Raw genomic sequence first — 55,430 nt, forward strand, 5'->3', positions numbered from 1 at the left:
AAGCAACGCCCTATATCGCGACGGCGTCCAGCGCTTGGACGGTAAAAGGCGATTGAAGAGGCCAGCCATGCGGCCCTTTTAAGTCCCGCACCCGATTAGGCTACCCTCGGCACCGAGCGCAGCTGGGGTTCAGAACCGCAATTGGACGCTCACGCCCCTTCTCTCGCTTCCTCACTCCGGACCTGTCCGCAGAAACCGCGGCTACACTGCCCCGCTTACCAGCTGCTGCATCTGAATTGACGAAGTCAGCTGTAGCGCTGAATCTCGGCGCCGATGGAATGGCAGGCAGTAGCCTAAGTTTTCTTCGAGAGCCGGTGCTGGCACCTAGCGGGACGATCGGTAAATCAATGAAAAGCGGCATCGATGTTTACACGGAACGACGGTGTAAGGGGCGCCATAGACCTTTGTTACCGGGAGGGCTTCATGATCCGCCGTCACCTTGCCGTACTACTAGCCGGTGAATTCCTGCTCGCACCCGTTGCCCCTGTCACCGCCCAGAACACGGTTCGCTTGATTTCAGCGCCCGACAAAGCGCAGGGCAATCAGGTTCATCCGCAACTGCTCGTGGAGTTCGGCGGCGCGTATAAGGGGTTGCAGGCGACATTTGTTGAACGCGGCGGCAAGCGTGTCGCAGTCCAGTCTGGCCTCTCGAATGCGGGCAGCGACTTTACCGTTACTCTGCTAGACTCCCAGGTCGAGAACGCCTTGGCCACCGAACGCGGGTACATCTACGTCACCCGTCAGCAGCTCGCACTAATGACCTCGGAGGTAGAACTCGCCTCCGTGATGGGTCATCAGGTAGACCATGTGGCCGCTCGCCACGCCGCCTCGCGCAACACGCGTGCGACGATCGGTGGCCTGCTTGCTCGCGGCGTCAGCCTTGCTGCGAAAAGCCATCTCTCGACCCGGATCGCCGGCCCTGGTGCGCAGCTATACACCGTGAAATACGGACGCCATCAGGAATATCAGGCCGCGGCGCTTGGCGTCCGCTCAATTCTCGCTGTGAGCTACTCGCCCCATGCCTCGGCCGACATCCTAGCGGCGCTCGATGGATCGACTGGGCTGATGGCGCAGGCCAGCGGCTCCGCATGGTCTGCGCCGATATGGGCATCAACGCATCCAAATGGAGCCGATCGTTTACAACGCGCAGCGGCACTCGCGACGGCCACCGGCGGGCCTGAGCTGGCAATCGCCCAGAATACGGCGTTCCTCCGTATGCTCGATGGCCTGCCTTATGCTGACGGCAAAGAGGGTCGCAAGGTCCTTCGGATCGTCACTGCTGGCGCAAAGGACGCGATCGGTACGTTGAGCCAGCGCATGGCAGTAGCCGCCAGCAACCGCCAACGCTTTGTTATCGTCAATGGCCTCCCGGCTGACGAACCGGTGAAGCCCGGGACGCTCGTAAAGCTGTTGGTCGCCACACAACCGCGAATACGACAGTCGGCGAAACTGCGACCGTGGATGACGTGCAACACTTGGGCATGTCAGGGACGCTGCCCGCGGATGTGAACGCGACGTACGCCAGTGCGTTACTATGCCTAGAGAAGGGGCGCCTCCCCTTGGAACGCTAGGACACAAGATGGCAGACCCCTTTACGATTGCAGTACCCGACGAGAGGCTCGCCCTCATCAATGCCAAAGTCGCATCATTCGATTGGGGCGAACTGCCGGACGCCGGAGGCTGGGAATCAGGTGTCGGCGTTGCAGACCTCAAGCGTCTCGTGGACTATTGGCGCACGCGGTTTGACTGGCGCGCACAGGAACGTCGCCTGAATGCTCTACCCCACTTCACGACCGAGGTGCTGGGCCAAAAGCTCCATTTCATTCATGCACGGGGTGATGGTTCGCGCGCCCCGTTGCTTCTGCTGCACGGCTGGCCGGGCTCGTTCATCGAATTCGAAGCGCTAATCGCACCGTTAGTCGCCGACGGCTATGACGTCGTGTTGCCCTCGCTTCCGGGTTACGCCTTCTCCGGGCGCCCCGCCGCACCGATTGGACCGCGCCAAACTGGCAAGATTATGCATGGCCTGATGACGGAACTGTTCGGTGATGCTGGCTATCTGGTGCAAGGTGGCGACTGGGGAGCCGCAATCGGAGGCTGGATGGCGTATGATCACCCTGAAGCCATCGACGCCCTGCACCTCAACATGGTTCTCCTCCAAGCTGCAGACGTATCGCCAAAGACGCCCGACGAACTTGCCTGGGCAGCACGACGCGCGACACTGGCCAAGGAGGAAACCGGGTACTCGCAAGAGCAGGGCACACGTCCGCAGACGCTGGGTATCGCCATGGCGGACAGCCCCGTCGGCGTTGCCGCCTGGATCCTGGAGAAGTTCGGTGCATGGGCAGACGTGCCGCGCGACAAACAGGGCCGCCCCGATCTTTGGCAGGCTTTCAACGAGGATACGCTCCTCACCAACATCATGCTCTACCTCGTCGAGGGGTCATTCATCACATCGACCTGGATGTACCGCGGCCGCGTGTTGGAGGGGTCGGGTCAATTTCCGCCCGGCAGTCGCATCAAGGTGCCGACCGGCGTTGCGGCCTTTCCCGATCCGGTCTTTCCGCCCCCCCCGCGTTCGCATGCTCGCAAGACCTACAACATCGTCCACTGGAACGAGATGGAGGCAGGCGGCCATTTTGCGGCGCTAGAACAACCAGAACTCCTGCTCGCCGATATGCGACGCTTCTTTGCAACTCAGGCTTCTTCGAAAGTCCGCCGACGACGTCGGTTGATCGGTGTGGCTGGTTTCGTCAGTGTCGCTGCCATAGGCCTCTGGACGCTGATAGACGGTAATCGACGTCCAGAGCATACAGGAACCCGAGACCGGGCCACCTACCCGCCACTGGATGTCCCAAAACCTATCGCCGACGGTGTTTGGATCGTCGATAGCGGACCGATAAACGCGATGGGCCTTGCATTACCTGTGCGCATGACGATCGTTCGGCTTAATAGCGGGGATCTGTTGCTTCACTCGCCAACGCCCTTTTCAGCCGAGGTGGCCAAGGCCGTCGAGGCACTTGGACGAGTGCGGCATCTGGTCGCACCCAACATCGCGCACTGGACGTTCCTTGCCGACTGGCAACGGGCCTACCCTGAGGCAACCACATGGGCAGCGCCCGGGCTACAAGATCGGGCACAGGTTCGCGCATCGACGGTGCGGTTCGATGCAGAACTGGGTGAGACTGCTCCAGCCGAATGGGCAGACACACTTGATCAGGGCATCGTGCCAGGAGGTGCTGGCTTTAACGAGGTCTGGTTCTTCCACCGGCAGAGCAAAACGCTCTTGCTCGTCGACCTGATCGAGAACCTCGATCCTGGCAAGCTGCCGCCTATCGCGCGACTATTGATGCAGGCATCCGCTGCCACCGACGGCACGACCGCACGTTATCTGCGGCTACCAGTACGACTAGGCGGCGCGGATGCTAAAAGGGCTGTGCAAACAATCGTGGCGCTCGAGCCTGACCGGGTGATCTTCGCTCACGGTCGACCGTTCGAAAGCAATGGTGCGGCGCAATTGAAGCGTGCTTTCGACTGGCTGAGTTAGGCACCTTTTCGCAGCCTCTTTGCCGAACTCCATTGGGGCAGTTCGGCAAGGGGGCGGCACCGTGCATTGGAAGGGTTTGCGCGTTGCGCGTTGAAGACGTTAACAAGGAAGCTCCAATGTGGTTTTCCCGTCCCTACGTCGCTTCCCCGCAGCGGTATGAAAGCGGAATGCCTATCGACGGACAGGCCGTAGCGGACTGAGGCTGCCGGCAATCAGCCTGGGGCTATGGCAGAATTTCGGCGGACACGACGTGTTCGAAACGGGGCGAGCTATCCTGCGTCAAGCCTTCAATCGTGGCGTGACTCACTTCGATCTCGCTATCAACTACGGGCCGCCATATGGGTCGGCGGGAGAGAATTTCGGGCGCGTCCTCAACTCTGATTTCGCTGCCGACCGCGACGAACTCATTATCTCTACCAAGGAGGGCTGGGACATGTGGCCCGGGCCGTACGGTGATGTCGGCTCATTCAAAAAGTACTTGATTGCGAGCTGCGATCAGAGCCTCAAGCGGATGAACCGCGACTATGTCGACATCTTCTATTCGCACCGGGTGGATGCCGCGACCCCGCTCGAGGAAACGATGGGCGCGCTGGTGCAACTCCATCGACAGGGCAAAGCATACTATGTGGGCATCTCCTCCTACGAGCCGGGGCTTACTCGTCGAGCGGCTGAGATCCTGGCCGAGGAAAAGGTGCCGCTGTTCATCCACCAGCCCAGCTATTCGATCCTAAACCGGTGGATCGAGCAGGGCCTGCTAGTGACGCTGGCGGATCTGGGGATCGGCTGCATTGCCTTCTCACCGTTGGCGCAGGGCATGCTGACGAACAAATACCTCAAGGGCGTCCCGCAGGATGCGCGAGCCACCCGTGACGGGTCGCTCTCGCAGGCCTTGCTCACGGATCAGAACCTCGGCGCCATTCGCACCTTGAACGATATCGCAGGTGAGCGCGGACAGACGCTCGCTCAAATGGCGATCGCGTGGGTTTTGCGTGACTCGCGGGTCACGTCGGCGCTGATCGGCGCACGCACCGTAGGACAGCTCTACGACTCCCTGGACGCGATCAAAATGCTCGGTTTCTCCGCCGAGGAACTCGCTGCCATCGATAAGGCCGCCGACGACGGTGGCGTCAATCTCTGGTCGGGATCGTCTGACATTACTGCTCTTCCAGCACCGCAAGGGGTACCGGACTGAACGGTAGCGCTCACTACCCGATTGTAGTCATCCACCACCCGATTCCGCATCCCGTATCGTCCATTCCTTGATCGGCTAAACAGCAGCTCTCGGCGGGACGAGGCGAACCGAACCGGTATCTTGGATCAAGGCTCGGTTGCGAACAAAGTAGCGTCACAGGACGAAGCGCGGGAAGCCAGCGGACAAACCGCCAAAAGCTACCGGCGGATGGCCATACCCGGTCCGCCGGCCGATGTATGGAGGCTGGAGGAGCACGCGTGTCCGCCGCATGCCCCCCTACCTAATCATTCTTCGGTGCCGCTCCGGGACGTATCGAGGTCAATGTCCTCGCCCGCATTGCCACCGCCAGCCCCCGATCCGCTTCCGTGGACCTCGCCGGTTTTATTATCGATGTAGGCGCGCTTGCCGGCTTCCGGCGGGATGTCGCGACCGTCGGCAGCTTCGTCGGTGCCAGCGTCGTGGGCACCGTCACGGTTCTGCAAATGGCGCTCCGCTGCATGGTCAGCGCTGTCGTACTCATCGCCGGAGTAGCCCTTGCCCTTGCCAAAACCGTCAGCGGTTCGATCAGCGTCGCCCGATTTGAGGCTGACGTTGTCGACAGGCTCGGGCGTGTTCTTGTCGGTCATGATTATCTCCGTGGTTGCACGGTCGTCAACGCACGACTGGGCAAAAACCTCCCAACTTCCGCCGGTCATTCGCGGATTCCGCGGCAGCGCTGGTCTTGGGTTTAAGCGGTCGGTCGAAGTGGTTGTCCAGCCGGCGCGGCGCAGGAGGCCTGGCTGTTCAAGGGGCTCGATCGGTCGAAGGCGCGCTGGAACCTGATCGCGCAGCAGGTCTGCCTGATGAACCTCGGCTATCACGAGGCAGGACAGCCCGAGCAACTGGGGTCGATGGATCCATGGTCGGGCTATATGAACAGCCGTCGCCGCCTGCTCGCGCATATCGACACGCAATGCCAAGGCAACGTCATGACCGTCAGCGGCGACGCGCATCGTCATTATGGCGGCGGCGACCTGATCCAGGATCACGGCAACGGGAAGATCATCAGCAGCGAATATCTCGCAACCTCGATCAGTTCAGGCGCGGACGGCGTCGGCGAGGACGACGACTACACACGCTCGTTGCGCGCCGAGAACCCGAATCTCAAGGCCCTGACGGACCGCCGTGGCTATGTTCTGTGCGACGTCGGGCGCTACCTGTGGCGCGGCGACCTGAAGGTGCTGGACACGATCGCAACGCGGAACGGAACGCTGTCGACCCACGCCAGCTTCGTCGCCTAGCGCGGCAAGCCGGGCTTGCAGCGAGCGTGATGACGTCACGGCGAACCCGGACGTTTATCGTCGCGCTACGACGATCTTCGGGAGTGACGTGATCGGTTCGACCGTGATTGCCCGGAACCACGTCTCCGCGCCTTCGGATTGCAGCTGAATCTGGCCATGCGTCAGCGGCCGCCGGGTGCCGTCGGGCGCGATCGTCGCCAGGTCGTGCACTTCGGCGACCGGTACGCCGTTGACGACATGCACCGCGCGGTCGCCGACGACATACAGGTCGAGCGTGTTCCACGCCCCGATCGGACGCTCGGCATCGGTCGCCGCCTCGACGTTCCAGGTCGGGGTACCGTTGACGATGTCGATTTCGCGGCCGCCGGCGCGGAAGCGAAGATGCGGTTCGGCCAACGAAGGATCGAACGTCACGCCGGTGCGCCCGCGCACCTTGCCGCCCACCGCGACGATCATGCCGGTCGATCCGGTCATGATCTCGAACTCGACCGATGGACGCCAGGTCCCGAAGACTTCGCCGGCGGTGCCGTGGGTGTGATAGAGCAGCCCGTTGTTGCGCGGCAGCGTCGCGCGCGGCGCCCAAGTCTTCGCCCCCCATTTGAACTGCAGCCGCAGGTGATAGTCGCCAAGGTCGGCAGTGTTGACGAGGCTGCCCCAGGTCTCGCCCTTCACCCAGATCGCGGGGGCACCGTCCACGGCGCGCACGGCGAAGTCGCCGCTGGTGTCTCGGCTGGTACCGACTGGCGGCGTGCCCGGCTTCGATTGGTACGTGGTCGAGGGGTCGGCATAACCGAGCCAAGGCGCCCAACCCTCCAGGGTACGCCCGTCGAACAAGGCGGTCGGCTTGCTGGTCGGCACGGGTATGTCCGTCAGCGTCAGCCGCTGCGCTGCCTTTGCCGGTTCGCCCGTAATGGCGCGTGCCCTGTCCTTGGACGTTTGCGCGGTCGCGGGGGCGGACAGCACCAGAAGTGCCACCAATGCTCGATCAACCCACATAAACATTCCCCCTCAACCTTCGTCCGACCAGCGATTACTCTATTCGTGTAGCGCTGTATCGATACGAGTTGAACGTCGGCCCTTCACCGAAAGTCGGGCCAGTCTGACGTAGCTCGAAAATTTCTACGCTGGCGCGCCTAGCGATCAATCGGCGAGGCGCTCGGACAGGAAATCGACGAACACGCGAACGCGCGCGGGGGTTTGGCTGCCACCGACGAAGACCGCGTGAATGAGTTCGACGTCACCGGGGTTAAAGTCTTCGAGGATGGGTATCAATCGGCCGGCCGCGATGTCGTCGACGACACTGAATGCGCCGACACGCGCCACGCCCACGCCGGCAGCCGCGAGTTGGCCGAGCGTCTCGCCATTATTGGCCTCGATATTTCCTTTCACCGACAGCACGATGTCCTCGCCATCCCGGCGGAACGGCCAAATCGGCTCGGCCCGGCGGAAGTTGAAGTTGAGGCAGTTGTGCGCGAAAAGGTCTTCAGGCACGACCGGTGTCCCGTACCGTGCCAGATAGTCCGGTGCCGCAACGATCACCCGGCCGCTTTCACCGAGTTTGCGCGCGGTCAGCAGGCTGTCGGCAAGCGCGCCAAACCGGACCGCGACGTCCCCCTGTCCGGCGGCGATATCGACGATGCCATCACTCAGCGCGAAATCGACCAGAATGTGGGGGTATAGCGCGGCGAATTCACCGAGCAGCGGCACGATACAGAGCCTCCCATGCGATAGCGCGGTGCTGATCCGCAACCGGCCGCGGGGGGCCCCCTGGTCGGCGAGCTGCTGTTCGGCATCGTCGAGGTCTGCGAGGATGCGCCGCGCGGTCTGGAGATAGGCTTGTCCCTCCGCCGTCGGCGTCAGCGCCCTGGTCGATCGCAACAGGAGGCGCACGCCAAGCCGCGCCTCGATCCGATCGATCGACCGCGCGACAGCGGACGGTGTCAGGCCAAGCGTCCGCCCGGCCGCGGAAAAACTGCCCTCACGCATCACCGCCGCGAAAACCTCCAGCGCTCGCGCACGATCGGCGCCCATGCCCGCCTTTGCGTCCATATCAAAAGTCCTTCGCGGTGCCGTCACCTTATCCGGCGCGGCAATATCGGCCATCTATGCGCCAACGCCGCAGTTAGGGAAATGCGCATGGACTATCGACAATTGGGATCATCGGGCCTGCGCGTACCGGCGTTGAGCTTCGGCACCGGAACCTTCGGCGGCACGGGGCCGCTGTTCGGCGCCTGGGGCCAGAGCGACGAGGCCGAAGCGCGACGGCTGGTCGATATCTGCCTCGAGGCCGGTGTGACGATGTTCGACACGGCCGACGTCTATTCCAACGGCGCATCCGAGACAGTGTTGGGCGCCGCGATAAAGGGACGGCGCGATGCGGTGCTGATCTCGACCAAGACGGGCTTGCCGATGGGCGACGGGCCGCAGGACTGGGGCGCGTCGCGCGGGCGGCTCATCCGCGCCGTCGAGGAATCGCTCCGCCGGCTCGGGACCGATCATATCGATCTGCTGCAGCTCCACGCGTTCGATGCCTTTACACCGGCCGAGGAGGTGATGGGCACGCTCGACAGCCTGATCGCCGCGGGCAAGGTGCGCTACGCAGGAGTGTCCAACTATCCGGGCTGGCAGTTGATGAAGGCGCAAGGCATGGCCGAGCGCAACGGCTGGCCGCGTCTCGTCGCGCATCAGGTCTACTATTCGCTGATCGGCCGCGCTTACGAGGCCGACCTGATGCCGCTCGGGGCGGACCAGGGTGTCGGCGCGCTGGTATGGAGCCCGCTCGGCTGGGGCAGGCTGACCGGCAGGATCGGACGCGACCGGCCGATCCCGGAAGGCAGTCGGCTGCACGATACCGAGCAGTTCGCGCCACCGGTCGAGTCCGAGCATCTCTACCGCGTGATCGACGCGCTGGAAGCCGTCGCCGCCGAGACGGACAAGAGCGTGCCGCAGGTCGCGATTAACTGGCTGCTCCGCCGCCCGACCGTCGCGTCCGTCATCATCGGCGCGCGTAACGAAGCGCAGTTGCGCGACAATCTGGGTGCGGTCGGATGGGCATTGTCGCCCGATCAGGTCGCGGTGCTCGATGCGGCCAGCGCCGTACTGCCGCCCTACCCCCATACCCCGTATCACCAGCAGGAGGGCTTTGCCCGCCTGAACCCGCCACTGGTCTGAGGAGGCGAACGATGAAGCTCAATCCAGGCTTGCTGGCGCTTGCGGTCGGTGCGTTCGGCATCGGGGTAACCGAGTTCGCGCCGATGGGGCTGCTGCCCGTCATTGCCGGCGACCTCGGCGTATCGATCCCGAGCGCCGGACTGCTCATCAGCGCCTACGCGCTCGGCGTCGTGATCGGCGCCCCGTTGATGACACTGACGACGGGGCGCGTCCCGCGGCGGACGCTGCTGATCGCGCTGACTGGTATATTCACGGCGGGTAATGTCTTGGCAGCGCTTTCGGGCAGCTACGGCATGCTCCTGGCGGCCCGACTCCTAACCTCGTTCAACCATGGCGCCTTTTTCGGGGTCGGCTCGGTCGTCGCAGCCAGCCTTGTGCCGGCCGAGCGGCGCGCAGGCGCAGTGGCGGCGATGTTCATGGGCCTGACGATCGCAAATGTCGTCGGGGTGCCGCTTGCGACATGGGCGGGCGAACATCTCGGCTGGCGCTCGTCCTTCTGGGGCGTCTCCGCGCTGGGCGTCGTCACGATGGCAGCGCTCAGGCTGACGCTTCCCGCACTGCCGGCACCGTCCGATAGCAACGCGATGGCCGAACTCCGCGTCCTCACGCGTGGCCCGGTGCTCGGCGCGCTCGGCCTGACCGCCGTTGGGGCGAGTGCGATGTTCACCGTGTTCACGTACATTACACCGATCCTGCGCGACGTGACGCATGCCTCGCTTGGCTTCGTCACCGCGATGCTGGTCACCTATGGTGTCGGGCTGACGGTCGGCAATTGGCTCGGCGGGCGCTTCGCCGATCGTTCGGTCGACCGCACGCTGATCGTCACGCTGGGCTCGCTCGCGCTGATCCTGATAGCCTTCGCGATGCTGATGCCCTTCAAGGGGCCGACCGCCATACTGATCTTCCTGTGGGGCGTTGCCAGCTTCGCCTTGGTCCCGCCGCTTCAGGTTCGTGTCATGCACGCGGCCGCCGATGCGCCCAATCTTGCTTCGGCAATGAATATCGGCGCGTTCAATCTCGGCAATGCGATCGGCGCAGCGGTGGGCGGCGGCGTCATTGCCGCCGGTCTTGGCTACCCCGCAGTGGCGTTAGCTGGTGCCGGCGCCTCGGTGCTCGGCTTGGTTGTGGTAATCGGGAGTGTGCGCGCAGGAAGGGCATCCCCCGCCGCCCATGATCGAAATAGCGGCGACCAAAAAAGTTTACCCGCAGCCCAAGCCGCTCGCCTCCGTCCATAGTTCAAATGACCCACAAGCGGACACTGACGGCCTCTTCCCAGTGCACTGAAACCGGTCGTTCGTTCACGTAAAAGCGGGGGGCAAGAGGACTAGAAGCGCCACTTAAGGGTTACCACCGCAGCGGGTGTTACAACTGCAGGGTTTTGGCTTTGAATGACATGGAGCTTCGTTTCTGCGTTAAGCGGCCCGGTGAACTCACCGCGTAGCGGCTTCGGTGTAAATTTTGCCTTATCCGCGTCAGAAATCCAGATGTTCATGTTCTTGGGAGCGCAAACGATGATTTCATCGGCCGGGCTGCGGTCTGCGCATGTCGCTTCTTTATGATGGACCTTCTCAAGATCAAATTCGGCCATCCGCGGCGTGATGGTAGTCTGAGCACCAGACGCCGCAAAAAAGGCAGCCAAAGCTGCGGCCATTATCATGAAGCATTCCGTACGAGCACAGCCTCATCTCCTGCCACGGCAATACTTATCGGCTGTTCCGATGGCGACCGTGCCGGTTCAATTTTCACATTATTTGGACAACAACATGGCTGGCGGGGGAAAAGCAGTGATCTATGGCGGTCGCAATCCACCCCTCCATCCCAATCATCGCTTCCCTTTTGAGAAAAGGCCCAGCGCGAAACTTACATGCTGGGATCAGGACCGATGAGGTCAATAAACTTGCCGTCTGAGTCGAGCATGATCCCCACGAGAAGGGTGCGATCGGGGTAGACGAGCGTAAACTCGTCAAACCCGAACCCATTAGGCCGTCGAAAGCGGATGGCCTGCGGAACCCCGAGCGGTTGCAGGCGCCGGTGCGTGGCCGCCAGCGCCGCGCGGCCTGCCTCTGAGGCGTCCGTTTTCATCAACGTGTAATCAGCCTCAGGCGCGGTACGGCCGGCAAAGAGGCGGCGCAGCATCGCCTCTCCGCCCTTGAGCGGAACGGTCCTCTGCGCGAAGACTGAGACGGGGGACGCCGCTTCGATCGTAGCGGCAGCGGGCACTTGGCCGAGGCGGCGTAGCGTCGTGGCGAGCGCATTCGCGGCGGGGACTTTGAGATCGGGCTGCACACCACGTCCTTCCCAGTTCGATCCGGTAACGGGGCTCTCCGCGCGACCGGTCGGGATAAACGCCATGACACCGTGTCCAATGGAAATACGCTCCCCGGGGTTCGCTCCGCCACCGGTCACCTCGCCGACAACGGTGCCGAGCTTCAGCGTCTGCATGTCGTAGGCGAGCTCCTCGCCGCCCGAAAAGGTATTGCCGCTCGTAAGGACATAGGCAGGCACACTGGGGAAGCTGACCGGGGTCGGCTCGCTGAAGAAGGAATCGCGCCTGAACTCAGTGGTCCCTGCCTTACGCTCAACGATGCTGTTGATCTTGGTCCGCTGGCCCGCAGCAAGAAGATAGCTGACCAGGTAGCTTACCGATGCCGGATCTCCACCACCGTTGCCGCGCATGTCGAGGATCAAGGCGCGACTGCCCTTCAACCCCGTCATCGCGCGGTCGAGCGCTGGTTTGAACGCCCAGGGGTTGGCGAACCCGTCGATTTGGAGATAGCCGATCCCGCCGGGCAGCCGATCAGCGCGGACGATCCCGGCCTCGCCGGCTGGCATCGACGCAACGCTCGACGCTGGCCGGTTCGTTGTGTCGAACACCATCAGATGTTTGTCGGTCATGACGCCGCGGAGGTCCTCGGTCAGTCGCGTGGCGAACGCGGACCGATCCACAATCCGATCGTAGGCGCCCGAGGCTGCGGCGGCGGTGATCGCGGCGGCCCCCTTCTCGCCGACAACCGGATATATGTATTTGCTGCTCAACTCGGTCGACAAGCGCGCCACGATCGCTGTGCGAGAGGCCGCGTCGAGATTCGAAGTCCGTGCAGGCGTGGCCGAAGGCGTGGAGGTTTGAGCGTCGGCAGACGGTGGCATGGATAAAGTTAAAAAAGGGAGGAGCATCATGAGCGCATGGCGACGGCGGGACATCGATTACTCCTTGGTCGATTTGAGAGCGGCGAGACGCGTTGTGATCGATGACGCATCAAGCTGGGCGTCAAAGCGATCAAGGACTGAGATCAGAGAAGCGTCGATGTCCGCAAACAGGCCATCAAACAGGGCGTTGAGGTCCGCGTTGAAAGCCCTTAGGGCGGCGGCCTCGTGACGCGCCTTCTCCGTCGGACTTAAGACCCGTCGCCGGCCATCGGACGGATCAGCGTTGACCTCGACCAAGCCTCGCTCTTGGAATTCCCGTGCCATGCGAACGATAAGCGGGTGAGACAATCGCAGGCATCGCGAGATTTCTACTACCCCGATCTGTTGGTGCTCAACGATCAGCAACAACATCGAAGCGCCACGCGGTGGAACGTCGAGGCCTAGCTGGAGAAGGACTCCGCTTATCTGATCGACGATACGGTCCGACGAACGGCGCAGTCGATGCGCTAGGAATGCGCTTCCGTAGGACTCGATGTAGTCGGCCATCTTCGAAGGATGTTCGGTAACAGGTTACGTGTCAAGTTACGTACCTTAGGCTCCGTTTATCAACAAGGAGAACTACGACTGCCCAGGTTTATCGGAACGGTTGGTTTGCAGCGCGACACCGACCCATTATCGGCCCCCGAATGCCGATCGGCTACCCGATATTGCCAAAATGCGAGCTCGGAACGCCGCCGGAACGGGTTGGTACCCAATCAGAGTACTAGAGCGGTACCAGACGCCATAGTTGGTACTTTCTCCTTAAGCGCTACCATGGCTCGCATGAAGACAGACGAGATAGAAGACAGCATGCAGGCCGCGATCCTGCGCCTTACGATAGGTGAGCGGGAGTGCTTGAAGCGTTGTCTGGGTCATCAGACGGCCAAGGAGATGGCGCTGGATCTTGGCGTCTCTCCTCACGCTGTCGAAAAGCGTCTTAAGATGGCGCGTGCCAAGCTGGGCGTGACGTCCTCGCTTGAGGCGGCAAAGCTGGTGGAAGCAGCCGGAGAGGCCAACCGACTAGTACCCCAAACGTCCGGACTTTCGGGAACCAACGCGATCGTTGAGGATGTCGCTGCCGCCATTCCGCACCTGTTGACCACGCGAGGTGAGCGGCGATCCTCCATCTACGTGATTTCAGGAGCGTTCCTTATGATTTTAGTCGCGGCAGCCGCCCTTATCCTCTGGCTCCAGGCCCCTGGCACTGGCGGCCAACATGCAATTCCACCCGCCGTTGCCGATGCGGCGCTAGCAACATCAGCGAACGCAGCACCAAGCCCAGGCACCGAAGCTATGCTGCGGCAGCTTGTCGCCGGCCTCGCGAGCGGCTCACCCGATTACGGAAAACTTTCGCCTGGGTTCGCTAAGGTCGTTCAACGCGATCTCCCCATGACACACCCCATGTTCAAGGCCCTCGGCGAGCTGAAATCTGTGACGTTTCGCTCACGCGGCATGAAGAATGATGACATCTACAACCTCGTCTTCACCAACGGTCAGGTGCTGATGTCGGCCGCGCTTGATCCCGAGGGCAGAATGGCGGGCGGCATAATGCAACCAGGCAACCGCATCCCTTCTGCAGAGATGCCATCACCTGGCACTGAGGCTGCAGTGAGGCACCTTGTTGCTGGCCTGGCAAGTGGCTCGCCAGATTACGACAAACTTGCCCCGAAATTCGGTGAATTGGTGCGGAGCGATATGCCGATGTCACAACCTATGTTCAAATCCATGGGCGAGTTGAGGTCAGTCACTTACAAAGGGAAGGGTAGAATGGGAGACGACGTCTACAATCTGGTCTTCGCCAACGGTGGAGTATTGATGTCTGCTTTCCTAGACGCGAATGGAAAAATGGCCGGAGGGTTCATCGCACCGCCGGGCACACCTCTCCCCTGATCCTGCAAGTGGCAGACCGACAAGCTTACCTAATAAGACGCAACCGCTCACGCGCCGGGAGCGGTTGCGTCTTTCCACTGCCCCGGAACTTGGCTCAATCACCTAAAACAGGGAACTGCTACATGCGCACGGCCATGGCTTGGAGTGCAAGACCCAGTTGCGGACGTTCAACGCTCCCTGTTCGCTTCCCAACTTCGGACGCTGGTTCATCTTTGCGGATGACAGATTTTGCAGCCCGGCTATCCGCTCCCGAATGCCGTAATGGGAGAGGTAGGCGGACGTTCTGCTTTCGAGCAGGGTAGCTGACGACACGGACATTGCTTGATGCAACCGTCGTTCCTGAATCAAGGCGGTGCCTTAACCCGGCTGAAACTGCGGCGCGCCGATAACGAGTCATGTTCAAGATCGTCGCCTTCAGCACCGTCGTCATAGGGGGCGCTTACTTCGCTGGGGTGTTCGACCATCGCTACGTCCGCGTTGTCGACCGTCCGCCCAGTGCCGTCGCCGCGGCGTTGCTCGACGTGGACATTCGACGTGCGCCGGGAGCGCCTACGACCGATCCGTCGCGGTCCGGCGGCGTTAATCCGACTTTCAGTCACGATAAAACGGACACCGGGATCGTCTACACCGTCCACAGCGGGGCTCAGACCGCCATTCGGATGTTCGCAGACATCGAACCGATTGACGGTGGCAAGCGATCAAGGGTGACGACCCACGTCCAACGTGGCGACGCACCGGACGACTTCGTCGCTCCGGCCTTTCGGTCCACCAGCCTAGCGAACGGACTTTTCGATATGGTCGTCGAGGCGGAACTCGACGAACTGACGCGCATCGTGGGCAATCCGGAAAAATGTCGCGAGATGATTGAGCAGTTCCAGATGTCGGGGCCGAGCGACGCTAAGCGTCCGGACAACCTGGGTGCCGCCATGGGTGACACCGCTCGCGCGGTGATGCAGCTCAGCGCCATGCAGCAAGAGATGCGCCGGGCTGGTTGCGACACCGGCGGGGCAGATGGCTTCACTCCGGCGCGTCATACGTCGCAGCAGTAGGATCTAGCTATATGAAGAGCGCCCTCGTTATCGCCGGTCTCGTGCTCGGCGTCACCTACATGATGATGCGGCCGTCCGATGAGCCGCCTACTGACGAAACGATGGTGGCACTGCCTCGGGCGCAGCTCTGGGCGGAACTTGCCAAACCATTTGCCTCAATGCAGCAGAAGGCAGAGCACATCACGACAGTTGCGGGCAAACCTCCAGTCCGGGTCAAGTTCACGTTCGATCGGAAAGAGGGCGAAATGCTCGACGTACAGGGGGTGGCTGCCTTTCGCACGGTTGAGGTCAAGGCTTGGCTTGAGGACGGCGCGCGGCCCGGTGAGACGCGGCTGAAGGTCCTGTTCAAGCCGGCGAGCCTAGGCAGGAAGACCGGCAGCACGGACCTACGCTACCAGCTACGCAATCTGCTGGAGCAGGGGGACGCCCAGTTCATCGAAGGCGAACGCGTCACCGCGATGTTTGGAAATTAACCGAAGCCATCTTCCCTGAACCTCTTATCGATAGCTTGTTCCCGAAATTGCCACGCGGTGAATGGCGAAGCGGCAAGATCGTGCTGAACGAAGGGCTGCTTTCGTATGATCGGATTAAGCACTTGAATGTCGATGTTCGGGCGTTTTGAGACGAGGTATCATCGGGGTACAGCAAGGCACGAAAGGCTGTAACTGGGTGAAGTTTGGGTGGACGCGGCGGAGGGGTTCTCCGCCGCTTAGATGCCGGATGGCCATGCTGACATCGACAATTCAAAGCCGGCATGGCCATTTAGCAGCAACAAATAATTCAGCCTTTCGGCGACCTGAGAGTGCCAAACCACTACAGTTCGCTCGAACGCCCTATGCCTGCCGCGAGGCAACAATCTTGCTACGGGGATTCGGACCGGCCAAAATTGAAACCAGGCGAAAAATTACGGTACCGCCTTCTGGAACGGTGGCAGCTGGATCGTCTAGATACTTTACGCCGCGGATGATCGGGGTGTTACTGGCATCGTAAACATAGTACTGCCATACAGAGTAGGCTGGCCGATCACTAAGGTCTTCGGTCAGGCTGTATTCACCGGGGGGATAGGCACCCTCCACTCCTCGGCCATGAACTTCAGCGGTGTACGTCGCCGAAACTGAAATCAGCGAGCGGTTAGGTGGATTTGATGTTTCATAGTTGAATGATGAAACGTCAGTTATTTTGCCCGAGTTGGCGTCCGCACTGGCGGTGGCTAGCACGTCAGCTATGGTTTGCTCAGTCAGGCCGTTTGTAAAATCAACCGTGCATCCAAAGAAAATGCCGACAATTTTCAGACTAATAGCCATCGATCCCCCCTAACGGCCGAGCAAAGCGCTTGGCATAAAAATTCTAGAGAGTCTTTTATGGCCTTCAAGTTGTACAGCGACGAATTTGGATGTATTTAGTACACTTAACATTTTCGTAAGTAAAACCGTTAGAATCTAATGTGATGCTGCGTGGTCGCGATCACGGCTTCCAATTCCGATCGAGCGCAGAGCGATCGTTTCAAGTCGAAATAAAAGCCCTTAAGTATCTGTTGACGGCGGGTTTGGCACACATGCTATTATGCAATTACCGCGAAGAACTAATAGATCCTCTTGGGGTACGGGTGGATTTTCCAACCCTCACTTCCGCGTTTGCTCGCTTCGAGGTAGGGTATAGCGGGGGTACATGACGCCATCGCGCGCCATTTGATAGAGCGCGTCGGCCGGATCCGAGAGGGTGCGGCGGAGGGTGTCTCCGCCGCGGCAATGTCTGGTTTGGGAAGGAAAGCGGACTGTCCGCTTTGGAGGCAACGCCCCGGGAAACCTGCCATTGAACGGGTATTCCAAATGCATCAGCATTTTGCATCGCCCGAGCCGTTGGCTTCTCTCAGTTTTTGGGCTGATGCGAAATCCGTGAGTTTCGCATCACGCTTGCGGAGAGCGGGTGGTTAGCTGCCGTTCCGCGAAGCGCGTTTAGACAGGAATCTGATCGTGAGGTGACTGGCAAGAAGCGCGATAGGCGTGAATACCACAAGCGCGACCAAGCTTCCGATTATGACATTGCCGGGCGCGGTGTCGTCCGCTTCCATCGTCATTATCCAATCGACAAGTGAAGCGCCGATTAGAACTGGCATACTGAGAGTCCCTAATGTCAGGGACACCGCATTGCTCTTGGTAAGCAGACGGCAAACAGCGGCTACTGCGCCCGCAATCAGGGCAACACCCGAAATGATGCCAACGATGAAAAGCGGTAAAATCAGCATTTGATCGTCATGCAAGGGCTATTGAATGCCTGCAAGTGGGATCAGCCCACCGGCGGTTTTGCCCTGTTGATTTGATGCAAAACTTTTGAATTCTGCATCAGCGATAGTGGCGATGAACGGATGTCCGCTTTCGAGTCTGGGAGCTGCCGATCGGAACGTCCGGGTGTGGGCGGAAGCGGAATGTCCGCTTTCGGGCGGCGATCGCGAAGAGCGGACGCTTGTTCAGGTGGTGGGCAGGGGAGCGCGAATGTCGGCGCCTGATGGGAAGCGGACCGTCCGCTATCTGGCGATGCTGGCAGGTAGCGAACGTTTGTTCCGAGCCCCTTACGAGGCAACTGGCTCATTCGAAACAGTTCTTTAATCATTCAAAGGTGATGACGATCGTCACCGCGCGCGATGACGAGAGAAGAATGCTGAAGACCTTGTTCAAAGAGCGAAAACGCTCTTATGCCGTTCGTGGCTTGAGCATTCTAGGATCTGCTCCCGAACCCATATTTAATCGTTTTGTCGCCGCGGCGGCCAACGCATTCGACGCGCCGATCGCGCTCATGTCACTGATCCATGATGATCAACAGTGGTTCAAGGCGGGGCACGGCCTCGTCATTGATTGCATTCCGCGCGACAGCGGGTTTTGCAGCTTTACGCTTGATCGGCCCGAAATACTGGAGACCATCGACCCTCAAGCCGACCCGCGGTTCGCCAACCTGCCTGTTGTCGCGGGCGAACCTCACATCCGCTACTATATCGGGGCGCCGCTTCGACGACTAAGCGGTATCGATGTGGGGGCGTTATGCATTCTCGACACGAAGCGTCGTTCGCCCGCATCGGCAGACCAGAAGGCCTATCTGATCGGGCTGGCCCGGCAGGCGTCGACGGCGCTTGAAGCGCGATTGGACCTGCTCAAGCGAGGTGCTGCAGCATGATGCGGGTAGCGCTCTGCATAGCGCAGGAGCATGATCTGCGCCTGGTCGGACTAGCCTTGCTGATTTGCCTAATGGGCTCTGCCGCCACCGTTCAGCTCTTTCATCGCGTGAGGGCGGCCGCGGGCTACAGTCGCTTTGGGTGGGTGGTGCTCACCGCGGTAAGCGCAGGGACAATGGTATGGGCGACGCATTTCGTCGCCATGATGGCGTTCCGCGCGACTGCACCAGTGGTTCTGGATCCCATCCTCACCCTGTTTTCGCTTCTCGCAGTGACCTTCCTCGCGGTGCCCGGCTTGGCTCTCGCTGTGCAACGTCGTTCCTGGAGCGGCGCGGCTGGTGGAGGCATCATCGGTACTGGCATCGCTGTAATGCACTATGTCGGCATGGCGGCGTACCGTGTGGACGGTATCGTTACATGGGACTGGCGCTATGTCGTTACGTCAGTCGTGCTCTCGTGTGGACTAAGCGCTAGCGCATTTCATACTCTAAAGGGCCACAGCCGACTGCGTAACTCCAAGGCGATAGGGCTGCTCGCGCTCGCGGTTGCAGCTCTGCATTTCACTGGCATGGCCGCCATGCAGGTCACCGTGTTGCAACTTGGTGAGGGACTGTCGGATCTGACGATGGTCGCGCTCGCCATTACCACAGCGGTAGCGACCTGTATCATCGTGGGTTGCGCAGCGATCAGCGCCCTGATCGACGGTCACACCCAGACCGAATCCTATACCCGGCTGCGCCGGATGGCGATGCATGATGGTCTGACCGATCTGCCGAACCGCATCAGTTTTATCGAGGAGCTTGAGCAGCGTTTTCTGATCAAGGGCGGTTATTCCTGCATGGCCGTGGTCATGATGGACCTATCGCGCTTCAAGGTCGTGAATGATACCTACGGCCATCAGGCGGGCGACCAACTGCTTGTTGCACTTGCCGCCCGCCTTACCGCGTTGCTGCAGCCGGGCGAATGTGTTGCACGCCTTGGCGGCGACGAATTTTCGGCGGTCGTCTCATACCAGGATGCAGAGGACCTCCATGACTTCTTGGGCCGCTTACGCGCTGCATACGATGCGCCCTTCGTTTTCGACCGGTTTACTGCAGCGATTTCAGCCAACATCGGTGTCGCGCTCGCCGTACATGATGGGTTCGACGCCGACGTGCTGCTCGCTAAGGCGGACCTTGCCATGTACCGCGCCAAATCCGCGCATTCCGGCGAACCCTGCTTCTACGATAGTCAGATGGATGACGCGATCCGGGAGCGTCGCGAGCTGATCGCCGACCTCAGGACTGCGCTCGATACAGAAGCGTTCGAGCTTCACTATCAAGTCCAAGCGGCGCTCCCTTCGGGGGAGATTTCGGGTTACGAGGCATTGGTCCGGTGGAGGCACCCGACCAGGGGGATGGTTCCGCCATCAGAATTTATCCCGCTGGCGGAAAAGAGCGGGGACATCGTCCCACTTAGCATCTGGATTTTGCGTCAGGCATGCTTTGAGGCCGCCCTGTGGCCCAACAGGCATCCCGTTGCCGTCAATCTTTCGCCAATACACCTTGCCGATCCGCGACTGGTAAACACGGTACGGTCGGCGCTGGAGGATAGCGGCCTGCCACCCGAGCGCCTATCGCTCGAGCTGACCGAAAGTGCCATCATCCACGACCGCCGGTTCGCGCTGAGCCAGCTAAACGCTCTCAAGGTCATGGGCATCGCCATTGCCCTGGACGACTTTGGCGTGGGGTATTCGTCCCTCGACGTTCTTCGGTCTTTCCCCTTCGACCGCATCAAGCTGGACGCGTCTTTCGTGGCTGAGATCGAACGTGACGATCAAGCAGTAGCAATCCTACGCTCGGTTGCGGGACTAGGCCTAACGTTGAACATCCCGGTGCTGGCCGAGGGCGTCGAACAGCCCGCACAGCTGTCGATTGTCGAAAGGGAGGGATGCTCGGCGATCCAGGGCTATCTGATAGGTAAACCATCGCGGACGTTGGCCGAGCCAGATCGCGTCCGTCGGACGATGTTGCTGAAGCCCTGCGCCGTCGACGATGGAGCCGCATTCGCATGAGTTCCTTTGCCGTCTACGATGGCTCGTGCAGGTAAAATCAGCCTGAATGAATGACCGTTTTGGTGAGGCTCAATCTGTCGCTTGAGCGTCTTGAACTGGGCGGGAAACGGCCAGGCCGCTTTTGAGCGCCAACTGCCCGCTACGTGCTGTCGGAAAACACCTGTTTCCCGCATAGTCGTGATTGCGACAGGGTTTCTCACACAGTTGCCCACGAGCTAGGGTCGTTGTTCAGGTAGTGCGAAGGGCGGGAGACTCCAGTCCCAGCCAAAGCCGCGCTCGGGGGAGGCGCCGCAGCAGGACCCTTTCGACTATCGTCACGATCAACAGCGTCAGCCCGAACAGCGGCATATAGATCCCAAGGCCGACGATCGCTGCGACTAACGCAGGCCGGTAGCGTGGGCGCGCCGATGGCACCGGCGCACCCAACAAGCCCGTCGGTCGCCTCCGCCACCACATAACCCCACCCGATACGGCTAGGACGACCAGCAGCAGCGCAGTGAGCGTGCCGAGGATCTGGTTGGCTATACCGAACAGCGCGCCCTCGTGGACCGCGATGCCGTAGCCGATGACCCGGTCGATCCAGTGGCGGTCGGCGAACGCGACACGGCCGACAAGGCGCCCTGTCGCACCATCCACCTGCGCGTCCGATCGCAGCGGACGATCGGCTGCGTCAGACGACACCGCCCACGGTGCACCATCATGCTCGGGCGGAGACAGCAGCACGGGCGGCGCGATCCGCAACGGCCGGACCGTCGCGATCACGCGGGCAAGTTCACCCGGTCGGATCTTGGGTGTTGCCATGACCATGCCGTCATGCCCGGCGTGAGGGTCGAGCATCGCGTCCGTTTTCGGCGTTGGCGCCTTGCCGCTGATCGTCCAGTCAACCGGACCCTGCGTCGCGCCCGTGAGCGTGCGCACTTCACCGAGATAGCTGCCCCAGGCATTTGCCCAAGGGAGGCCAGTCAGGATCAGCCCGAGCGCGAACACCGACACCCAGATGCCAGCAGTCGCGTGAATATCACGCCAGAACAAGCGTCGGCCGCCCCTCAGGCGCGGGTAGAAGACACCCGCGAGCCCTTTCCGGTTGCGCGGCCCCCACAGATAGACACCTGTCAGGAGCATGACGATCGCCCAGCAGGCGGCGATCTCGACGAGATAGCTGCCCCACGCCCCCGCCAGCAATTCGCCGTGAAGACGCGACACCACGTTGAGCGGCCGGTCCTCCTCGCCAATGACCCTCAGCACCGCAAGCGAACGTGGATCCACGTGGACGCGGTGATCAACGCCATCAGCGGAGACAATGACACGCACGGCGTTTCCCGGATGTTCCGGGAGTATGTATTTATGCAGCGACGAACCCGGGACTGCCCCCAGCGCCGCGCCGACCTGCGCGTCGGGTGAAACAGTCCGCCCGGCAACAGGGAGACGGTCGTAGGGCCGGTCCAGCAATGCTTCCAGCTGCGGCCGCCACAGATAGATCGTGCCCGTCAGCGACAGCCAGATGATGAACGGGATGCAGAACAGGCCAGCATAAAAGTGCCAGCGCCATACCGCGTTGTACCACCGCCCACCGGGTGTCCGTCGGCCGTTAGGTGGGTTCCCGTTCATTGCTGAAGTGTCCATGCCCGCCATCATAAGGCCGTGGTCAGACGTATCCCGACAGTCCGCGGCGGGCCGACGAGATAGGAAAAGTAGCTGGTGGCGGTGGTATTGCCAGGGGACGTCGTGAACTCCTGCCCAAAGACCGGCACGGCATCGAACAGGTTGGTGACGAACAGGTCGATGCCCAAGCCGCCACGCATCGTCACCCCGGCGGAGGCGTCGACCAGCGTATAGGCCGGACGCGGCAGCACCTCACCCTCACCAAACCCGCTGTTGGACCCACCGACGTGACGCGCCGCGGCAAACAGATTGCCGGTCAGACCGTCGGTGAGTGCGGTTTCGTACTCGCCGCGCACATTCCACAACCAGCGCGGCACATCGAGCACACGCGACCCTGCTGGCAGAAGCAGGTTGGGGACGTCGTTCCGGTAGGTCGCGTCGGTGAACGAACCGCCCGCGTGAAGATCGAGCCCCTGGATCGGCGACACGGTGACCTCAAGCTCGCCACCACGGCTACGAACCCGGCCGGCGTTGACGGTGAAGGAGATGGTTGTCGCATTGTTGATTCCGCACGCTGTCTGGAACGCCTGCTGATAATCCTTCCAGTCGATCGCATAAGCAGCGCCGTTGATCCGCACGCGACCGCCCCAGAGGCTGGTCTTGGCGCCGATTTCGTAATTATCGGTACGGTCGCTGTCGTAGGGTGGTGGTACGTCGGGAATGCCTGTCGCGCGACGTTCCGCGGCCGAGCAGATATCATCCGTCACGGGCGCGTTGACGCCCCCGGTGCGAAATCCCTGCGAGTAGCTGGCGTAGAGCGTCGCGGCATGGCTTGGCTCATAGCTTAGCGTGAAGCGCGGTGTGACGCCGTTCTCGCGATTGCGCTCGTCATAATCGTAGGCGAGATCGCCGCCTGCAACGCCACCGATCCCGTAGCGTCGGCTCGCTTCGCGCTGGCGATAGGCAAACACCCGGGCGCCAGCGGCGACCTTCACCTTCGGCACCACGGCATAGGTCAGCTCGCCGAAGGCCGCGATCTCGCTCTCACGGAAGCGCACCGTCGTGTCCTGGATGACGGCCGGACTGCTGGCACCAAGCGGCAGCGGCGCGGTAACGCCGAACAGGTCTGCGACGGTGATCGTACGGCCGGAGTCCTGATGGAGATCGCGGTAGAGCGCGCCGAACACATATTGGAGCCGCCCCGGGCCGTCGGACACCGCGCGCACCTCCTGCGTAAACTGCTTCGTGCGGCCAAAATCCTTGAGCGGCGTTGGGAACAGCTTGCCGCCTGGACCCGGCCCGACGATGTCCTCGACAATCGGAGAATCGAATGCGGTGACGTCGAACGACAGCCGGTTGCGCCGGTCGAGCCAGGACGAATTGGACGACACGGTGAACCCACCAAGCGCATCGAACCGGTTCTCAATCAGCAGCGAGCCGATCACGAACCGATCCTTGGCGTACGTGTCCGCATACCGCGCCTTGAGCCGCGCGCGCTTGCCAAAGGTCACGTCGCTATGGGGGCGGTCCGCATTGCCGTACGCGTCCTGCCAGATCAGCGAAGGCGTGACCGTCAGGCTCGGCGTGGCATTCCAGCGAAGCGCCGCGCGAACCGTACTGGTGCGCGTCCAGTTGACGTCCTTGCGGACCGCCGAGGTTCCCGCATTCTCGGTCAGGTCGCCGGTAGTGGGTCTCAGATCGTCGATCCAGCCGCCCTGCCGAACAAACCCGCCCGAGACGCGCAGCGCCAGGGTGTCGGCGACGATCGGCAGATTGAGCATCGCCTTGGCGTCCCAGCTCGTGCCGCCATCGGTGATCGTAGAGACGCTCGCCTGACCAAGAGCGGCGATCTTGGTAGGGTCGGGCTGGTTGGTCACGATGCGGACCAGGCCGCCCATCGACGACGATCCGAACAGCACGCCTTGCGGCCCGCGCAGCACTTCGACCCGAGCGACGTCGAACAGCTGCGGGTCGGGTTGTGAAAAGCCGCGGAGCGCGCGGGTCTGAAGCGGGGTTTCGTCGAGATAGACGCCTGTGGTCGGCGACTGGACGAACCCGACCCCGCCGGTCCCGCGTATGATGTACTGCGAGTTGCCGGGTCCGGTGGTCGCGAAGGCCAAGCCGGGGACAGAGTCCGCGACGCGGGAAAAGTCCTGCGCATTGAGCCGGCGAAGCAAGTCGGCGGAAAGAATGGTGACGCTTGCCGGCACGTCCTGAAGCGCCTGCGGGCGTTTCAGCGCCGTAACGATGATGTCGCCAGTTTCTGCTGGTCCGACGCCCTGCGCATTGATGGCTGTGGTGTTGGGCTTCGTGGTGGGTGCTGCGTCACCCTGAGCGGATGCCGGTACGGCGAGCAGGAGGCAGGGCAGGCACGCCCCCGCCATCAAGTGGGATCGGATCATGAACAGGCCTTTGACCGGCCCCGCGAAGGCACGCGGGCCGTGGACGTGGTTGCCCCTGAAGGAGCACGCGATCAGTTGGTCAAAGGAGGGACGGTGGACCTCGAAGCGGAGGCCGAAGATAGCTGCGGCGAATGATCGCCGGCAGCACGGCCGGTGAAAACCCGACCGCCATGACGAAGGCGATCAGGGTGACGAGCTGAATAGGATCGATCGCACCGAACGATGCTGCGGACAGGCCCGCAAAGGCGCACGGCATTTCAGCCTTGCCATGATCCTTCGATTTGCCGTGATCGGGCATGTCGCCGTGCATCCCCGGCATTGCCATCGTCACGGCTCGAGGAGCGACGCCGGAACATAGCTCGATCGTAATCCGGCCGTGCTCGCTGCCGATCATGTATCCGGGCGGCACCAGCAGCTTGAGCAACACCGTTGCTGCGCAAACCAGCATAGCAAAATAGCGTTGCGCTAGGAGGCGACGAATTGTGAGCACCGGACCCCGGTAGCGCAGCTATGCTGTCCTGTCATTGCTGTGTCGGCCAGCACGGCAGTTCGGGAACGTCTGGTTCGGGAAGGAAAGCGGACCGGCCGCTTCCGATCCGTTCGTCGCGTCTTCCATATAGTCCGGGTTTCTCGAATATCGGACATTATTGAATGTCGCCGGTTGGCATCGCCTCGATCGCCATTGCCAGCCACGCAGCAGGCAGCGGAAAATCATACTGATCTAGCAATGCGAGTAACGTCTCCATGCGTGATTTAAGGACGTCCGCAGGTTGCGCCGGTTGTTCGTTCATGAAGGAAAATTCTTACGCTGTGTCGTACGGCGCACCTATCCTAGGTTTGGGACAGAATGTCTAACCTATGCGTCGTCCGAAACTGGCGGCCGTATAGAATATGTTCCGCGCGACGATGAGCGGAAGCGGAATGGCCGGAATTGGTGGAGAGCGGACGGTCCGCGTCCTGTACCAGCGTAGCAGATCCAGAAGCGGCTACTTTAAAGGGCTTCCGATTGTTACTAGGGCCGCAGCATGAGCGAAGATCCACTCTTTCCGCACATACGAAAGGCTTGGCCGTTTGGCTGTCTTACGGTCGGGCTTCTTGCATCTGGCATCGGCAGTATTGTACTGCTGGGCAGTGTGTTGGGTACGTGCGATCCCTCAATCGGTTGTGCTTAAACGCATATTCTGGCCAGTCTAGGGCGGGTGCTATTGATCGCTTCATTATTCGCCGCACCCATATGGCTGGTCTGCGGAATTCTGAGGAGGCTGGTTTACCCTTCGGCTGGTGCATTTACGACCAACTTTCTTCTGACGTTCGTAGTGGTTCTTACCGTGGTGCTCTGTTTCAGCCCTGCCGTCGACCTTCTATTCAGGATCGATAGATGAGAACCTTGATGATCGCAGCAGATGTGAGCGGGTCCGCCCTTGATCAGCATCGGTCGGCGCATTTCTTACCTATAGCCATGTAAGCTACCATCAAGGCTGCGGCCTGCGCGTCTGTGTTTTGGCGTAAGCGGAATGGCCGAAATTGGGCGGAAGCGGAATGTCCGGAATGGGAAGGAAACCGGACCGGCGGCGTTCGGGAGGGCGGGTGGCAATAGTAGACATGGAGTAGATGCGCAGTTTACCCTCCCTTGTCTTGCCAACTATCTAAATAAATATTTAGCTATCGGACGCATGGTGTGAATGCGGCTTAGATGGAACACGGAGGGTGACTGAGCCTCAGTTCCATCCTTTAGCTTTATCCTGCTGCTCATTGTCGTTGTCGGCGCTGTCGACCAACGGTGCGACGGCCTCGAACACGACCCCACCCGGAAGGTATGATATTTTAGCCGTTCCACCGGTTTCGTACGCCAAAACACGCTGAATCAGCTGGGTGCCAAAGCTGGTCTGCGTTGGCGGTTCAACCGGTGGGCCTCCTGACTCAACCCAGGTGAGGTGGAGATCATGCGGTTGCCAGCCGTCCATGACCTTCCAGCTCAGATCGATCACGCCATTGGCGGTCGATAACGCGCCGTATTTTGCGGCGTTGGTTGCAAGCTCATGGAGAGCAAGGGCGAATGCGACCACCAGGCGGGGCGGGAGTTGAAGGTCCTTGCCGGAAAGCTTGAACCGTTGACCATCTTCCACCCCGAAGGGGGTAAGCGTGCGCTCAACCAGCGCACGCAGGGATGTGCTCTCGAACCTGCCACTGATCAGCAAGTCATTCGCGGCAGACATCGCCTGTATGCGTGCTTCCAGCGTCGTGCCGGCCTCCTGCACAGAGGTAGCACGGCGTATTGTTTGCGAGACGATCGCCTGCAGGGATGCCAGCGTGTTCTTCACCCGGTGGCTCAGCTCGTTTGCTAGAAGGGTACGATGCTCCTCGGCGCGCTTGCGTGCGGTCACATCCTGGGTCGTCCCGACGATCGCCAATGGTGTGCCATCTGCGCGGTAGCTTGCTTGTCCGCGGATCTGTACCCAGCGTTCCTCGCCAGCCGGCGTCCGCAAGCGATACTCAATGTCCAGCAGCGATCGGTCGCGCACGGCGCGATCTATTCCATCGATCTGCATCTGCCGGTCTGCCGGCTGCTCGCTGCGCTCGGCACCGACGGCATGACCAGCGGACATCATCAGCTTCTTCAAACGACGAGGTCAGAGCGGGATTAACGCGCTCGATGCTGCCCTCCCCGGCAAACCCGAAGCCCCGCCTGAGATGACGCCTACTTTTTGCAAGGCTCTTTCCCGGAGCACGCTAGCCGCAGCTCAACGCGACATTGTCGATCTAGTGCGAGGTAACGGCCCGCATCGCCGGGGGGCAATGGCGGGCCGACCGGACTACCTTGGGGGCAACCCGGCGGCCGGTGAACGATCTTATTTCCGAATGTTTCCAAGGTAACGCCCCGCCACCACTTGGGAAAGTGATCGGCGGGCCGGTCAGAGCACGTGGGAGCGTTACCCCGGAACTCTCCGATCACATCAGCAGCCGGATAGGCTCACGACCGGCGGTCATCAACCCGAAGCTTCCCGACGCTCTTGAGAAAATAAGCTTGCAGAAGCATCCACTGCTCATCCGTCAGCCAGTACATGTCGCTCGTCTACGGTTTCCCCACGGAGCCTGACTCAAATCGCTACGCTCTCATCGATGGGTTCTGACCCTAGCGGATGGTTACGACCTTGACCTCGACGGCATCGGCAATCGTCTTCCAGTTCTGGTCGCTCGTCCATGCCGGCAACCCATCGCGCCGGGCAAGCGCCAAGCAAAATCGGTCCCCGAGGCTAAGCCCTGCCTCGGCCGTCATTGCCCGCAGCCCCCCCCGCGATCTGCGCAAGAGCCTTGTCCGCCGGCACTACGATCAATGGCAATGGATCTAGCATGGCGTCGACCTCGCGCTCGGGCATGCCGGCATGGATAAAATGCGTCACCACCTCGGCGTAATTTACACTGCTCACTCGGGCACCTGCGATGCCTGCCGCGACCTTCGCGGATCCCTTCTCGCCCTTGATCATGGCAATGAGCGCCGATGCATCCAGCACCACGGTCATTCGCCACTGTCCTCGCTACGCCGGTTAAGGAAGGCGTCAACCGAAGCCTCGGGCTTACCACCAGTATACTGTTTGGCTAACGCCTGTGCTCTTGCCACCGCTTGGTTCGCCGTTCGCAGAACGACCCCGTCTTCGGTTTCATCGAGATAGACCGCGCCGCCACCAGTTAGGCCCAGCCGCTTACGAATGTCAGCCGGCAGGCTCATTCGCCCATTCGGAGTAATATTGACCTGCACCGTCATAGCAGCACCCTTACCCATTCGCGGCCCTACGGCAAGAGATTAGCCACCTTATTCCGTACTGACGGGCGTTCGAATGGTATGCCACATTCGACCGGTTGTGGCATGAGGTTGAAGTTGTGCCTCGCCATCCCGCATCGCCCATAAATAACCCAAAACTAGGTGCTTTTAGGGTGTGCCTTTCAAAGACCTGTGCCTAGCTGGTGCTTTATGTATGCGCGAAGGGCGTAAAAAGGACTGGACTAACAAGCACTACGTATAGCAGACTGCGGCATGTTTATCCGAGCCTATCTCCGCGCTTCCACATCTGAACAGGACGCGTCCCGCGCCAGAACCGCGCTCGAGGTGTTCGCAACCGAGCATGGGCTTCGAATCGCCGCACGCTATGTCGAAAACCAAAGCGGCGCCAAGCTCGACCGGCCGGAGTTGTTTCGACTACTGTCGGATTGCGAGCCGGGAGACGTACTGCTGGTTGAGCAGGTCGATCGGCTTTCGCGTCTAACCTCACCGGACTGGGTCAAGCTGCGCAACTTGATCGACGCCAAGCAGGTTCGGATTGTCGCGCTCGATCTTCCGACGTCATGGAGCCTGGCGGCACCGACCGACGAATTTACCGGCCGGATGTTCGCGGCGGTTAACGCTATGATGCTTGACGTCCTCGCCGCGGTCGCGCGGAAGGACTATGAGGATCGCCGTCGTCGACAGGCGGAGGGTACTCAGAAGGCCAAGGCGGCCGGCCTTTATAAGGGGCGTCCCGAGAACAAGACCCGCAACGCTGCAATCTCGAGCCTTCTTCGCGATGGTCGAAGCTGGCGCGATATAATGGATGCGACTGGGTGCAGTCGAACGCTGCTCGCCAAGATTGCTCGTGATCGCCGTCGACAGGCAGAGGCTGCCGCAGCAATCTGAGGCGTGCACCCCTAATGTGTTCAGGCGGACTCTAGACCCTCATAATGAGGTGTCCGATTTCTCTACTACCAACCTTGTTGGAACGGGTTTTGTGTACAAAAGCCTATGCCCACTCAGGGTATACCCGAATTGACACTAAGCGCGACGTCGCGCCTCTTCGTGGTGGGTGACGGAAAACAACCAGATTTTGGTTTCCGCACAATCGGACAAAGCGACAGGGTATGTCGCATGTGCCACGCATAGGTTGAGGCAGCTTCGGTCGCCTGACCTGCCGCCTGACGACAACCGTGTGTTTCTCGACAGGGCGCGGCGGGCAGCAGGCGCCAAGCAGCAATTCCGCTTACGCCCATAACCGGCCGTTCAGGCCCGAATTTGTCGTTGCCGAAACCGGCCGTTGACGGCGGGGAAGCTACGGTTACCATCCGCGACAATGAGGGCAGCATCACTCGCAGCGTTGATGATTTGCTCAGGGTGTTCGAACGCCTGCCAGAACACCGTCGCCTCGCGAAGCCCTTCGCCTGATGGCAAGCGTGTCGCGGTGCTATTCCAGCGGGACTGCGCAGCAACCACGGGCTTCTCCACCCAAATTTCGATATTGGTCGCGAACGATAAGCCATCGGGAGGGGGCAACGCCTTCGTTGCAGATGACGATCACGGCGCCGCTAGGGTGGGTGACTGGGAAGGGTCATGGGCTGATATGAAGTGGCTATCCCCGGAACGCCTACGTATCCGATACGCTACAAAGTCTAGGGTATTCAAACAGAAGGGGAGTGTCTCCGGAGTGAGTATCAGCTATCAGATCGTAGACAGCTAACGCCCAGTTGCGGACGTTTCCGAGGCTTTCGATCGCTCGCGAAGACGGGCATGATGGGCTGATGTTTGGACCGTTTATCCTTCTTGCCGCTCAGGCGACCAGTCCGATGCTGGACGCTTACGATCAGATAACGCCGCAGGTGGCGGCACAGCGAACTGCACGCTGCGGGGCGGGATCCGTGTCGGTTAGAACGGACAAGTTGACCGAGTCGGATGTGCTTGTGGTTGCTGCCAAGCGCGCGATCACCAACGAGCAGATTGCTTGTATTGCGAAAGCTGCCAGCTTCTATGACGTGGAGTTGCCGCGCGATGCTCAGACGCGACTAGACGCTGTAACTAAGGCGAAATCTTCGGCACTCGTCAAGGCTGAGGCGCAGAGATGGTTGACGACGCACCACCTCCTCGGAAAACTGCCCAAGTATGAAGTCGGGGTCACAGACGACGATGGGTTCGCCCGCAAAGTCGAAAAGCTTTGCGGTGCGAGGGGTGCACTTCACTCGCAATACGGCGTCCATGCGCTAAACCCTGAGTGGGCAATGCAGCAGCGCGGGCCGCCTAAGGAAGACGGGCCGTTCCCTTGCGTAATCAACGCCGCGTTGGCCGCGGGCTTTGAGTTTGCCTTCATCGGGAACGAACAAGCTAAGCCTTAACGACTGAGCAAACCCTCTGTTCTGCTGCCCAAAGCGGACGGACGGCTAACCTTCCAACCCGGACATTCCCGAAACTCGACCCCAGTCGGGGAAAATACTTTCATACCTTGTAAGGTATAAATATCAGTAGGTTGCGTAATGCCGGATATTTCTTTTATTTGAAGGCGACCGATAACCGTGAGTTTATTGAACCTTACTCTATGATTTAGCGTTTGCCGTTCGATAGTTCATTCCCGCGTCAGGGCATGCTGAACCCTGGCAGGAGTAAATATGGACGGTGATATCGAAACCTATTCAGCGCATAGCGATAGTTCAGAGCTGCGCGGACTAACCGCGCCGCAATATGAAGCCCTGCACCAGATTGCGGACGACGCCGTGCATGCGACAGACGCATCTGACGCGTTTATCTGCGAGATCAGCGGTGGAACCGTGACGGTCATTGCAACCAGTTCCAACCAGTCTGTAGATCTTGTTATACCGGTGCTTGCGCCGCCTGGAGCAGAGGGCGCGCAAAATTTCGCGGTTCAGAATATCGGATTGCCTCCGGTCGCGTCTATACGATTTTCTGGATCGGAAGCCGGTGCTATTTGCTTCGTCACGATAGTATCTCTAGTCCGAGACGTCCCCAGCTACCTCATTCTCGTCGACAAAAGGCAGCGTAAAAACCTCAGCCTTGCGCAGGTTTACACGGTGCAAGCGCACGCCGCCCATTTGGCGACCATCCTGAATTCCCAGTTCCGGCATAAGGAACCTGGATCGGATCGCGTGAACGGACACGACTTTGATATTGAGCGACTTCGGCTTCTCGAGTCTGTCGCCGTCCACGCTCGGGACTCGATCATCATTACCGAAGCTGAACCGGTCACCATGCCTGGTCCGAGAATTCTTTACTGCAATGCAGCGTTCACCCAGGCCACCGGGTATTTGCCCGAGGAGGTCATTGGTCAGACGCCACGTATTCTGCAGGGGCCTGATACGGATCCCGTCACCCGCGCTGAGCTTAGATACGCTTTAGAAAATTGGCAGCCGATCGAGGTCGAACTCGTCAACTATCACAAGGATGGCACCAAGTTCTGGGTCGAACTCAGCATAGTGCCCGTAGCCAATGAAAAGGGCTGGTATACCCATTGGGTATCCGTCCAGCGCGACATATCCGAGCGGAAGAGCGCAGAAGACCTCGCGGTCCGCGTACGTGTCGCTGAAGGGCAGAATGCTGCCTTGGCAAACGAGATCGTTGAGCGAAAGCGCGTTGAGGCTGAACTCCTGTATACGGCATTCCATGATGGACTGACGCGGCTCCGAAACCGTGCGTATTTCATGAACCAGCTTCAGGCGGCCCTAGACCGCGAAGCGTCACGGAACGACCAGACATGCGCTATCCTGTTCCTGTTCCTGGATCTGGACCGCTTCAAGATCGTGAACGACAGCCTTGGCCACGTTCATGGCGATACGCTACTGCGCGACGTTGCCCAGCGTTTGAAGCGCAGTGTCAGGCCGCAAGATACCCTCGCCCGGATCGGAGGTGATGAATTTGCTATTCTTATCGAGGATACGGCCGGGTTGTTGACGGCTGTGGGGGTTGCCGAGCGCATTCTCGATGCGATGCGAACCCCGCTTCAGCTCTCCAATCAAAGCGTTTTTCCGTCCGTCAGCATTGGAATCGCCCAGTCGCTGGGCCGGGATACCTCGCCGGATGATCTTCTCCGCGATGCCGATATTGCCATGTACGAGGCCAAACGTGCCGGGCATGGCGACTACGCCATATTCGACCCATCGATGCACCAGATGGCAGTGGAGCGCCTCGCTCTCCAAACCGACCTTCGCATTGCTGTTCAACAGGGTGAGTTTCACCTAGCGTATCAGCCAATCGTTCATCCAACGACCGGGGCAATTTCGAGCTTCGAAGCGCTACTCCGATGGGACCATCCAAAACTCGGGTGCATTGCTCCATCCGACTTCATTCCTGTTGCCGAGGAGATCGGACTAATCCGCGAGATCGATCGTCGGGTCATGATCGAGGCCTGTACGCAACTCAAGAAGTGGCACGTTCTTCAGGGGCGTTCAACACTGCGAATGAGTGTAAACACATCTGCTGCGGAGTTTGTCGACCCCGCCTTTCTGGCCGATCTGGCAGCTATATTGACATCATGTGATTTGCCGCCGGAATGCCTTGAACTGGAGATAACAGAAGGTATATTTCTTCATCCTTCTCCCCAAGTCGCTGAAATCATCGCAGCTATACGCCAATCAGGCGTTCGGATTGCACTTGACGATTTTGGAACCGGGTTCTCGTCATTGAGCTACATCAGTCGGTATCCCATCGATACCATTAAGATAGATAAGTCGTTCATTGACGAAATTAGTACGCGTAAGAGTACATATGCCATCGTCGACCTGATAATGGGCCTAGGAAACGCACTAGGTCTCAGCATCATAGCCGAAGGTGTCGAGACAGAGGATCAAGCGCGCAAGCTTTCCGCTGCGGGATGCACCGCTACACAGGGGTATCTATACTCGAAGCCATTACGTGCTGAAGATGCTACCACGTTCATACGATCGCGTGCGGCGTAGAATCTAAATAACATGGTTCAGAATGTATGTCTTGAAATTATACCTGCCTATCTTCAGGCAAAATCATGATCGGGTAGTGTTTTGATAGATTTTCCATGGTCCGAGGAGGCAACCCTGGTTCGCCTTTTTAAGAGTGATTTTGCCGATGATCAGTCCAGCGATATATTATTTGAGGGTCCGCTATTAATGGTAGCTATGAAAGTGCGTGATATGAAAATAGTCGACCGTCGGGGCTTGCGGCTATCATTGCCTAACCGTCAGGTTCGTCCTCATACATTTCAGGATGAAGCACTGTCCGCATTGGTCGAAAACATTCCACGCGTTGGTTGCTGACTTTGCCGTCTGCCAAAGACAACCTGTCCCGCCCCTTATAATGGTCTGATAACCGCGACCGGATGATTGAAAAACTGCCACGGCTGCGAAGCTTGCGCCGCGTAAGTGTAAAGCAGACGATGCGCAGCATAATAAAACTCGGCTTATATTCAAAAATGAAGGCCAGCCTCCCACTCGATTATTTCTTCTACTCTCCCACAGGCACCCCATTGTAAGGGGCTGTCGTATTCTCGCCTGGCTTCGCGTCGAAGTTATTGAGTCGCTTGTGGTCGCGACAAGCCCCTAGGGCGAACAGCATGAATAGCAGCGCAGCGCGCATCTTTTTTCCGATGTTATGGGCGTCGGCGTTAGCCCCTATCGCGCAGGTAGTCGGCATATCTCTACCCTAAAGCCAGGACAGCAGATCCAGACTTCCATACTCGAGCTGCCTTTCTCAATCCTAGATCAATTTCAAGAGCGCCCGCGCCGTCTCGCTGGCCGTTCCCTTTTGGGAAAGCTTATTCAGTACTTTGGAACGTGCGGCGCAACCGCGATGTTCGATGAGTCCGTCGTCGGGTGGATCGCCACCCCGGCGTCTTTGCGCTCGGAATAGCGGTCGACAAGCTGCCCGGTGTGCGGTCGCAGAAGGATCGTGAAGCGCACTAGCTCTTCCATCACATCCACGATCCGATCGTAATAGCTGGACGACTTCATCCGACCGGCCTCGTCAAACTCGTTGAACGCTTTTGCGACGCTGGATTGGTTCGGGATCGTCACCATCCGCATCCAGCGACCCAGCACGCGCAGCGTGTTGACGCTGTTGAACGACTGGGATCCGGCCGACACCTGCATGACGGCGAGAGTCCGGCCCTGCGTCGGGCGCATTCCCCCCATCGACAGCGGCAGGTGATCGACTTGCAGTTTCATGATGCCGGTAATCTGGCCGTGCCGCTCGGGGCTGCACCAAACATGTCCCTCCGACCATATCGACAGTTCCCGTAATTCATGGACGGCCGGGTGATCGTCCCCCGTCACCTGATCGGGGAGCGGCAGCGTGGCGGGATCAAAAATGCGCGTCTCGCAGCCGAAGAATTGCAGAAGGCGGGCCGCTTCCTCGACGCACAGGCGCGAATAAGACCGCTCGCGCAGGGAGCCATAGAGCAGCAGGATACGCGGGGGCGGCTCGCCGGCTCCCAACCTGAGGGCGGGACGGTCGAGTGCGTAGCGGCGATCCAGCGCGGGAAGATGATCGGGATCGGAGAGCGTGCGGAGCGGCATTACAGACTGAGCCTTATGGCAAGCGCGGCGAGTGTCACCAACAGCACCGGAATTGTCAGCGTCGCGCCGACCTTGAAGTAATAGCCCCAGCCGATCCGGATGCCTTTTTGCCCGAGGACATGCAGCCATAGCAGCGTCGCGAGCGATCCGATCGGCGTGATCTTCGGCCCGAGGTCGCAACCGATCACATTGGCGTAAATCATCGCTTCCTTGATCGCGCCCGTGGCGTGTGTCGCGTCGATCGACAGCGCGCCCACTAGCACGGTCGGCATGTTGTTCATCACCGACGACAGCAGCGCGGCGATGATCCCAGTGCCGAACGCCGCGCCCCACACGCCGCCTTGCGCGGTGCGATCGAGCAGGCCGGCAAGGTGATCGGTCAAGCCGGCATTCCGCAGGCCGTAAACGACCACATACATCCCAAGGGAGAATATCACGACTTGCCACGGCGCGCCGGCCAGCACCTTGCGGGTCTGGATGACATGGCCACGCGTGGCGATGACGAGCAGGAGGATCGCGCCGGCAGCGGCGACAGCGCTGACCGGCACGCCGAAAGGTTCGAGCAGGAAGAAGCCGGCGAGCAGCAGCGCGAGGACGACCCAGCCCGCCTTGAAAGACGCATGGTCGCGGATCGCGTCAGCAGGCGAACGGAGCTGTTCCACATCGTAACTCGCCGGTACGTCGCGTCGGAAGAACAGCAGCAACGCGACCAGTGTTGCGGCGATCGATGCCAGATCGACCGGCACCATCACCGAGGCATAATCGGAAAAGCCGATCCGGAAGAAGTCGGCCGACACGATGTTGACGAGGTTGGAGACGATCAGCGGCAGACTGGCGGTATCGGCGATGAACCCCGCCGCCATGACGAACGCCAGCCTCGCCTTGTCCTTGTATCCCAGCGCACGCAGCATCGCGATGACGATCGGCGTCAGGATCAGTGCCGCGCCGTCATTGGCGAACAGCGCGGACACCGCAGCGCCGAGCAGGACGATAAGGACGAACAACCGGCGACCATGCCCCCGGCCCCAACGCGCGACATGGAGCGCCGCCCATTCGAAGAATCCGGCTTCATCAAGCAACAGGCTAACGATGATGATCGCGACGAACGTCGCGGTCGCGTTCCAGACGATTCCCCATACCATAGGTACGTCAGAGACAGATACGACCCCGACGAGCAGCGCGACCGCTGCACCGCTCAGCGCGCTCCATCCAATGCCGAGGCCCTTGGGTTGCCAGATGACAAGCGCGATCGTGACGACAAAGATAGCGAGCGCGAGCAGCATCAGGCGACGCGCTGACCCGAGGCATCTACGACTTGTTCGCCGTCTTCTCTGGCAAAGGCGCCTTGTTGCGGCTCGGGCAGCAGATCGAGAACCACTTCGGACGGTCGGCACAGCTTCACGCCGAGCGGCGAGACGACGAGCGGTCGGTTGATGAGGACCGGATGCGCTATCATCGCGTCCACCAGAGCGTCGTCCGACAGCGCCTCGTCATCAAGGCCCAGCTCCGCATAGGGCGCGCCCTTCTCACGAAGCAGATTGCGGGGCGTGATCCCGGCGCGATCGATCAGCTCGACTAGCAGCGCGCGCGAGGGTGGCGTCTTCAGATATTCGACAAGGTGCGGCTCGATGCCGGCATTGCGGATCATCGCCAGCGTGTTGCGCGACGTTCCGCATTCGGGGTTGTGGTAGATCACGATATCGACGGCCACGGCGCGTCCTTTCAGCAGCAGGGGGTGAGTTCGACAAAGAGCGGTGCGCACAGTTCAGGCGAGCCGGCGCAGCAGTCTTTGACGAGGAACAGCGTCAGCGCGCGCAGCGCGTTCAGATCGGCGCGGTAGATGATTGACCTGCTATGCCGCTCAGAGTGAACGATGCCGGCGCGCGAGAGAATGCCGAGGTGCGCGGACATAGTGTTTTGCGGCACGTCGAGCTGACGGGCGATTTGGCCGGCCGCCATTCCATCTGGTTCGTGCCGTACCAGTAGGCGAAACACGTCGAGGCGTGTGCCTTGTGCGAGAGCGCTAAGTGCAGCAATGGCCGAGTCGGTATCCATATATCCAGCATAGAAGATATCTCAGGCATAGCTAGTTCGAGATTTTCGATGCCAACCTTCTCAATTCACGAACCTTTGTGAGAAAGGCCGCTGCGTCAGCCGACGTCCGCTAACGCCTTCTGCCATCTCAATAGCCGCCGTTCCGCTTTCCTCTCCATCGCAGACATTCCGCTTCCGCGATCACGGGCAGAGCTACACTGATGAACGTCCCGACGATGGTACCCCAGAGGCGGACCGCGGTTGCAAAGAGGACACTCTCCCCAGCCCTGCTTCGCACGACCAGGCGGGCCCTTTGACTGTCCTGCCAGGGTGTGGAAATGACACCCGTTCAGGCGCGAAATTGCCCCTGATCGGACAGCCCAATACAAAACGTCCGGCAGGGTATGCCCGGATCGACGCTGAATGATACCCAATGTCCGCTCATAGACGGAGAAATTCCGAACCTTGAAGCTTCGCACGTTAGCGGCCATTCAAAGCCGGTACAGTAATGGGGGGCTGCAGTTGAGGATACATCGTGCGTTCGGACTGCTGATCAGCGCCCTCTCAACATCGTCCTTCGCCCAGACACCTGTTCCTGCACCGTCGTTTATGGAGAAGGTCGCTGCTTCTGAAAGCGAATTTCAATTAGCCGATGCGAACCTGAACGGGCCGGGTTCCACGACGTTGGCAGCTGCGATCAATCAAGCTCGGTATGTTCTGATAGGGGAAGCTCACTTCTCGCGTGAGATTCCGCGCTTCACGGTCGCACTCTGTCACCTCATGGCACCCCAAGGTCTCAGCGCGATAGCCGTCGAGACTGGACCAGAAGCCGCGCAGATCGTGAACGCCAATCTACGTCGGTCTGACCGGCTCGCACGTTTGTCCAAATTCATGAGCAGTAACCCGGATGCGATGGCGTTCCAGAACGGCAGGGATGAAAGCGACATGGCTGCGGCCTGCGCGCGCGAAGCGGGACCTGCCTTCCAAGTCTGGGGGCTAGATCAGGAATTCTTCGGCAGTAGCGGCTTCCTCCTTGATGACATGGTGGCAGCATCTACCGGTCCCGTGGCCAAGGCTGCTATCGTCCGGTTGAAGGAGTTAGATCGCGCTGCAACGGCCGAGGCGATTGCCTCCCGTTCGCCAAGCAAGTTCATGATCTACACAATAACCGATCGCCAGATGGACGAAGCGCGACTTGCCATCGCCGCCGATGGCGGCCCACGTGCGCGAGAATTGTTCGATGCGCTCTCAGAGACAAGATCGATCTATCTGGCATCGGCAAACGGGCAGGGTGATCCGAACGGACGCCGAGCCAGGCTCATTAAGCGCACATTGTCCGGTTATCTGGCAAAAGCTCCGACCGGAAGCCGTATCCTGATGAAGTTCGGCGATGTTCATACCGCCAAGGGCGTGAACAACTTGCGGCAGCGGGATCTCGGTAATTTCGTTGCCGAGCGTGCCGACGGCGAAGGATCTTCCTCGCTGCACATTCTCGTAATGGGCGCCAGCGGCTCACTGGGCGGATATAACGGCGTCGACCAGCAAGTCGCTATTCAGCCATATACGCCAATGTCGGATGCCAATTATTCTTGGTTGAGGGATGCATTAGCCGCCCGTCCCAAGGCGATGACCGGATCGGATTGGCTGCTAATTGATCTCCGGCGGCTTCGCGGGCGACCAACGCCGGACATGCCGGCTGGCTGGCGTCAGCTGGTACAAGCCTATGATCTGGTCGCAATCGCTCCTAAGCTGACGCCGGCTTTCGTGGTCGGCCCCAAGTAGAAACGGTAAGGGGCGGCGTACTTGTTCCGCGTCGTTTGTGAGAAGCCAGCACGGCACGATACGTCTGGCAGCGTGCCCTTCCGGGTCGCTCGGCGCCATACAGCAAGAAAGCCTTGGTAAGGCTCCTCTTATTATCGCCGGGCCCATAGCAAACTATGTAGGGTACGCGCTTGGTTGCGGTTGATCACTCTCCATGTCACCGCACGCACGCAATTAGCGGTCGCGATCCGGCGTCCTGTCTGCTGTGCGCTTCGTTTGATCACGCGGGCGGGGCGGGGCGTCCGGCGCCATCTCCCGATCAGGCTTCTGCTTGGCACCCTCCCGGCCACGTTGCGCCATGAAGGCTTCCGCATGGGCAAGACGATGGCTGAGTGGCCCGGGCATGGTCGCCACAAACGTCAAGATCTGCTCACCTAGCGACCGATCGTCTGCAGAGGCGCTCGTCACTAGTTTCGCCGACACCGCAGCGTAGGCCGCCTTGATATCGCGCTGCTTTAGAATCGCCCCGCGTTCCCACGGCGCCAGGTCTGCCTGCTTGCGAGCATAGGCCTCCCCTGCGCGCTTTGCGACCAGAACGCTCCGTGGCGTCTCCCCGCGCTGCTCAAGACGCTCCTTGGTCTTTTTCAATGGCACATTATCCGTCCGGCGGGTCACCCCGCGCGCGCGACGGCACGTAGCATCAGCATCGACGCCGCGCTCCCGCAGTTCAAAGGCGAACGTCTCACGCATCCGGTGGAGATCGGCTTTGCGCGGGTTGAAGCGCACGCCATCGGCGCCGGCTACCGCGACCGTTAGATGGACATGCGGATGATCCGTGTCGCGGTGGAGTGCCAGCACATATTTATGGCGGTCCTCCAGCTCCAGCCGTGCAAAGGCACGCGCGGCCGCTAGCACCTTGTCCGGGTCGGTATCGACCGGCATCGAGAGCACCATCGAAATCGACGTGACCGCGTTCTTGCGGAGCGTGTCGTCGTCATCGTCCCATTCCCGTGCACGATCACGCAGTTCTGCGACGTCCTTCAACACTTCGCCTGTGTCGGTCTCGACCTCGAGTTCTCCATGACGGCCGATATATTCCATGTGCGCTGCGACGTGATCCGCGCCGCGCTGGCGCCCGGACACCTTCACCATCACTTGGGGCGATTTTTCGACAATCCGCTTGAGCTGCGCACGCGCCTCCGCGGCACGCGCGGCCGCCTTGCTCGCGGGAGCCCCCCCTGCCCCACTCTGCCCAGTCAGGCCCACGACGCCAATACGGGGCCGGGTAATCCGGCGTCCACCCGATGGCGGCTGCCAGATCCGGTCCAGTTCCGCGACTGGGAAGTCGTCGATCATGATGGCGTATGCCAGAACGACAAATCGCCCTGTCTCGCCTTGTTGACCGCCGAAATCCACTCGGCGAGTTGCGCGCGCATTGCTTCGAGCCGGCGTAGCTCGGGGCGAAAGTCGATCCCGGGCTGCCTGGCAGCATAGTTTGCGGCCTGCGCGATCTGGTTCACGTTGACGCCGATCCGCCTGATCTCGTCGCGAATGCCGGCCAGCTCGCGCAAATCCCGCGGCGTCGGCTTCGGTCGTTGATGGATCCGTCGTCGCGCCACGACACCTAGCCAGGCACTTCGCGTCAGCTCCATCTCGGCAGCCGCCTTCTCGATCAGGGCGAACTCCTCTCCCGTGAACACGGCTTCGATCCGCCGCGTCGCTGGCGTCGATCGCTTCGGCACCTCGACCGCCGTCGAGACGACACCACCTTCGACCACAGCGGTCACGAGGCGCCGGATCAATGCCGAGCGCCCACCCTCCCCTTCCGCGATCGCATCGAAGCGGGCGGCAAGATCATCGGGCAATCGCAGCGAGATTAAGGCCATGTCCATGGACTAATGTCATACATCACCCGGCGCAAGCCTATCCTGCCCTCTGCCCACTTTCTCAATTCGGTTGCCATGGCTACCGATCATTCGGTGTTCGACGAACGACGATCAGGGGCGGCGTAGGCAGAGATCCACCCTTCCCCGCCGCCCATGCAGACGGTGGATCAGAGAAGGGCGCGGAGGAGAGAGTTTGTTCAGGAAGCGGGTTTGCTGACCTGTACGATCCGGACTTCGGCAGCAGGAACCTCGACCGGCTTGGACTTGCCTTCGAACAAGACTGCCACCTTACTGGGATCTGCGCACGGCTCGTAGACAAGCGCACCGGTTTTGCCATCATGCGTGACCATGGCAGCACCAACCGTTGCCGGCCTTGACCTGGGCTTGGACCTCGAGCCATCCGCAGTCGTCGGATCCGCAGCCCCCCCTGCCCTGCCACGTCCCGATGGCGCGTTGTCGTCCGGCGCATCGTTAGCGCGGTTGGCCAACATCTCATCGCGCTCTGCTACTGCCGGCTGCGTAAGACCGGCTACACTGGCCCGCGTGATCCGTTCGACCGGTGTTTCGGCAATATACGCGAGCACGCGCTCGGGCTCGCGCTTCCACACATTGTGCAACTCATAGACTGTGCGCAGACCGGCATCGTCGAGCAGCGCCCGCAGTTCCTCGGGCATCGCCGACACCGCCGAATATTGCGCGATCGTCGATTTCGGCCGGCTCAGTTCCTCGGCGATCTGGGCAAGGCTGCGCCCCTCCTCGATCATAGCGGCGACCGCGCGCGCCATCTCGACATGCGAGAGATCGACGCGCTGGTCGTTCTCGATAACCTGATCGATCACGCTGTCCTTGTCGGTCGCCGTGTTCGACACGATCGCCGGCACCGTCGCCTTGCCGGCTAGCTCTGATGCCCGCCAGCGCCGCTCGCCAAACCGCAGGATGTAGATCCCTTCCGCGTTTGCCGGCCGAACCGTGATCGGCTGGATGACGCCGCGGCGCTTGATCGAACCGGCGAGCGCTTCAAGCTCCGCCCGATCGAAGTGGCGACGGGGATTGTTAGGGTCGGCCGCGATCTTCGCCAGCGGCAAGTCCATGACCTGCCGCGCAGGCGTACCCTTCTGCTTGGCATCGCGATTGAGGAGCGCCTGAAGGTCAAGGGTCTTGGTCATGCCTTTTTCTCCAGCATCCTGTCGACGATCACCTTAAAGATCATCTTCATCTCGCGGCCCGCTTCAGCTGCTGCGGTCTTCTTGCTGGTCCACACCGGCGCCCGGTTGTGGATCGCTTCGACATACCCCTGTCGTACGGTCAGCACGCCCGGGAACAGGAGGTCCGTGCCACCGAGATTGGCGACCAGGTTCTTGAGATTGGCCTTCTGGATCGCGGAGTTGCTTTGGAACATTGACGGCAGCAGCCCCAGGAACGTCAGGTCCGTATCGCGCGCCTCCTCGACGCTCGCGATCGACGAGAGCAGCGAGTTGATACCGTCCATCGCGAACTGCTCAAGCTGGAGCGGCGCGATCAGATAGTCGGCGATAAGTAATGCGGAGAAATTCTTCGATCCCCAGGTGGGCGGCGTATCGATGATGCAGAAGTCATAGAGCGGATGCAGCGCATCGATCGCGGTGCGCAGGCAGGCCGCTGCGGACTCGAACCGGGAATCGATCGTGCCGAGCGCCTCGGATCCCACATAGATCGAGATCCCGGGTCCGGCAGGCGCCGGCGGGTTGAAGCCTTCGTCAAACAGCGAAGCCGCCTCCCCCACCACGCGCGCCTGCCACGGCAGGTTGGCGTCGTCGGCCGCGTCCTTGTCGCGTGCCAGCACACTCGACGCATTGCGCTGCACGTCGAGATCGATGAACAGGACGCGCGCATCCGCCTCTGCAAAGAACCACGCCATGTGGACGGCGATCATCGTCTTGCCGACGCCGCCCTTTTCGTTGTTAATGACGACAGTCTTCATGCGTGCGCTCTCTTGGGCTCTGGATAATGGCGTGGTGACGGTCATGTCGCTCAGCGACGATGCGAATTGCGCAGCGAGCGTTCGTACAGCTCCTGCGACGAACGATCGCTGCGATAAGGGCCGGACCGATGCCAGCGCCCCGTGCCTGCCAAACCCAGCAAAGCATTCCACACGCTTAAGCCGAGGCCCGACAGCACGGACAGAACCAAGGCGCTGCCCGCAAACATCGCAAGCGCATGTATGGCAAAGTCGCGCATGATTGCTCCTCATCGACGGATTGCTGACCGCGTTGCACCGTTCGGGCGGGAAAAGACGGCACCGCAAGATACGCGCCCTCCCCTTCCGCCCCCCTCTTTTGGCCCAAGCTGTTTGCCATGGCAACCGTTACTCTTTGCAATCCACCGCTTTCAACGACCTGTCAGTCCTCCAGTCCCGTTTTCGACGCCAGTACCGCGAAATCGTCGACGATCCGGTCGGTCGTGAAGACCTTCTTACCATCCTTCTCGTAGCTGGTGTCGCGCATCCGGCCACGGACATGCACGAGATCCCCCTTCTGGACCTTCTCGGCGATATAGGATCGCGTCTTTTCCCCGAAGATCGACACCCGGTTCCAATAGGTGTCGTCGGTCCACTCGCCCTTCTCATCCCGTCTCGAATAATTGGCCGCGACCGACAGGTTCACGACGTTCTCCCGGACGTCGATACTGCCGACCCGGCCGATGAGCTGAAACTCTGCAATATTACGCATGATCGCCTCCGTGGCTGTCGCGATGCACGCGCCGACGCATCGCCTGTTGATTTACGCGCTCCCAGAATGTGCAACAATAACGGAGAACTGTCTATTGTTGGACGGCTACTACTCCCACCAAGGCTGGCCCGATCGTCCAACGCCGTTTTGCGCACAACGCGACGATTGCAGGCTTGGGCATGAAGTCACGGTCGATATCCACGACGATGTCGCCAAGTTTGGCTTTCCAGTTCGCTGCGCACCTGTCCTGATCGAGCATGTAATCCTCCGTTCAATCCGTTGATGACCGGGATCGGACGGCGGTTGGAGGGCGCTGGGTCAGGGACCGCGTCAGCGGCCGCGGCAGCGGGCAGTGGGGGATCCGAAATGTGCCAGCATTTTGGGGGGACCGCTGATCCTTGACGCCATCGCCCGCCACCTGTCATCCTCGGACGAAACCGACGCCGTTTGTGTTCCTTTTCTCTCATCTATCGGTTGCCATGGCATCCGATTATACCGGTTGTCATGGCAACCGCTGCTTGACGATCGGGGCCAAAGCAGCGGTCCGGCGTCAATATTCTTCAGCAAGTAAGATGGTCAGAACGCGGGTCGTCACGGCTGGATTTGCGGGATCGTCGGACCCGAAGGCGAGTGCACGATCGTAATAGTCGATTTTCCAGTAGAACGTCGCGTCCTCGAAGAGCACGATTCCGAAATCGTGTTCGCCGTGTGGATCGTTGTCGCCGTCGAACGTGTCGAAATCTCGTACCAGCCGTAGCAACTCGGCGCGCTTACGAAACCCGCGAAACAGGCTGACATCGCCGATCAAAGCCGCGACGCCAGCAGTCATGACGATGCGGTTGTGCCCGGGCCGGGTGATGTTACTCCGCAGCGTGTCGTTCAGTTCGCGGATGATGGTCTTTCGGGTGGCAATGTTGTCGAACGCCGTCGGATGGTCCTGTGCCATGATGGTCTCCCATGACGTAGAGCGACCCGACGATCCGGGGCGCTGTCTCGCCGGCGCCGACCAAGGCCGGGCAAAGCGCGTCGGCGCACCCGCAGGGTCGAAACGTAGTGGAGAAGCCCGTTTGCGGGCTTGCGCCGGGGCGCGCACCGGCCAGGACGGACCAAGCCGCGAAGCCCGCCGGATCGCGTCAGGGAAGGGCAGGGGGCGGGTTCCTGGCTCAAAGACCTTGGTGGACGAGCGCGTCATCCCAAGACTATGATCCACCCATGACGCCTGTGGCTTCCATCACGACACATTGGCCCGCCTGGATGACAAGTGTCGGGGCCTTGTCGCGCAGCAATTCGCTGGTTCGCTCGCGCTGCCGCACCTGCGGCGCACTGCTTCGGATCGACGTCGGCCAGTTGGTCGCACGGCACGGGGCCGACTGGACGCTGATCGATCGCAGCGAACGCTGTGCTGTGGTCGGTTGTTCGGGATCGTCGGTGTATCTCGCGTCGTGGAGCTATGGTCGGCCCTGGCGCGTACTGCGCGATGCAGACCCTGCGATGTTGGCCGGGGCAGGGTAGGGCGGTGCGCACCAATTACCGTCGCACCAAGGGTTATGCTGCGATGCGCGACGAGATCAGCCATATGCGGCTCCCAATTCGAGTGCCGACCAGCGAGGCGGTGCCCAATCTCCAACCGCAAGGCGAAATCCGGCCGACGCAGCAGGCGATCGTGTTTGCGCTCTCGTTGACGGCGTCGAACTCGTGAACATGCGCTGGGGCCTTGTGCCGTTCTTTCACAAGGGTCCGCGCAAGGCATGGAAGGCGGCGACATTCAACGCCAAGGCGGAGATGGCCAAGACGCTCCCGTCGTTCCGCGAACCGTTCAAACGACGTCGTTGCCTGATCGCGGCGGATGGCTTGGTCGAGTGGAAAGGGGAGGGGACGCCCAAGCCCAAATTCACTATCGAGCCCCGTAATGATGAGCCGATATGTTTTGCAGGACTATGGTGTCGGATGCGCCGCGACGAAGACGGGGAGGCCGAAAGCTTCACGATGGTGACGCAGCCGCCAGGCGCGCTTAGCGACGTCCATAATCGTGCGCCGGTCGTGTTTTGGCAGGACGACCGGGCTCGCTGGCTCGACCTTGACGCGGATGTCGACGGTCTGCTGAGCGCCGAGCCCGCCGATCGCTTCACTGTTCGTCCGTTCGCAGCCTGGACCGGATAACTTGCAATAAGGCCAAGTGAGGCGTATATCTGCATCAGGTGAGACGTATAGGGCTGTAGAAGCCTTGGACGACAGGACAAGATAATGGCGACACAGCTCGCGACGGTTGAACATCTGCTAGGCGTACCGCCGCGTATCGGCGACACGCGCCTGGGGCTGGCGGACTCTATCACGAGCGGCCTGCCCGTCACCGCGCTCGATCATCTTGCCGACGAGGTGGCACCGAACGACACCCGGTTCAAGTTCCGAGTGATCCCCAAGGCGACGCTTGATCGACGCAAGAAGTCGGCATCGCGTCGGCTGACCAGCGAGGAGGGGGATCGATTGGCACGAGTTGCCAAGGTCTTCAGCTTCGCAATGGATATCTACCAGGACAAGGACCGGGCACGCGAGTTCCTCGGCCGCCCACATGCGATGCTCGACGGCAAAGCGCCGCTTGATGTTGCGTTGGCAACGGGGCCCGGCGCCGATGTTGTCATCAACCTGTTGGGTCGGGCGGCGTACGGCGGCGGCGCGTGACGGCGACGGCGGCGAACCGCAGGCCCGTACGCGGTCACAAGACCGATCGCGTGCTGACCTGCTTTCGCATCGGTGATCCCGACGGCGTGTTCCCGATCTACGACAGCGAGGGGGCAAGACTATATCCCGGGCGGTGGAACACAGCCGCAAGCCCGGTCATCTATACCTCCGAGCACTATTCGACGGCGATGCTGGAGAAGCTTGTCCACGCCAATGCGATCCTGCCCGCCAACCAGCATTATGTCCGGATCACGATCCCCAGCGGCACGCGCTACGAGGTGTTTCAACCTGCAAAGCACCCCGGCTGGGACGGCAAGCGCGAGGATATCTGCAAGGCGGTCGGCGAGGCCTGGTACGACGCCGGTGACAGTGCGCTGCTGCTGGTTCCGTCGATCCCGGCGCGGCTGGAGCGTAACATCCTGATCAATCCGCTTCACCCGGACGCAAAAGCGATCACCACCGAGTTGCCCGAGCCGATCTGGTGGGACGAACGACTTTACGGTTAGACGCATCCTCGCGGACAGGCGGGGTTCGATGCCCGGCCTGTCCGCTTCCTGGCACCAGACGGAGAGGGGAGGGGGGGCTCACGGCCCCCTTATGGAAGCGTCATGCGAAGGGATCATACGCGTTGACGATCGTCGTTGTATCGCCATCGAACTCGTCGGCGGTAACGACGGAAAACTGGGTTCCGGCGGTGATGACGAGGGTTGCGGCCATCAGGGTCCGCGAAAGACCGAGTGCGTTTCGGCGGGCGATCCAGATATCGGTGAACATGGCTCGAGGCTCCTTGAAAGCCGGCGGGTTCATCCCCGCTCGACTGGCGCCCGATGTGTTCGGTGGGTGGCCGCGATCACTTTTTGCCGCAGGCCAAAAGCCGTAGCGCAAGCGCCGGACCCTTTACGGGTTGATCGCACTAGGCCGCGCGCCGGACCAAGGATTGCGCCTCAAAGAGCGGGGTGAAGCTGACTGCGCGGAGCAGCGCAGGACGTTGCTGGATGGAATGTCCGGGAGATGGTCGGTTTTGGGATCCGACCCAGACATGTTCGATCGCTGGACGTATCAGGAGCGACTTATGCTGAGCATTGGCGCGCGCCATCGGATCACGGCATCGCCCCGCCATACCTTGCCGGGCCCAAGCCGACTTCGCGTAGAGCGTCTCCCGCGAGCGATCGTTACCCAGCAGGGCCGAGACGTGGCGTCAGCGCGGCTCGGTCGGAGCGACAGCGCAGATAGAGCGCGGTCCCGACAGGGACGCGCCGATCCTTTGGCAACAACTCCACCTCCGACCACTGGATGGACAAGGGCACCCGTAGGATAGCGTTGCCAACCAGGCATCAGAGCAGGGTTTCTGAAGACTAACTGCCCCATACCGTCCTTTCTTACGCCCGAAACACGCTGCCGGGATGCCGATCGAGCAGCGCTATGGGCACGCCGCCCGTCGGCATGTTTCATCATTCGGTTGCATGGCTTGGATATCGAAAGGGACGGCATAATGCCGCCAAGCCGGGATATTGTGTCAGATTGCCACTGGCTGCCTCGGGGACGTCAACGAACCTGAATTGCCGGGCTGCCCCAACCAACCTCACTGCCTCATCAGGCAGCCAAGGCGTTAGCCGAACGCCAGCACGACGGTATTCCCGTTAGCGAAGCCCAGCCGCTCCAAAGCGTACGCCATCGACGCTCGCCGTCTTCCCGAGAAGGGGTGGGCGGACGGCCACTCGCAGCTTCGCGCCTTCTCATGACCACGAGCAACTCTCCGCCGTTCGACCTCCCCCGTCCACGGCAGAGATCAGCATAGCAAAAAGGCCCGGTGGCGTTGAGCCACCGGGCCTTGGCGGTCCCGCTCAGAACGGGATGTCGTCGTCGTCGGTCGTGTCGTTGCCACTGGCTTGTTCCTTGGCGGCCTTGGCGCGGGTGAGGAAGGTGACCTCCTCGGCGATGATCTCGACGCCGTACCGCTCGACATTTTCGGTATCGGTCCAGCGGGTGTAGTGGATGCGGCCCCGAACCATAACCTTCATCCCCTTGTCGACATATTGCTCCACGGTCTTGCCGACGCCGTTGAAGCAGGTGATCCGGTGCCATTCGGTATCTTCGAGGCGGCGGTTGTTGTCGTCCTTCAGGACCTTGCCGTTGCTGTCGCGCTTGGGGCGCGAGGTCGCGAGGCTGAAGTTGGTGATCTTGGTACCGCCCTGGGTGGTGCGGCTCTCAGGGGCTGCGCCGACGTTGCCAGCGAGGATGACGAGGTTCTGCATGATCAAGTTTCCTTGTTCTGGTTGTGCCCAAGGGAGTGTCCCTTCGACTGCACCCCGACAAAGGCGGCCAGGTCGGGGCTTCCACCACGGGGCGCGTCAGCGACCAAGGGAAACCCCGGTACGAGGGGTGGTGCGGGCAGCCGTGGAACACGGCAACACGGCCCGACGGACCGCGGGTTGGAAGCGGCGACCGGCCGGCTTAGAGGATTGGGTGAATAAGAAGGGATCGCCCTGCCCGGGTACACCCGGTCAATGGAGACGCCATGCAGGATGTCTCTGGATCCACGTCAACGGACGCCTGACCCACCGCAAGGATTGGGGCGACCGGCTTCCAACGCCTATCGCGACCGGCCCAAGGGCTCAGGCAATCGACACCTTGAAGGCACCTCGCCGCAGATTGAAATTGCCGTGACCCGTCGCTGCTAGCGGCAAGGATTCCGTGCAGCACAGATGCGCGAAGGGATCAGTGGGCAGGGCTGCGCCCCTTTTTCAACCGTGCCGGCAGAATGTCGGACACTGGCAAGCGGATTTTCGCGAACAAGGACCCACGATTGCCAACGGTTCAAACCGCCAGAACGTTTGCCATGGCAACCGATACACCGACGCCGCAGGTCCCAGACCTGCCCCGCATCCGTAACCGGGCTCAGCGACACGACACTGCGTTGCTAGGCGGATGTAGGAACGGGCTTACCGTCGCATCTGAAGCTTATTTCAACTCTTTTGCCCAGTGACGATGCTGGTGCGTTGACCAGTCATGACCCCAGACCCTCATCCACCCGTCCTTGTCGTCGAGGATGAAATGTTTATCCGCATGGTCGCGGTCGATGCGCTGGAGGAGCGCGGCTTCGCGATCCTCGAAGCGTGCGACGCCCGCGAAGCGCTGGACATCCTCGAGCGGACGCCCGGCATCGCGCTGATTTTCACCGATATCAACATGCCGGGCAAGATTGATGGCCTGGACCTCGCAACCGAAGTCGCGAAGCGATGGCCGGATATCGAGATCATCGTCACGTCAGGGGGCGTGCGCCTGGAACCCGCAGATATTCCGGACTCGGGGAAGTTTCTGCCGAAACCCTACGCAACCGAACAGCTCAACGCGCTCGTACGGGAGCAACTGGCCCGCAAATCGCCCGGATAGGGCGGGCTGAACAGTGGAAGTTGCTCGACGTCGCCATAACGACCCAGAGCCTGGAGAGCGCGTCTCCTGTCCGCGTGCGCCGCTTAAAGAGGCCCGCCGGCTGCATGCCGACGGGCCGATCACCTCAGGCGACCTTGCCGTGTGTGTCGTCCAGAGCAGAAGGTGGCGTACCCAATGGGCCACGACGATCTACGACGCGGATGCCGGCCTTCTTGGCGTCGATCACCAGGCGCTCGGTCACGCCGTTGCCCTGAAAGGCGATGACGTAACGGGGCTTCAGTGAAAGCATCTGTTCGTTGCGACGGAAGCCGGCACGGTCGCCGAGCTTTCGATCGAGACCGAAGCGGACCTGCTGGATGCCGTGCTGCTCGGCCCACGACGCCGCGATGCGCTCGATCCCCTTCATGTCGCCGCCATGGACGAGATACATGTCGCCGACGCGCTCTCGAACCGCGCCCAGGGTACGCAGCAGATTGTCGCCAAACGCCTTCATGTCCTCGTCGGTCCGAAAGGTCAGCCGTCCTCCGGCAAACACGATCGGCGTGCCCTGAGCCGTGTTGGCGTCGCGGACGCGCTCGCGGCGAGCCTGGAGGAATGCTCGGCCGTCGACGATCGCTGACGTGACCCCGAGCGAAATGCGGTTGCCGCTTGACGGGATCCAGGAACGGCCCGTTTCGCGGATGTAGTGCGCGGCTGCGGTGTCGCGCATATGTTCGTAGCAGGTGGCGGCTTCCTCAATCTTCTTGGCCAGGTCGATCTTGTCCTCGAGGTTGGCGGTGTTGATCTCCGAACCGTCCTGCTCGGCCAAGAGAAGCCTGATCTCATCGGTGAGACGGTCGATTGTCGCGTGCTTCTTCGCCGCGGCCCGGTGAAAGAGGTTCACCAGGCCCCAGCCCATCTCCTCGATGTCGCGCTCAAGCGACGTGTTCTGGAGAGTTGCGAACAGGTCGTTCCAGATGGCGGTGGTGGTCTGCTCCAGTGCTTCGGTCGAGGGCGGGCACATGCCCAAAAGGTCTTCGCTGCGGGGTTCGAGGTGTCCAAGCTCCAGAGCGGAGAGTGCGGCAGCAAGGGAAGTGGTCATGGGGTCAAGCCCTTCATCTGATCGAGGCCGGCGGCCTATCCGCCGAGTGCGCACCTCTTGGGCGGCCGAACGAGAGGCGCCCGCACCGCACGCGAAGCGTAAGGGAAACCGCAAAAACCGGGGTGGAGCGGGCAGCCGTGAAGCGGCAACTCGGCCCGGATTTTTGCGGTTGCGGGGGTCTCGCGGCCACCCATGTGTCGCATCCCTCTGGCGGAAGGCTACGACACATCAGGTGGCGTTGGGCGCAGACGTGACCACGCTTGATGCCGTCTTCGGAATCGTCGGCTCAACCCGGATCTCGCGATGTCTTCGAGAATGCTCTACCCGGTTGCACACAGGCGGACCATCGCCGCTGGAGTGATCCGCGGGCCCTCCATCGGCGCCGATGGCATCGACCATGATGTGGATCTGGTCGACCAGATCCTCGCTCCGGGTCGCGGCATAGCCTGCGCACGCTGCCACCTCAGAGAACACGCCCGGGGCGGGCAGGGCGGATCATCGCCTCCACCCGCAGCCAAAGCGCCAAGGATCGACGTCCGCACCACCAGCGGCAAGCGCTGACATAAGTGGGTTGCTCCGTGTCGAGGCTCTTCCACCCGTCGATCGTATGCCACGCATCGGCAAGCGGGGGCGGCAGGCGTTGACGACATTCTCCGCCTTGCCCGTGATTTCTCCACGGTCATGGGCAGGGTATTTTCCAAGAGGTCGGTGAAGGTTTTCAACGGACGAACTTCTGAAGGTTGGCAAAACTGGAGGCCCAAGCGGTTCGGGTCATTCGTAGCGGGGACGCTCGCCCGGAAAGGCGAGAGGGGGCCAGCCATCGTGGACGCGGGCCTCGAAAGGCCCAGCCGAAAGGACGCTGCTGATTGGTCGGGCGCGGTTGCCGGTGTTCCAATCGCGATCGAGATGCGCTTGGACCTCGACCGACGTTCGCCGGGCACGGTCCTCGTGACCGTCGGCAACGGTAGCGCCGAACGCAGCCAGCACCGGATTGAGTGACGCAAAACACCTCTTTGTCGCACAGTCGTAATTACGACCGGGTTTTTAGCATATCTGACCGCTGAATGGCAAAATCGGTGGATTGCTGACTCACCCGGCTTTCGTGTTACGGTGCGGAAAACGGGAGCAGTGACGATGGAACAACCGTCTGCAAGACAGCGCAGTTTAAATCTATTGGCAAATGCGAAACTACGTGCCCGTTCACCGGGTAAGCCTTTGCGCAAGCCGCCCAACGGTGCTGCGTCAGCGCCAAACCCTTGGCCGAACGATCCCCACCCGAGCAATTTGTCGGGCGCGGCTGCGCTAAGTCTAGACGCTTAAGCCGCGCGTCTGCTTTTCAGCGTTAGCGGCCAGGCCGCTTCGGATTAATGCCGATCAGCAGCACGAGCGTCGCGACCTGGGAGGAAAGGCGACCGTCCGCTTTCGGGAAAGGGGGTGGGGATAGCTGACATGTGGAGCTCTGGCGTCTTTCTCGAAAGGATCGAGAAACGGGGATCATCGAGTGAATAGGAATCCTACCCCGAACAGGAAAGTGGCACCTTCTAGCAGCCCCACACAGACGTTTCCTGCGGCACGCAATAGGTTGATGCTCAGCGCCTGTGCGAACCATCGCGTTTCTACGATCCAGAAATTCACGATGCTCAATCCGACGAGCCAATGGCCCACCATACGCGTCACTTCGTGAGTGTCGGCACCAAAGCTGCTGCCGACACTCAAGCCGAGAGCAAAAACTGCGGCCGGATAACATTGCTCGTAGAATGGCTGCTGCAGAGAACCGCGATCGAGCTTGATATGCCGCTGGCGCACCATGCGCGCTGCCAGAAAAAGTGGGAAGCCAGCGAAAACGACGACGCGCAGGACAAGAGCGCTTGCATTGTCGTTGACCAGGTCAGCAAGGCCATGATGATTTGCGATAATCGTGTCGGTCTGGCCCAGCGCCGTCGCGACAGTGTGGCCCAGCAACAGCGTTAGAGCCAGAAAAAGGGGTGGGCTGAGCACCGACGCATATCGTTCGTCGTCAGGAAGCGCCGCTTCGCGCTCGATCTCCTTCATCGTATCGATCGGTCGCAACAGCGCCTGCCAAAGCGTCAGGGGGAAGAAGATCACCCAGCTCATGACCTCGTAGAGTAGTTCATCGAGCGAATTTAGCCACTTCATAAAGTCCATATCGCATGATGTGCGATACGGACCTTGATCGCAACGGTTCGCTATTCGTTATCGTTGGGTTTCTGACGGTTGCCCACAGCCCCCCCCCCCGCGGGTATAAGTCTTTGAGAAGAATCGACAGTGATGGACGCCGTCGTCCCTATCCCATAAACTCCCTGCATTGATGGAGAGGTAGTTTCGAACCAACGGGAGAGTCGCCATGCGCTATCCAGCACACCTGTCGCAGATCACGACCGCACTGCTTTTGGGAACAGCATTGCCAGCGGCTGCCCGTGCGCAATCTACAGGTCTAGAGGACATGGTAGGCGCCCGTGCTGGCCAAGGCGAAATGGAGTTGCAACGGCGCGGCTACGTCAATATTCGCGGTGAGCAGGGCGACGATCGCGCCTATACCTATTGGTGGAACGCCGATCGCCGGCAGTGCGTCAGCATCGTCACGATGGAAGGCCGCTACAATTCCATCCAGCCAACCACGGCTCCCGATTGCAGGAAACCGGCGAACCTTCGCCCCAACCCCAACTACGGTAGTCCGCCTGCGTCCCGGCCACGGCCCGGGTACGAACCCGATCCGGCCTATGGACGCGTGCCAGCGTCTCCCGGTGGCGGTCAGACTGGCTATCCGTCGGGTGGACCGGTCGTCGATGGACGGAGCGTGGAACTCGGTCTCGTCTGTTTTGGGGACGGGTCTAAAACCGGTTTCGCCAGCGGAACAAGCTGGAATTGGAACCGTGATCGTGATCGGTATGAGGCCGGCAATTACACCGAAACCCGAAGGGAGGTCTTCGACGCTTCCCTCATGATCCAAACCTGGCCAGGCGGTGGACGTATCCGGTTACCCAAATCACTGATCCCGCCGATCAATTCGCGTGGTGACCAAGGATGGTGGGACTTGCGCGACGTATCTGTCTCCCCCGATACGATCCGGGCCAGTTACCGTCTGAATGGGTTGAATAAGCCACGGCTTACGATCGACCGGCGCAGCGGCCGCATCACGGTCGAGGGTATGAGCAACTATGGTTTTCGTGGCACATGCGACATGATCGGGCACGAACCGCGCCGCTTCTAGAGTAGCGCCTAACAATGGCCGTTGTGAGGCGTCCTGATCGCCAGCCCGCACGTCCGGGTGTGGGCGCTTTCGGTCATTCGGCGTGGTCGGCGTTGGAATGGCTAAATGTGGTGGTAAGCAGTCGTTCAACCGTTACCAAGAACGATATCCGCGACTTTCCCGCTGATGCCCTCCAGTCGCCCATCCCACGATACGGTTGTGCGACCAAACGGTGTCACAATGCTCATGACATGACCCGGCGCGCCAACCCCGGTGGGGTCGGTCATCTGCCGCTTTTCACTGTACAGTCGATGATCTGAGATTAGCCGATCGAGCATCTGCGATTGAAGGGCGGTCAAAGGCCGATCCCGGTTTGATTCCATCTTCCGTTCAATCGGAAGAAGCCCTCCCGGTCCAATCTCGCTTACTCGGCTCCATTGCCACTTGCCTGTTTCATCCTTCCAAACGACGGTACTAGCTTCGGCATAGATATGATGGACCGCAACACTGTCCACAAAAATAGCGGTTCCACCGATATGCTTTGGCGCATTGTAGCGCTCTCTAAGCGCGAAGCTCCGTTCAATCTCGGGTGCGGTTGGAGCAGCAAAATCCGCGTTGATTGGCACATTGCGGCCAGCGCAGGCTGCCAAGGCAGTTGAGAGAACGAGGGTGTGCCATAGCTTCATCGCCCCTTTGTCGCACACCTTCGGGTCGTCCGCTATTGGGCGTAATCGGAATGTCCGGAATGGAGAGGAAAGCGGACAATCACATAGCTCGAAAGCTGCATTGATCCTTTTGACAAAGGGAACTAGTCCCGCAAAAATGCACATCGAAAAGCGCTCCAACATAATCCGCAGTCTAATTGTGGCTTTCGGGATTGGGGGGCCACTTATATTTGTCGTTGAGCCCCTGACTAATCGTCCTGTGCCCGATTGGCTGATTATCCCAGCCTGCCTCAGTATCGTCGTAGATTGTGCCTTACTCTACTCAGTTTTTCTCGGTGTTCGCGAATCAGGCGCAATGAAGCCAAATACTCCATTGAGTTCGAAATATTTTATCCCGATAATTTCTACCCTTCTGATTTTTCAGGAAATGTTGCTACTGTTGTCATTTAACGATTTGAGAAACGAATTATTTAATTTTTCACTTATGGCGATACCAATCGGCATCGGAATTTTGTTCAGCCAACGCGCTTTGGATGGTGGCGTTCGGCCGTCCTTGACCTGGCTGATGACGTTAGCTGCGTATATCATTCCAGTATTATTTCTGATCTTGAACCCTCCCCAAACCGCAATTTCAAAGCTTGCCGTCTTGTCACCCCTGCTCTTGGGGCTGCCAGCTCTCGCTACATGGCTGGCAAGGCGTGTCTCATGCACAGGCTCGGTTCGTTGACCGTGTACAACGGCCGGAACTGAGCGTTAGCGGACAGGCCGCTTCTGAGCGCCGACTGCTCACCGGGCGCTGTCCGAAAAAACATGTCTTCCGATGGCACCGTTGAAGTCACGGACGGGGCTGCTAATCATGGCTCAGCCTGCGCGATAAACCCTGACGCTTTGCCTAGTAGGCGGAAACCCGATCTTGGAGGTTTTCCGTCACCGCCGATCGTTAGCGGAAAATTGGGATCGTTCCATGCACTGACCCCGGACCGGTAGCTGACGATCTTGGACGCGATGCGACGTTCCGACATCTAGGCCCGGAACACGGGGATGAACGTATAGGTCGCCGACTTCTCGGCGCCGGGATCGGCGAAGAGAACCATGATCGTCGAGCTCGCCGCGGTCGGCGAGCTCGACGATCATGACGGTGAAGTCGACGCCGGCCCCCCAGGCCGCGATGACAGGCGGGC

The 55,430-nt window shown here is 60.7% G+C and carries 54 protein-coding genes and 4 pseudogenes (1 of these 58 only partly in view); 24 read left to right on the top strand and 34 right to left on the bottom strand.

Annotation, left to right across the window (positions count from 1 at the left end):
- On the bottom strand, window positions 1–69 hold the beginning of the coding sequence (locus tag EV283_RS16375) for a chloride channel protein (RefSeq protein WP_130327160.1). The gene continues 1,266 nt to the left of window position 1, outside the view; the window shows 69 of its 1,335 coding nt (coding positions 1–69); it begins with the start codon at window positions 67–69; the stop codon falls past the left edge of the window.
- A 354-nt stretch (window positions 70–423) separates the two neighbouring features.
- On the opposite strand from EV283_RS16375, the gene EV283_RS16380 reads away from it, so the two are divergent.
- The 3 genes and pseudogenes from EV283_RS16380 to mgrA all read left to right on the top strand — a co-directional run bounded on the left by EV283_RS16380 (window position 424) and on the right by mgrA (window position 4,739).
- Window positions 424–1,509, top strand: coding sequence for a M48 family metalloprotease (locus tag EV283_RS16380; RefSeq protein ID WP_130327162.1), 1,086 nt, complete (start codon window positions 424–426; stop codon window positions 1,507–1,509).
- Between the two features lie 70 nt (window positions 1,510–1,579).
- Complete coding sequence (locus EV283_RS16385; RefSeq protein WP_130327164.1) at window positions 1,580–3,547, top strand: alpha/beta fold hydrolase; 1,968 nt, start codon at window positions 1,580–1,582, stop codon at window positions 3,545–3,547.
- Window positions 3,548–3,663: 116 nt separating this feature from the next.
- Window positions 3,664–4,739 (top strand): annotated as a pseudogene (gene mgrA, locus EV283_RS16390) (L-glyceraldehyde 3-phosphate reductase).
- 284 nt (window positions 4,740–5,023) lie between these two features.
- Here the strand turns inward: mgrA and EV283_RS16395 are convergent.
- Window positions 5,024–5,365: a hypothetical protein gene (locus tag EV283_RS16395; protein WP_130327166.1), complete on the bottom strand. Its 342-nt coding sequence runs from the start codon at window positions 5,363–5,365 to the stop codon at window positions 5,024–5,026.
- A 144-nt stretch (window positions 5,366–5,509) separates the two neighbouring features.
- Here EV283_RS16395 and EV283_RS16400 point away from each other — a divergent pair.
- Window positions 5,510–6,019: pseudogene (locus tag EV283_RS16400) on the top strand (alkaline phosphatase D family protein); the annotation flags it as partial.
- 54 nt (window positions 6,020–6,073) lie between these two features.
- Here the strand turns inward: EV283_RS16400 and EV283_RS16405 are convergent.
- Together EV283_RS16405 and EV283_RS16410 are read right to left on the bottom strand one after the other, a co-directional pair.
- Window positions 6,074–6,994 (bottom strand): DUF1080 domain-containing protein, encoded by a 921-nt coding sequence (locus EV283_RS16405; protein ID WP_242616025.1) that lies wholly within the window; start codon window positions 6,992–6,994, stop codon window positions 6,074–6,076.
- 165 nt (window positions 6,995–7,159) lie between these two features.
- Complete coding sequence (locus tag EV283_RS16410) at window positions 7,160–8,068, bottom strand: LysR family transcriptional regulator (protein WP_130327170.1); 909 nt, start codon at window positions 8,066–8,068, stop codon at window positions 7,160–7,162.
- Between the two features lie 87 nt (window positions 8,069–8,155).
- Here EV283_RS16410 and EV283_RS16415 point away from each other — a divergent pair, with 87 nt between their 5' ends.
- Both EV283_RS16415 and EV283_RS16420 read left to right on the top strand, forming a co-directional pair.
- Window positions 8,156–9,190 (top strand): aldo/keto reductase, encoded by a 1,035-nt coding sequence (locus tag EV283_RS16415; RefSeq protein WP_130327172.1) that lies wholly within the window; start codon window positions 8,156–8,158, stop codon window positions 9,188–9,190.
- 11 nt (window positions 9,191–9,201) lie between these two features.
- A complete protein-coding gene (locus tag EV283_RS16420; RefSeq protein WP_130327174.1) occupies window positions 9,202–10,425 on the top strand; it encodes an MFS transporter in 1,224 nt (407 codons plus the stop codon).
- A gap of 89 nt (window positions 10,426–10,514) precedes the next feature.
- Here the strand turns inward: EV283_RS16420 and EV283_RS16425 are convergent, their stop codons facing one another.
- The 3 genes from EV283_RS16425 to EV283_RS16435 all read right to left on the bottom strand — a co-directional run bounded on the left by EV283_RS16425 (window position 10,515) and on the right by EV283_RS16435 (window position 12,883).
- Window positions 10,515–10,847, bottom strand: coding sequence for a hypothetical protein (locus EV283_RS16425; protein WP_130327176.1), 333 nt, complete (start codon window positions 10,845–10,847; stop codon window positions 10,515–10,517).
- Window positions 10,848–11,050: 203 nt separating this feature from the next.
- The gene (locus EV283_RS16430; RefSeq protein WP_130327178.1) at window positions 11,051–12,391 is read right to left on the bottom strand and encodes a S41 family peptidase; all 1,341 of its coding nucleotides are present in this window, start codon (window positions 12,389–12,391) and stop codon (window positions 11,051–11,053) included.
- Window positions 12,392–12,394: 3 nt separating this feature from the next.
- Entirely contained in the window at window positions 12,395–12,883 is a 489-nt protein-coding gene (locus EV283_RS16435; RefSeq protein ID WP_130327180.1) for a MarR family transcriptional regulator, read from the bottom strand.
- Between the two features lie 276 nt (window positions 12,884–13,159).
- Between EV283_RS16435 and EV283_RS16440 the strand changes: the two genes are divergently transcribed.
- The 3 genes from EV283_RS16440 to EV283_RS16450 all read left to right on the top strand — a co-directional run bounded on the left by EV283_RS16440 (window position 13,160) and on the right by EV283_RS16450 (window position 15,788).
- The gene (locus tag EV283_RS16440) at window positions 13,160–14,266 is read left to right on the top strand and encodes a helix-turn-helix transcriptional regulator (RefSeq protein WP_130327182.1); all 1,107 of its coding nucleotides are present in this window, start codon (window positions 13,160–13,162) and stop codon (window positions 14,264–14,266) included.
- 395 nt (window positions 14,267–14,661) lie between these two features.
- On the top strand, window positions 14,662–15,315 hold the full coding sequence (locus EV283_RS16445; RefSeq protein ID WP_130327184.1) for a hypothetical protein: 654 nt from the start codon (window positions 14,662–14,664) through the stop codon (window positions 15,313–15,315).
- 11 nt (window positions 15,316–15,326) lie between these two features.
- Window positions 15,327–15,788: a hypothetical protein gene (locus tag EV283_RS16450; protein WP_130327185.1), complete on the top strand. Its 462-nt coding sequence runs from the start codon at window positions 15,327–15,329 to the stop codon at window positions 15,786–15,788.
- A gap of 360 nt (window positions 15,789–16,148) precedes the next feature.
- Here the strand turns inward: EV283_RS16450 and EV283_RS16455 are convergent, their stop codons facing one another.
- Together EV283_RS16455 and EV283_RS16460 are read right to left on the bottom strand one after the other, a co-directional pair.
- Window positions 16,149–16,619, bottom strand: coding sequence for a hypothetical protein (locus EV283_RS16455; protein ID WP_130327187.1), 471 nt, complete (start codon window positions 16,617–16,619; stop codon window positions 16,149–16,151).
- 626 nt (window positions 16,620–17,245) lie between these two features.
- A complete protein-coding gene (locus EV283_RS16460) occupies window positions 17,246–17,560 on the bottom strand; it encodes a hypothetical protein (protein ID WP_130327189.1) in 315 nt (104 codons plus the stop codon).
- Between the two features lie 374 nt (window positions 17,561–17,934).
- Between EV283_RS16460 and EV283_RS16465 the strand changes: the two genes are divergently transcribed.
- Both EV283_RS16465 and EV283_RS16470 read left to right on the top strand, forming a co-directional pair.
- Complete coding sequence (locus EV283_RS16465) at window positions 17,935–18,483, top strand: GAF domain-containing protein (protein ID WP_242616026.1); 549 nt, start codon at window positions 17,935–17,937, stop codon at window positions 18,481–18,483.
- Window positions 18,480–20,534 (top strand): EAL domain-containing protein, encoded by a 2,055-nt coding sequence (locus EV283_RS16470; RefSeq protein WP_130327191.1) that lies wholly within the window; start codon window positions 18,480–18,482, stop codon window positions 20,532–20,534. Before EV283_RS16465 ends, EV283_RS16470 begins: the two co-directional genes overlap by 4 nt.
- A 228-nt stretch (window positions 20,535–20,762) precedes the next feature.
- Here the strand turns inward: EV283_RS16470 and EV283_RS16475 are convergent, their stop codons facing one another.
- The 8 genes and pseudogenes from EV283_RS16475 to EV283_RS16500 form a co-directional block, all read right to left on the bottom strand.
- A complete protein-coding gene (locus EV283_RS16475; protein WP_130327193.1) occupies window positions 20,763–22,157 on the bottom strand; it encodes a PepSY domain-containing protein in 1,395 nt (464 codons plus the stop codon).
- 8 nt (window positions 22,158–22,165) lie between these two features.
- Complete coding sequence (locus tag EV283_RS16480) at window positions 22,166–24,538, bottom strand: TonB-dependent receptor (RefSeq protein ID WP_130327195.1); 2,373 nt, start codon at window positions 24,536–24,538, stop codon at window positions 22,166–22,168.
- Window positions 24,539–24,617: 79 nt separating this feature from the next.
- Window positions 24,618–24,986 (bottom strand): DUF2946 family protein, encoded by a 369-nt coding sequence (locus EV283_RS16485; protein WP_165391811.1) that lies wholly within the window; start codon window positions 24,984–24,986, stop codon window positions 24,618–24,620.
- Between the two features lie 196 nt (window positions 24,987–25,182).
- The gene (locus tag EV283_RS19240; protein ID WP_165391812.1) at window positions 25,183–25,329 is read right to left on the bottom strand and encodes a hypothetical protein; all 147 of its coding nucleotides are present in this window, start codon (window positions 25,327–25,329) and stop codon (window positions 25,183–25,185) included.
- Between the two features lie 927 nt (window positions 25,330–26,256).
- Entirely contained in the window at window positions 26,257–27,159 is a 903-nt protein-coding gene (locus tag EV283_RS16490) for an HWE histidine kinase domain-containing protein (protein WP_242616028.1), read from the bottom strand.
- A 356-nt stretch (window positions 27,160–27,515) separates the two neighbouring features.
- A pseudogene (locus tag EV283_RS19495) lies at window positions 27,516–27,602 on the bottom strand (IS5/IS1182 family transposase); the annotation flags it as partial.
- A 69-nt stretch (window positions 27,603–27,671) separates the two neighbouring features.
- Window positions 27,672–28,059, bottom strand: a pseudogene (locus tag EV283_RS16495) (type II toxin-antitoxin system VapC family toxin).
- Entirely contained in the window at window positions 28,056–28,301 is a 246-nt protein-coding gene (locus EV283_RS16500; protein ID WP_130327199.1) for an AbrB/MazE/SpoVT family DNA-binding domain-containing protein, read from the bottom strand. The pseudogene EV283_RS16495 and the gene EV283_RS16500 overlap by 4 nt, the downstream one beginning before the upstream one ends.
- Window positions 28,302–28,571: 270 nt before the next feature.
- On the opposite strand from EV283_RS16500, the gene EV283_RS16505 reads away from it, so the two are divergent.
- A complete protein-coding gene (locus EV283_RS16505) occupies window positions 28,572–29,207 on the top strand; it encodes a recombinase family protein (RefSeq protein WP_130327201.1) in 636 nt (211 codons plus the stop codon).
- A 360-nt stretch (window positions 29,208–29,567) separates the two neighbouring features.
- On the opposite strand, the gene EV283_RS19335 is transcribed toward EV283_RS16505, so the two are convergent.
- On the bottom strand, window positions 29,568–29,789 hold the full coding sequence (locus EV283_RS19335) for a hypothetical protein (RefSeq protein ID WP_130327203.1): 222 nt from the start codon (window positions 29,787–29,789) through the stop codon (window positions 29,568–29,570).
- 293 nt (window positions 29,790–30,082) lie between these two features.
- On the opposite strand from EV283_RS19335, the gene EV283_RS16515 reads away from it, so the two are divergent.
- Window positions 30,083–30,670, top strand: coding sequence for a hypothetical protein (locus EV283_RS16515; protein WP_130327205.1), 588 nt, complete (start codon window positions 30,083–30,085; stop codon window positions 30,668–30,670).
- A 270-nt stretch (window positions 30,671–30,940) separates the two neighbouring features.
- A complete protein-coding gene (locus EV283_RS16520) occupies window positions 30,941–33,241 on the top strand; it encodes an EAL domain-containing protein (RefSeq protein WP_242616029.1) in 2,301 nt (766 codons plus the stop codon).
- An 834-nt stretch (window positions 33,242–34,075) separates the two neighbouring features.
- Here the strand turns inward: EV283_RS16520 and arsH are convergent.
- From arsH to EV283_RS16540, 4 genes are read right to left on the bottom strand one after another with little or no spacing between them, the layout of a single operon-like run.
- The gene (arsH, locus tag EV283_RS16525) at window positions 34,076–34,831 is read right to left on the bottom strand and encodes an arsenical resistance protein ArsH (protein ID WP_130327207.1); all 756 of its coding nucleotides are present in this window, start codon (window positions 34,829–34,831) and stop codon (window positions 34,076–34,078) included.
- Window positions 34,831–36,114 (bottom strand): arsenic transporter, encoded by a 1,284-nt coding sequence (locus tag EV283_RS16530; protein ID WP_130327209.1) that lies wholly within the window; start codon window positions 36,112–36,114, stop codon window positions 34,831–34,833. Before EV283_RS16530 ends, arsH begins: the two co-directional genes overlap by 1 nt.
- Window positions 36,114–36,542, bottom strand: coding sequence for an arsenate reductase (glutaredoxin) (gene arsC / locus EV283_RS16535; RefSeq protein WP_130327211.1), 429 nt, complete (start codon window positions 36,540–36,542; stop codon window positions 36,114–36,116). Before arsC ends, EV283_RS16530 begins: the two co-directional genes overlap by 1 nt.
- Window positions 36,543–36,553: 11 nt before the next feature.
- Window positions 36,554–36,886 (bottom strand): helix-turn-helix transcriptional regulator, encoded by a 333-nt coding sequence (locus tag EV283_RS16540; protein WP_130327213.1) that lies wholly within the window; start codon window positions 36,884–36,886, stop codon window positions 36,554–36,556.
- Window positions 36,887–37,330: 444 nt separating this feature from the next.
- On the opposite strand from EV283_RS16540, the gene EV283_RS16545 reads away from it, so the two are divergent.
- Complete coding sequence (locus tag EV283_RS16545) at window positions 37,331–38,647, top strand: hypothetical protein (RefSeq protein ID WP_130327215.1); 1,317 nt, start codon at window positions 37,331–37,333, stop codon at window positions 38,645–38,647.
- Window positions 38,648–38,860: 213 nt separating this feature from the next.
- Here the strand turns inward: EV283_RS16545 and EV283_RS16550 are convergent, their stop codons facing one another.
- The 6 genes from EV283_RS16550 to EV283_RS16575 all read right to left on the bottom strand — a co-directional run bounded on the left by EV283_RS16550 (window position 38,861) and on the right by EV283_RS16575 (window position 43,220).
- Window positions 38,861–39,982 carry a relaxase/mobilization nuclease domain-containing protein gene (locus EV283_RS16550; RefSeq protein WP_130327217.1) on the bottom strand — a complete coding sequence of 374 codons (1,122 nt, stop codon included), beginning with the start codon at window positions 39,980–39,982 and terminating at the stop codon, window positions 38,861–38,863.
- Entirely contained in the window at window positions 39,979–40,518 is a 540-nt protein-coding gene (mobC, locus tag EV283_RS16555) for a plasmid mobilization relaxosome protein MobC (RefSeq protein ID WP_130327219.1), read from the bottom strand. The genes EV283_RS16550 and mobC overlap by 4 nt, the downstream gene beginning before the upstream one ends.
- A 191-nt stretch (window positions 40,519–40,709) precedes the next feature.
- Window positions 40,710–41,597, bottom strand: a complete 888-nt coding sequence (locus EV283_RS16560) for a ParB/RepB/Spo0J family partition protein (RefSeq protein WP_165391813.1) — start codon at window positions 41,595–41,597, stop codon at window positions 40,710–40,712.
- 77 nt (window positions 41,598–41,674) lie between these two features.
- The gene (locus EV283_RS16565; RefSeq protein ID WP_130327391.1) at window positions 41,675–42,472 is read right to left on the bottom strand and encodes an AAA family ATPase; all 798 of its coding nucleotides are present in this window, start codon (window positions 42,470–42,472) and stop codon (window positions 41,675–41,677) included.
- A 50-nt stretch (window positions 42,473–42,522) separates the two neighbouring features.
- Window positions 42,523–42,729, bottom strand: a complete 207-nt coding sequence (locus tag EV283_RS16570; RefSeq protein WP_130327223.1) for a hypothetical protein — start codon at window positions 42,727–42,729, stop codon at window positions 42,523–42,525.
- 161 nt (window positions 42,730–42,890) lie between these two features.
- The gene (locus EV283_RS16575; RefSeq protein WP_130327225.1) at window positions 42,891–43,220 is read right to left on the bottom strand and encodes a single-stranded DNA-binding protein; all 330 of its coding nucleotides are present in this window, start codon (window positions 43,218–43,220) and stop codon (window positions 42,891–42,893) included.
- Here EV283_RS16575 and EV283_RS16580 point away from each other — a divergent pair.
- Window positions 43,219–43,503 carry a hypothetical protein gene (locus tag EV283_RS16580; RefSeq protein WP_130327227.1) on the top strand — a complete coding sequence of 95 codons (285 nt, stop codon included), beginning with the start codon at window positions 43,219–43,221 and terminating at the stop codon, window positions 43,501–43,503. The two genes, EV283_RS16575 and EV283_RS16580, sit on opposite strands and share 2 nt — an antisense overlap.
- A gap of 267 nt (window positions 43,504–43,770) precedes the next feature.
- Here EV283_RS16580 and EV283_RS16585 read toward each other — a convergent pair whose 3' ends face one another.
- Window positions 43,771–44,166, bottom strand: coding sequence for a DUF3768 domain-containing protein (locus EV283_RS16585; RefSeq protein ID WP_242616030.1), 396 nt, complete (start codon window positions 44,164–44,166; stop codon window positions 43,771–43,773).
- Between the two features lie 308 nt (window positions 44,167–44,474).
- Here EV283_RS16585 and EV283_RS16590 point away from each other — a divergent pair, with 308 nt between their 5' ends.
- The 5 genes from EV283_RS16590 to EV283_RS16610 all read left to right on the top strand — a co-directional run bounded on the left by EV283_RS16590 (window position 44,475) and on the right by EV283_RS16610 (window position 46,405).
- Window positions 44,475–44,732: a hypothetical protein gene (locus tag EV283_RS16590; protein WP_242616031.1), complete on the top strand. Its 258-nt coding sequence runs from the start codon at window positions 44,475–44,477 to the stop codon at window positions 44,730–44,732.
- A 4-nt stretch (window positions 44,733–44,736) separates the two neighbouring features.
- On the top strand, window positions 44,737–44,919 hold the full coding sequence (locus EV283_RS16595) for a hypothetical protein (RefSeq protein WP_130327231.1): 183 nt from the start codon (window positions 44,737–44,739) through the stop codon (window positions 44,917–44,919).
- A 2-nt stretch (window positions 44,920–44,921) separates the two neighbouring features.
- Complete coding sequence (locus tag EV283_RS16600) at window positions 44,922–45,380, top strand: SOS response-associated peptidase (RefSeq protein ID WP_165391814.1); 459 nt, start codon at window positions 44,922–44,924, stop codon at window positions 45,378–45,380.
- Between the two features lie 84 nt (window positions 45,381–45,464).
- Window positions 45,465–45,899 (top strand): antitoxin Xre-like helix-turn-helix domain-containing protein, encoded by a 435-nt coding sequence (locus tag EV283_RS16605; RefSeq protein WP_130327235.1) that lies wholly within the window; start codon window positions 45,465–45,467, stop codon window positions 45,897–45,899.
- The gene (locus EV283_RS16610) at window positions 45,896–46,405 is read left to right on the top strand and encodes an RES domain-containing protein (RefSeq protein ID WP_207223169.1); all 510 of its coding nucleotides are present in this window, start codon (window positions 45,896–45,898) and stop codon (window positions 46,403–46,405) included. Before EV283_RS16605 ends, EV283_RS16610 begins: the two co-directional genes overlap by 4 nt.
- A gap of 100 nt (window positions 46,406–46,505) precedes the next feature.
- Here the strand turns inward: EV283_RS16610 and EV283_RS19245 are convergent, their stop codons facing one another.
- Complete coding sequence (locus EV283_RS19245) at window positions 46,506–46,673, bottom strand: hypothetical protein (protein ID WP_165391815.1); 168 nt, start codon at window positions 46,671–46,673, stop codon at window positions 46,506–46,508.
- 1,070 nt (window positions 46,674–47,743) lie between these two features.
- Complete coding sequence (locus EV283_RS16615; RefSeq protein ID WP_130327237.1) at window positions 47,744–48,154, bottom strand: single-stranded DNA-binding protein; 411 nt, start codon at window positions 48,152–48,154, stop codon at window positions 47,744–47,746.
- Between the two features lie 754 nt (window positions 48,155–48,908).
- Between EV283_RS16615 and EV283_RS16620 the strand changes: the two genes are divergently transcribed.
- Window positions 48,909–49,292 carry a response regulator gene (locus EV283_RS16620; protein ID WP_130327239.1) on the top strand — a complete coding sequence of 128 codons (384 nt, stop codon included), beginning with the start codon at window positions 48,909–48,911 and terminating at the stop codon, window positions 49,290–49,292.
- 124 nt (window positions 49,293–49,416) lie between these two features.
- Here the strand turns inward: EV283_RS16620 and EV283_RS16625 are convergent, their stop codons facing one another.
- Both EV283_RS16625 and EV283_RS16630 read right to left on the bottom strand, forming a co-directional pair.
- Window positions 49,417–50,373 (bottom strand): DUF2493 domain-containing protein, encoded by a 957-nt coding sequence (locus EV283_RS16625; RefSeq protein WP_130327241.1) that lies wholly within the window; start codon window positions 50,371–50,373, stop codon window positions 49,417–49,419.
- Between the two features lie 1,494 nt (window positions 50,374–51,867).
- Window positions 51,868–52,539, bottom strand: a complete 672-nt coding sequence (locus EV283_RS16630) for a hypothetical protein (protein WP_130327243.1) — start codon at window positions 52,537–52,539, stop codon at window positions 51,868–51,870.
- 199 nt (window positions 52,540–52,738) lie between these two features.
- Between EV283_RS16630 and EV283_RS16635 the strand changes: the two genes are divergently transcribed.
- Window positions 52,739–53,605: a hypothetical protein gene (locus tag EV283_RS16635; protein ID WP_165391816.1), complete on the top strand. Its 867-nt coding sequence runs from the start codon at window positions 52,739–52,741 to the stop codon at window positions 53,603–53,605.
- 125 nt (window positions 53,606–53,730) lie between these two features.
- On the opposite strand, the gene EV283_RS16640 is transcribed toward EV283_RS16635, so the two are convergent.
- Window positions 53,731–54,270 (bottom strand): hypothetical protein, encoded by a 540-nt coding sequence (locus tag EV283_RS16640; protein ID WP_130327246.1) that lies wholly within the window; start codon window positions 54,268–54,270, stop codon window positions 53,731–53,733.
- Between the two features lie 136 nt (window positions 54,271–54,406).
- Here EV283_RS16640 and EV283_RS16645 point away from each other — a divergent pair, with 136 nt between their 5' ends.
- Entirely contained in the window at window positions 54,407–54,976 is a 570-nt protein-coding gene (locus tag EV283_RS16645) for a hypothetical protein (RefSeq protein WP_130327248.1), read from the top strand.
- Window positions 54,977–55,430 lie beyond the last annotated feature (454 nt).

Source organism: Sphingomonas sp. BK036 (genome assembly GCF_004216825.1).
In the GTDB taxonomy this organism is placed as follows: Bacteria; Pseudomonadota; Alphaproteobacteria; order Sphingomonadales; family Sphingomonadaceae; genus Sphingomonas.

What these genes read in the sequence shown, in the direction of transcription:
- EV283_RS16575 (WP_130327225.1), bottom strand. Translation starts at nt 43,220, where the DNA reads ATGCGTAATATTGCAGAGTTTCAGCTCATCGGCCGGGTCGGCAGTATC.
- EV283_RS16635 (WP_165391816.1), top strand. Translation starts at nt 52,739, where the DNA reads ATGCGCTATCCAGCACACCTGTCGCAGATCACGACCGCACTGCTTTTG.
- EV283_RS16645 (WP_130327248.1), top strand. Translation starts at nt 54,407, where the DNA reads ATGCACATCGAAAAGCGCTCCAACATAATCCGCAGTCTAATTGTGGCT.
- EV283_RS16605 (WP_130327235.1), top strand. Translation starts at nt 45,465, where the DNA reads ATGGCGACACAGCTCGCGACGGTTGAACATCTGCTAGGCGTACCGCCG.
- EV283_RS16395 (WP_130327166.1), bottom strand. Translation starts at nt 5,365, where the DNA reads ATGACCGACAAGAACACGCCCGAGCCTGTCGACAACGTCAGCCTCAAA.
- EV283_RS16580 (WP_130327227.1), top strand. Translation starts at nt 43,219, where the DNA reads ATGATCGCCTCCGTGGCTGTCGCGATGCACGCGCCGACGCATCGCCTG.
- EV283_RS19240 (WP_165391812.1), bottom strand. Translation starts at nt 25,329, where the DNA reads ATGAACGAACAACCGGCGCAACCTGCGGACGTCCTTAAATCACGCATG.
- EV283_RS16420 (WP_130327174.1), top strand. Translation starts at nt 9,202, where the DNA reads ATGAAGCTCAATCCAGGCTTGCTGGCGCTTGCGGTCGGTGCGTTCGGC.
- EV283_RS16385 (WP_130327164.1), top strand. Translation starts at nt 1,580, where the DNA reads ATGGCAGACCCCTTTACGATTGCAGTACCCGACGAGAGGCTCGCCCTC.
- arsH (WP_130327207.1), bottom strand. Translation starts at nt 34,831, where the DNA reads ATGCCGCTCCGCACGCTCTCCGATCCCGATCATCTTCCCGCGCTGGAT.
- EV283_RS16425 (WP_130327176.1), bottom strand. Translation starts at nt 10,847, where the DNA reads ATGATAATGGCCGCAGCTTTGGCTGCCTTTTTTGCGGCGTCTGGTGCT.
- EV283_RS16475 (WP_130327193.1), bottom strand. Translation starts at nt 22,157, where the DNA reads ATGGACACTTCAGCAATGAACGGGAACCCACCTAACGGCCGACGGACA.
- EV283_RS16640 (WP_130327246.1), bottom strand. Translation starts at nt 54,270, where the DNA reads ATGAAGCTATGGCACACCCTCGTTCTCTCAACTGCCTTGGCAGCCTGC.
- EV283_RS16415 (WP_130327172.1), top strand. Translation starts at nt 8,156, where the DNA reads ATGGACTATCGACAATTGGGATCATCGGGCCTGCGCGTACCGGCGTTG.
- EV283_RS16615 (WP_130327237.1), bottom strand. Translation starts at nt 48,154, where the DNA reads ATGCAGAACCTCGTCATCCTCGCTGGCAACGTCGGCGCAGCCCCTGAG.
- EV283_RS16520 (WP_242616029.1), top strand. Translation starts at nt 30,941, where the DNA reads ATGGACGGTGATATCGAAACCTATTCAGCGCATAGCGATAGTTCAGAG.
- EV283_RS16455 (WP_130327187.1), bottom strand. Translation starts at nt 16,619, where the DNA reads ATGGCTATTAGTCTGAAAATTGTCGGCATTTTCTTTGGATGCACGGTT.
- EV283_RS16430 (WP_130327178.1), bottom strand. Translation starts at nt 12,391, where the DNA reads ATGTCCCGCCGTCGCCATGCGCTCATGATGCTCCTCCCTTTTTTAACT.
- EV283_RS16590 (WP_242616031.1), top strand. Translation starts at nt 44,475, where the DNA reads ATGACAAGTGTCGGGGCCTTGTCGCGCAGCAATTCGCTGGTTCGCTCG.
- EV283_RS16540 (WP_130327213.1), bottom strand. Translation starts at nt 36,886, where the DNA reads ATGGATACCGACTCGGCCATTGCTGCACTTAGCGCTCTCGCACAAGGC.
- EV283_RS16485 (WP_165391811.1), bottom strand. Translation starts at nt 24,986, where the DNA reads ATGCTGGTTTGCGCAGCAACGGTGTTGCTCAAGCTGCTGGTGCCGCCC.
- EV283_RS16630 (WP_130327243.1), bottom strand. Translation starts at nt 52,539, where the DNA reads ATGGACTTTATGAAGTGGCTAAATTCGCTCGATGAACTACTCTACGAG.
- EV283_RS16500 (WP_130327199.1), bottom strand. Translation starts at nt 28,301, where the DNA reads ATGACGGTGCAGGTCAATATTACTCCGAATGGGCGAATGAGCCTGCCG.
- EV283_RS16515 (WP_130327205.1), top strand. Translation starts at nt 30,083, where the DNA reads ATGTTTGGACCGTTTATCCTTCTTGCCGCTCAGGCGACCAGTCCGATG.
- EV283_RS16505 (WP_130327201.1), top strand. Translation starts at nt 28,572, where the DNA reads ATGTTTATCCGAGCCTATCTCCGCGCTTCCACATCTGAACAGGACGCG.
- EV283_RS16465 (WP_242616026.1), top strand. Translation starts at nt 17,935, where the DNA reads ATGACGATCGTCACCGCGCGCGATGACGAGAGAAGAATGCTGAAGACC.
- EV283_RS16440 (WP_130327182.1), top strand. Translation starts at nt 13,160, where the DNA reads ATGAAGACAGACGAGATAGAAGACAGCATGCAGGCCGCGATCCTGCGC.
- EV283_RS16460 (WP_130327189.1), bottom strand. Translation starts at nt 17,560, where the DNA reads ATGCTGATTTTACCGCTTTTCATCGTTGGCATCATTTCGGGTGTTGCC.
- EV283_RS16435 (WP_130327180.1), bottom strand. Translation starts at nt 12,883, where the DNA reads ATGGCCGACTACATCGAGTCCTACGGAAGCGCATTCCTAGCGCATCGA.
- EV283_RS16600 (WP_165391814.1), top strand. Translation starts at nt 44,922, where the DNA reads ATGCGCTGGGGCCTTGTGCCGTTCTTTCACAAGGGTCCGCGCAAGGCA.
- EV283_RS16530 (WP_130327209.1), bottom strand. Translation starts at nt 36,114, where the DNA reads ATGCTGCTCGCGCTCGCTATCTTTGTCGTCACGATCGCGCTTGTCATC.
- EV283_RS19245 (WP_165391815.1), bottom strand. Translation starts at nt 46,673, where the DNA reads ATGTTCACCGATATCTGGATCGCCCGCCGAAACGCACTCGGTCTTTCG.
- EV283_RS16445 (WP_130327184.1), top strand. Translation starts at nt 14,662, where the DNA reads ATGTTCAAGATCGTCGCCTTCAGCACCGTCGTCATAGGGGGCGCTTAC.
- EV283_RS16450 (WP_130327185.1), top strand. Translation starts at nt 15,327, where the DNA reads ATGAAGAGCGCCCTCGTTATCGCCGGTCTCGTGCTCGGCGTCACCTAC.
- EV283_RS16410 (WP_130327170.1), bottom strand. Translation starts at nt 8,068, where the DNA reads ATGGACGCAAAGGCGGGCATGGGCGCCGATCGTGCGCGAGCGCTGGAG.
- EV283_RS16380 (WP_130327162.1), top strand. Translation starts at nt 424, where the DNA reads ATGATCCGCCGTCACCTTGCCGTACTACTAGCCGGTGAATTCCTGCTC.
- EV283_RS16625 (WP_130327241.1), bottom strand. Translation starts at nt 50,373, where the DNA reads ATGACCACTTCCCTTGCTGCCGCACTCTCCGCTCTGGAGCTTGGACAC.
- EV283_RS16620 (WP_130327239.1), top strand. Translation starts at nt 48,909, where the DNA reads ATGACCCCAGACCCTCATCCACCCGTCCTTGTCGTCGAGGATGAAATG.
- EV283_RS16470 (WP_130327191.1), top strand. Translation starts at nt 18,480, where the DNA reads ATGATGCGGGTAGCGCTCTGCATAGCGCAGGAGCATGATCTGCGCCTG.
- EV283_RS16570 (WP_130327223.1), bottom strand. Translation starts at nt 42,729, where the DNA reads ATGCGCGACTTTGCCATACATGCGCTTGCGATGTTTGCGGGCAGCGCC.
- EV283_RS16565 (WP_130327391.1), bottom strand. Translation starts at nt 42,472, where the DNA reads ATGAAGACTGTCGTCATTAACAACGAAAAGGGCGGCGTCGGCAAGACG.
- EV283_RS16585 (WP_242616030.1), bottom strand. Translation starts at nt 44,166, where the DNA reads ATGGCACAGGACCATCCGACGGCGTTCGACAACATTGCCACCCGAAAG.
- EV283_RS16550 (WP_130327217.1), bottom strand. Translation starts at nt 39,982, where the DNA reads ATGATCGACGACTTCCCAGTCGCGGAACTGGACCGGATCTGGCAGCCG.
- mobC (WP_130327219.1), bottom strand. Translation starts at nt 40,518, where the DNA reads ATGGACATGGCCTTAATCTCGCTGCGATTGCCCGATGATCTTGCCGCC.
- EV283_RS16480 (WP_130327195.1), bottom strand. Translation starts at nt 24,538, where the DNA reads ATGATCCGATCCCACTTGATGGCGGGGGCGTGCCTGCCCTGCCTCCTG.